This window comes from Campylobacter sp. IFREMER_LSEM_CL2256 (genome assembly GCF_025771645.1).
GTDB lineage: Bacteria > Campylobacterota > Campylobacteria > Campylobacterales > Campylobacteraceae > Campylobacter_D.
In genome coordinates, this window is record NZ_JAKMQQ010000010.1 from 1 (window position 1) to 56,392 (window position 56,392).

Sequence of the window (56,392 nt, forward strand, 5' to 3'; positions counted from 1 at the left end):
AAAGAAGCCCTATGATTTTAGAGCCACCATCAAGGTTGATATTTCCTTGTATATTACCTTCATTAAGTATGGCTGTGCCTTCTTGATTATAAGTGTAAGTACTTCCATCTTCACTAAAAGTTAATGCTGCTATGGTGGCACCATTTTGCAAGTCGATTACATTGCCAGTGCCATTATTTACAAGACTTCCGTTGTTATTATTTACACCTATGGTTCCTTTATTGTATATACCTATTGTGCCACCTGCTATAAGAGCATCAGAGCCATCTAGTTTGATGTAGTCTTTGATGTGTTGGTCAGGATCTATTAATATTCCAGAATTTTTCTTTCCTAAAATAACACCCTCATTATTTATGGTTTCAACACTTCCTATATTCCCACCAGATTTTTCTATCCAAATACCATTATTTGTAGCAATAATATTTTTTTTGTTATTAATAAATTCTATTTTAGAGGGTTTATTAACAGGAGTATGTACACTTATAAATATACCTTCAGAATTAGAAATAATATCACCATTATTAATAAAAGTTTTTATATTTCCAGAAAATAAAGCAATTCCACCCGAGTTAAAAGCACCGGTCTTATTGATAATTGCTCCATCATTAATTAAATTCTCTATGTTTGTTTTGTCATCTTTTCCTTGTATTACTATTCCACCTGCTCCCCAATTTACATTTCCATTATTAGATAATATAGTTCCACTATTACTAATTGTATTTATTTTATTTTCACCAGATAAATAAATTCCTGCTGTATTACCAAAAATTAGCCCATTATTTATTATTTTTTCTATAGTAGCACCGTTATCAACTTTAATACCTTTATCATTACCTTTAATAATTCCACTATTTTCTAAATTTTTTAAAGTACTATTATTAGTTACGCTAAGTCCTGAACCACTACCACTATCGATTGTTCCCGTATTAGTAATTTTATCTACAGTAGAGCTACCCCATATTTCTATACCATGTCTTCCACCACCATTACCTTTAATAGTACCTGCATTATTAATAGTTACATTAGTGGCATTACTTTTAATTTCCACAGCATGGCCGCTATTAGGAATAACACTACCGCCCTTATCAATAGTTAAAGTACCACCGTCTGCACCACTTATAGTAACGGTACTTGTTTGTTCACTATTTATAGTACAATCTGTACTACTGCTACATCCACCACCACTAATACTTTTAGAATTTTTTACTTGTTTGTTGTTATTGTTTGTAGTGCTTTTAGCTTTAGTGATAGTAATACTACCATTAGAAGCTTTATCACCTATAGTTGTTATACTAGCATTAGCACAAGTTGCTAAAAAAGATATAGTTGCTAAAGATAAGAAGGTTTTCTTAGTAAAAGAAATATTGTTTGATGTTTTTAAAGAGGATATGATTGATTGAGAATTCTCAATTCCCCCCCCCCGTGAAATTTAACATTAAAACTCCTTTAGAAATTAATAATATTTTGAAGTTTGGAATTATATATTAAAGTTGTTTATAAAAAGTTTAAACATAGCAATAAAGTGAATATATAGCTAATAATACTCACTTAAAAGCTATGAATGTTTCAAAATTTACCCATTTAAAAACACTTTCTACTTTAGAAAATCCTGCTTTTTTAAGCATGGTTATGTTTTCATTTTGAGTATAAGGTATGAGAACATTTTCCAAAGCTTCTCGTTTGCTTGAAATTTCTAGCTTACTATAACCTTGCTCTAGTTTATACTGCTCATAAATTTGTATCATTTTTTTAGCTATTTTGACATCTTCATAAAGAATTTTTTCGCTAAGCACAAATATACCATTTTCATTTAGGTTTTGATAGATTTTATCAACTAACTCTTGTCTTTTGGGTGGGCGGATAAACTGCAAAGTATAAGTAGCTATAAAAACATCATTTTTAAAAAACTCAAAGTCATCTAAATTTTTTTGATAAAAATCCACCCTAGCTCCAAAGGCTTGACATTTACTTTTAGCAATCTCTAGCATAGCATTAGCCTCATCAACCCCACTTAAAAGAAAATCTTTTCTTTTTTCATAAAGTGCAAGCAATAAACTAGCCGTAGAACAACCAAGATCACAAATTCTTGCATTTTGCGGTGTAAAATGATCTATGAGTTCGACTATGAGTTTTAAATTTTGCGTATAAAAAGGCACGGACCTTGACACCATATCATCAAAAACACTTGCTACACTTTTATCAAATTCAAATTGTTTTTCTAAGGGTTTTTTAAAAATTTCATCTTTCATTTAATTTTCCTAAAATTTCTTTTGCTTTGTTAATATCTTTACTAATTTGTGTTTTTAATAAGGCTAAATCATTGAATTTCTCATTAGCTCTTATATAGTCAATAAAGCTTAACTCCACTGAAATTGCTTTTGTGTTTGTGAAATTTTCATCTAAAATATGCGTTTCTAAAGCAAAATTTTCATCAGTAGATCTTATACCTATAAAACTTACACTATGATAGCTTTTATTTTCAATCTTTACCAAAGTCGCATATACACCTTCTTTGGGTAAAAAGAAGTCTTTTGCGTATAAATTTAAAGTTGCAAAAAGCTCTTTAGCGCCTATGCCTTGCCCTTTGATGATATTTGCTTGTATAGTATAAAACCTACCTAGGAAATTTTTAACTTCTTTAACTTTTGCTTCTTTAAGTAAGGTTTTAATCATACTTGTATGAACACTTTTGTTTTGAATTTTAAACTCATCTACGATGATGGTGTTTATACCACAAAGGATTTGTATATCTTTGGCGCTACATTTTCTTTCTTTGCCAAATTTAAAATCATAACCTACGATGATTTTTTCTAGTTTGGGAAATTCTTGCTTTAAAAGCTTTAAAAAATCCTCGCCTTTATAATCTTTGATTTTTTCAAAATCACAAAAAATCAAAGGAAAATCAACCAAATTTACTCTAAAATCCTTAGGTGTTAAGGCTTCTTTTTCCTCTTTAGTGATGATAAACAAAGCTCCATTTTCATCTAAATGCTTAAAAAGCTCATAATGCCCCAAATGCATACCATCAAAACGCCCTATGGCTAAGCTCGTGATTTTAGTTTTTTCTATAGGCGTAGAAAAACTCAACATTACCTTCTTTTCCTTTTAAGTGTGACTCTTGACTTACTTGTAAAATCCAACCAAGCTTTGCACAGGCTTTTTCAAAGCTTTCTTTAGCAGTTTTAATAGCTTTTATATCTTTTACTACTCCGTTTTTATCACGCTTAGCATTTTTACCTACTTCAAATTGAGGCTTAAAAAGCAAGATGATAAGATCTTTAGCAAGTTTATCTATATGAAAAATTAAATGTGTTAAAGATATAAAACTCACATCACAAGTGATAACATCATATAAAATTTCACTTTTAAACTCACGCAAATCAGTGTTTTCACAAATTTGGATATTTTCTAAATTTCTTAAGCTTTCATGAAGTTGATTAGAACCTACATCCAAAGCTGTGATATGTTTAGCCTTGTTTTGATGTAAAATTTGTACAAAACCTCCAGTCGATGAGCCTATATCTAAACAAATTTTATCTTTGATAGTAAATGTATGCTCTTGTAAAAAACGCTTGAGTTTAAAAGCAGCCCTACTTACAAAAAGCTCTTCTAAAAGCGTTAGTTTTAAACTCTCATCTTCTAAGGGGCTTTGAGATGTGATTTTAAAAGAGGTTTTTTTAAATTCATCATTGAGTAAAATTTGCTTGTTTTCTATAAGCTCGCAAGCTTTATTACGAGAAATGTTTAACTTTGCACTTACAAAGACATCAAACCTCATCATCACCGCCTAAAAGAGCATTAAACTCAGCCTCATTGATGCACTTGACTCCTAAACTTTGAGCCTTTTCAAGCTTTGAGCCTGCTTCGCTTCCGTATAATACAAAGTCCGTTTTTTTAGACACACTTGAGCTTACCTTTGCTCCAAAGCTTTCGATTAGCTCTTTAAAATGATCGCGTGATTTGCTTAAAGTTCCTGTGATAACAAAGGTTTTATTAGAAATATTTTCATTTATAATAAGCTCTTTTTTCTCATCCTCTAAATGCAAAATTTCATAAAAATGCTTAATGCGATTTGCATTGACATGGGTAAATTCTTCTAAGCTTTTAGCCATTTGCTCGCCAAAGCCTTCTAAATTTGCATAAGCTTCATAGCTTTGTATAAACCATTCAAAGCCAAAAGATTGAGCTAGTTTTTTAGCTGCTACTTCTCCGATATGCTCTATACCCAAAGCAGTGATAAACCTTGATAAAGGGCATTTTTTTGCATTTTCAATAGCGCTTAGAAGATTGTTGATTTTTTTCTCTTTAAAGCCTTCTAAGCCTTCAAAATCACTATATTTTAAGAAAAATATGCTTTCTATGTTAGTGATTTTTCCTTCTTTAAATAAAAGTTCGACGATATTTTCTCCAAGGCCATCTATATTTAAACACTTTTTAGATACAAAATGTATGATAGAATTTACAAGTCTTGCTTTGCAGTCTAGGTTTTGACATTTTAAAAAAGCACCCTCATCTAAAAGCTCACTAAAACACTCAGGACAAAGAGTTGGTTTAGTGATCTTACTTTCTAAACCATCACGCCTTTGGGTAAAAACTTTAGTGATTTTAGGTATAACATCGCCACTTCTTATCACACTTACACTATCGCCTATCATCACTCCAAGTCTAGCTATCTCATCAAAATTATGCAAGGTTGCAGACTTTACGATAACCCCGTCTAAATTTACAGGCTCTAAAACCGCCACAGGGGTAATCACACCACTTCTTCCAACTTGTAAATTAACCCCGAGTAAGGTTGTGGTTTTTTCCAAAGCAGGAAATTTAAACGCAACCATAAATTTTGGAAATTTCACTGTGTAACCCAAAAGCTTACAATGAGCTAAATCATCTACCCTTACAACCATACCATCCATCATCATAGGCTTTTGATCTCTTTTTTCTAAAAGCTCGTGGTATTTTTCTAAAACCTCATCTAAAGTTTTCACACAAAAAACAAAATCATCTTTTAAAAAGCCAAGACTTCTTACAAACTCCATCACTTCAGAGTGTTTCTTAAACTCTAAAGAATTCTCCCCCACTCCCCAAGGATAAAATTTTAAATTTCTTTCTTTTGTAATGCTTGTATCAAGCTGTCTTAAAGAGCCACTTGCTGCATTACGTGGGTTTGCAAATAAACTTAAGCCATCTTTAGCTCTTTTTTCATTGATTTTTTCAAAATCTTCTTTTAAAATCACTACTTCGCCACGAATTTCTATCTTGTTTTTATAAGGAATTTTTTGAGGTATATTGGATATCTCTTTAACATTTAAAGTAATATCCTCGCCTACTTCCCCATCGCCTCTTGTAGCACCACTGATTAAAATACCATTTTCATAAGTAAGATTTAAACTTGCTCCATCAAATTTAGGTTCTATGAAAAAATCAAACTCACATTTAGCTCTTTTTGCCCAAGCTCTAAGCTCAGCTTCATCAAAAACATCTTCCATAGACCACATTTTTGCACTATGTGCAAGTTTGTGAAATTCACTTTGTATAGTTGGGGCGATATTTTGCGTAGGAGAGTCTTTAGAAATCTTTTCTTGATGAAGCGTTTCAAATGCTTTTAACTCTCTTATAAGTTTATCGTATTCTTCATCGCTTGCTAAAGGCTCGTCATCTTCATAATAAGCCCTCATCCATTCTTTTACTAATTTTACCTTTTCTAAATACTCTTGATAAGTCATCATTACTCCAAAGAAAGTTCATCCATAGCTTTTGCAAGTTCAAACATTTGTTTATGTTCATATACATCATGCACTCTTATAATACTTGCTCCATTTTTAAAAGCCTCTAAATGCAAATAAAGCGTACCCGCTAGTCTTTGCTCAACACTTGAGCTAAAATAAGCATTTATCATACTTTTTCTACTAGCTCCGATTAAAAGTTCTTTTTCAAAGCGTAAAAAATGCTCTAAATGCTTGATTAACATCATATTATGCCAAGGACTTTTACCAAAACCAATACCAACATCTAAAATCACATCTTCTAAACCAAGCTCACTTAGCCTCTCTAGCTTTTGCGCAAAAAAATCATCAAGCTCGGCTAATACATCTTCATAATGCGGGTTATCTTGCATATTTTGTGGGGTATTTTGTATATGCATGAGTGTATAAGTGGCTTTGTATTTTAAAGCTAATTTAGCTAAATTTTCATTTTTAAACCCAGTAATATCATTAATAAGCTTAAAGCCTTTATTTAAAGCATATTCTAAACAATACTCATCAAAGCTATCTAAGCTAAAAATACATTTTTCATAAAGTTTTTCTTTATAGATTAAATCTAAGGTATTTTTTAAACGCTTAAACTCTTCTTCTTTCCCGCAATACACACTACCAGGTCTTGAAGAAACCCCGCCTATATCTATATAATCAGCCCCTTGAGAAATCATGAGTTCGATTTTTTCTAAAACTTCATTTTCTTTAACCCTACTTTGAGCATTAAAACTATCTTCATTAACATTAATCACACCCATAATTTTTGCATATTTTGGTTTGTTAAAATTAGACTTTAAAAATAATGCTAAATTTTTAAGCTTAAAATCTTGTAATTTTTCTTTTTCTATAAGCTTTTTGGCTTGATCTTGCGTTACCATAAGCAAGGCATTAGTATGTTCTTTGCCTAATATAACTTCTTTATGTGTTACAAGCTCAGCTCCAACTCTTAGCGCATCTTGTTTGAGTATGTTTGCAGCAGGTGCTCTTAACTCTTTAATAAGAAAAAAATGAATTTGAGTTTTTTCACTCATAATTTTCTCGCCTGCTTTATGTGGCTTTATATATTTAGAAATTTGCTTAAAGTCTGTGTTAGGATTGATTTTAATGATTTTCATTTTTTCTCTCGTGTAAAATTAAAGCTATGGTGCTTAGCAAAATAGTTGGCTTTGCATTTAATTTAGCTAATTCATAAGCTTTGTAAAAAAATTCAATTTCTTCATCGTTTAATTTTATATCTTGTTTAAAACATTCATGACTTAAAGTGCTAATTAACTCTAAACACTCATGCTTGTCTATATTTTCATATTGTTTTAATAATGAAGCAATTTGAGCTAGATCCATTTTTTTAAGATCTAAATTTAAAGACATCTTTTCTTTTTGAATTTTATGTTTTTCTATGATAAATCTTGAAAGTATAGTAGGTAAAAAAACATTTTTTGAAGGAGCTACGATGATAAAATATACATTTTTTGGTGGCTCTTCAAAAAGTTTTAGCAAAAAATTTTGCGCTTCTTCACGAAAAGACTTAGCTAGTATAACAATGATTTTAGCTTGTGCTTCAGCTATATAACTTTCATTCATAATAGCTTTTGCGGTTGCTTGGCCGTTTTTGTCATAAGTTAAGTCATTTAGTCTTAATTCTAAGTCAGGATTTTTGGGTATGAAAAATTTAAGATTTTTTGCTCCATATTCTTCTGTGAGCTTTTCTTGCATTAGCTCAAAATCATTATGGATAATGATTTTATTTCTTAGATTCAAATTTCTACCTTAGAAAAAAGCACAGCCTCTAAGCTTTGCTCAAATACTTTATATAAAGAAATGAGTTTATAGTCTAATTCCTTATCACGTGAGGAAAGATAAAAGCTATTTTGCAACTGCTCATCAAAAAGCCAAAGCATACTTTCTGCTTTAGAATTAGCGATTTTAAATTTAAAACCTGTATTAGTTCCTATATAAAAAAAGGCATAACCATTAGGAAAAGAAATACTTAAAAGATCATTTAACAAATCTATATCTTCTTGGGTATTACAAGCTTTATTATAAATTCCTTTTAAAGACACAAAAGGCACCAAAGGTCTTGTGGAACTAGCATTGATTTGACCTAAAAAATACTCTTCAAACCACGTTCTTTGATCATCAGTAATCACAATAAAAGTATAACCTTGCAAAAGCAAAGCTAACTTAGAAGCAATCAAAGGCGACCATTCAAGACGCCTTTCTTCCAACCAACTTGTATAAGTACCATTTTCTCGGATTTGCTCTAGAGTAAATTTTAAAAAACTATTGCTCATTTATATATCTAGTTTATAAACTTCATGCAATACTCTTACAGCTAATTCACCGTATTTTTCATGCACGATAACTGAAATTTTAATTTCACTTGTAGAAATCATTTGTATGTTGATATTTTCATTTGCCAATGCTTTAAAAGCTGCCGAAGCTACTCCAGAATGCGATTTCATACCCACACCCACAACTGAAACTTTTACCACAGCACTATCTGTTTCTATATTAGCATTAGCACCTAAAACTTTTTTCATAGCATTAGTTGCTAAATCAAGCTCATTTTCAGGCACAGTAAAACCTAAATTTGTAGCTCCATCTAAACCTACATTTTGGATAATCATATCTACATTGATATTTTCATTTGCTAAAGTCCCAAAAATTTCAGCGGCAATGCCTGGCTTATCATCGATATTTCTTAAAGTAACCCTTGCTTGGTTTTTATCTAGTGCTATACCACTAACCAAAGCTTGTTCCATATTTTCCTCCTTAGTAATGATCGTCCCTTCATTTTCATTAAAACTACTTCTAGTAACTAATTTTACATTTAATTTTTTAGCAAGTTCTACAGAGCGATTTTGTAAAACCTTAGCTCCTAAACTTGCAAGCTCTAGCATTTCTTCATAAGAAATTTTATCTAGCTTTTTAGCCTTTGGCTCAATTCTAGGATCGGTAGTATATACCCCATCTACATCAGTATAAATTTCACATAAATCAGCATTTAAAGCTCCCGCTAGTGCTACCGCACTTAAGTCACTTCCACCACGACCCAAAGTAGTAACATTACCCATTTTGTCAATACCTTGAAAGCCAGCAACTACTACGATATATCCCTCATCTAAGGCTTTGTTAATATTTGTAGTATCAATGTGTTCTATTCTTGCTTTAGTATAAACATCATCTGTGATAATTCCTGCATTGCGTCCGGAAAATGCAGTAGCTTTTAAACCCATTTCATTTAATGCAATAGCAAGTAAAGATGAAGTCACGCGTTCGCCACTACTTAAAAGCATATCCATCTCACGACCTGAAGGATTTTTACTAAAATGGTGAGCAAAATCGATAAGCTCGTTAGTAACCCCACTCATCGCTGAAACTACTACAACTAACTTATCGCAAGTTTTTTTACTTTTTGCCACTCTTTTAGCAACTTCATCAATACGCTCAAGCGTTCCTACACTTGTTCCCCCATATTTTTGTACGACCAGCATTAAATATACCCCCTTTCTTTAAAATATTTTAAAACCCTAACATATATAGGTTTTTTAAAATGGTTAATCATATCATAAACATCTTCTAATGAAGCAAATTTATAAGCATCAAATTCAGGATTTTTAGTGTTTAGATTAATAATAGCTTTATTTTTTAATCTAACTAAAAAATATTTTTGGCTTTGACCATCATAAGGATACATTTTTTGTGCGACCTTAGTTGGAAAATCATAATTAATCCACTCAGGATATTCAGCTAAAATTTCAACCTCATCTGTGCCTATTTCTTCTTTTAACTCTCTAAATAATGCACTTTTAACTTCTTCTTCCTCATCTATACCACCTTGAGGAAATTGCCATATATCTTCCATATCATTGCGTTTAGCAAGTAAAATTTTACATTCAAAAGGATAAGCTGATGATAGTACAACAGCGGCTACATTTGGCCTATATTTTTTTTCTTTTTCCATGATTTTCTTATCCTTGACTTTTTAATAATATAATTCTAACAAAAAAATACGAATTTATAATCACATTTTAAAGAAGTTTTATGCATTTATACATACATATACCATTTTGTGAAAGCAAGTGTTTTTATTGTTCTTTTACTTCACTTAAGAAAAAGGACTTTGAAAAAGATTATTTAAATGCTTTAACGCAAGATATAAAATATCAACTAAATTTTTTCAAACTTGATAAAAATTCCATAAAGACTGTTTTTATAGGTGGTGGAACGCCTAGTTTAATGGATGCTAGTTTTTATGAAAAAATATTTATTTTTATACAAAGTTATTTACAAAAAGATAGTGAAATTAGTATAGAAGCAAACCCCAACTCGAGTAATTTTTCTTGGCTTAAAGAGATAAAAAATTTAGGTTTTAATCGTATTTCTTTTGGAGTGCAAAGTTTTCATGAAAAAAAATTACAATTTCTTGGGCGTATTCATGATCAAAAAAGTATTTTTACTAGTATAGAAAATGCAAAAAAAGCAGGATTTAATAATATCAATCTAGACTTAATTTACGATACAAAACTTGATGATAAAAAAATGCTTGATTATGAAATTTCCAAACTTACTCTGCTTGATATTAACCATGTGAGCGCTTATAATCTAACCATAGAAGAAAAGACAAGATTTGCTAAAAAATTTCATTTTAAAAAAAATGCGCCACGACTTGCAAAATATTTTATCAAAGCTATCGAAAATCTTGGCTATAAACAATATGAAATCAGTAATTTTGGACAAATTTGCAAACACAATCTTGCCTACTGGCAAGGAAAAGACTATATAGGCTGTGGTTTAAGTGCGGTGGGATTTTTAAAAAATCAAAGATTTTATACTAAAAAAAGTTTAAAAGATTATATAGCAAATCCTTGTTTTAGAGAGATTGAAAATTTAAATTCAAAAGATTTACGCTTAGAGCATATTTTCTTAGGACTTAGAAGTATTATAGGAGTGGATGAAACAAAGCTAGAACCTTTAGAAAAAGAAAAAGCGATGTTTCTTAGTAAAAAAGGAAAGCTAGTTTATAAAAATGGAATTTTTTATAATACTAACTACCTTTTAAGCGATGAACTAGCTTTGTATATTAGCACTTAAGCTTTACATTCACAAGAAAACCTTTTAAGCTCAGGAAGCTTTATGGAAAGTTCATTGATGTTTTTTAATATATCATTACAAAAATTATTTAAATTTTCTTTTACTCCATAATACGCCCAAACACCTTGTCTATCTACTTCTAAAAAATTAGCTTCTTTTAAAATTTTTAAATGTCTTGAAAGCCTTGATTGACTCATATTTAAAGAGCTTTGCAAATCACACACACAAAGCTTTCCGTATTGTTGTAAGAAAGCTAGGATCAAAATCCTGCTTTCATCATTAACCGCACTTGTTATTTTTAAAAACTCTTGCATAAAAATCCTTATATAAAAAACATTAAAAGACCAAAACTAATTGCAATAGCAACAATCATACTTGCAAATAAAATCAAAAAGCTTGTTTTGAAAATTCTTTTAAGCAAAATAAGCTCAGGCAAAGAACACCCTGCTCCTGCTATTAAAAAACTCATCATTATACCAAGTGGAATTCCACTGGTAGTTAAAGCTAGTGCTACAGGTATCATAGCTGTACAATTCATATAAAGTAAAACTCCTATAAAAGCTGCTATAAATACGCCCAAAACTCCATAATCTTTCATATAATTTTGGAAAAAATCTTGTGGAAAAGCACCATGTATAACAGCCCCTATAGCCATACCTATAACAATATAAGGTAAAATTTTTTTATACTCTTTAAAGCTTTGTGAAAATAATATTTTGATTTTACTTTCTTTAGCTTTGTTTTTAAAATTTAAAATTTTACTTGTTTTAGAATTTTTAGCAAAAACCAAGCTAGGTTTTTGACAACATGAGCTTTGAAAAGTATTGTTAGAACAACATGACTTTTGCTCTAAATCATTTTTTAAAAAGTCTTCATTAAAAAATCCTTGAGTGTTTATTTTAGAAACACAAAAAGCAATAAATAAAATCACACAAAATAAAAACCCCACATAAAATAAAGATATTTTTAAGCCAAAACTCACCATAAACATCACTACTATAATAGGATTAATTAAAGGCGAGGTGATTAAATAAGCTATGCATACCCCAAGTGGGACTTTAGCTTTTAAAAATGCGTTTAAAAGCGGTATACTTGAACATGAGCAAAATGGAGTTAAACAACCCAAAAGTATGGCTTTTATATAGCTTGTAAAAGAATCTTTCTTTAAATGCTCATTAAAAAATTTGGCATAGCGCTCATTTAAATAAGCAATAAGCATACTAACCAAAATAAACAAAACAGATATTTCTATAAATAAAATAAGAAAATCTTTTAAAATAAAAACTAATTTCTCCATGCTTTTCCTTTTTTATTTTTAATTCAATATAACAAAAATATATTAATATATCAAGATATCTTTATATATTAATATGATAAAAGTAATAATATTTTTAAGTATTTTTATGTAAAATGTAAACCATATATTCAAATGAAAGAAGATAAAATAATGAGTTTTGGTGAAATTTTAGTTATTTTAGTTGTAGCTATTTTAGTGCTTGGGCCTGAAAAATTACCTTCAACTATAGTCGAAATTGCAAAAATTTTAAAAGCCATTAAAAGTAATATCGATGAAGCAAAAGCAAGTATTAATAAAGAACTAAAAATAGCAGAATTAAAAGATGAAGCACAAAAATACAAAGATGAATTTTCACAAACTAATGAAAATATCAGAAAAAAACTAAGTTTTGAAGAATTTGATCAACTCAAAGAAGATATTTTAAATAATACCAAAGAATTAAAAAGTGAAATTAATGATTTAGAAAAAGATATACAAGAACTTTCTAATCTTGAAGAAAAAATTCAAAAAGATGAAAAAAATACTCAGAAAATGGAAAGCTAAGAATGTTTGAAGAATTAAAACCGCATTTAGTAGAACTTAGAAAAAGATTATTTATAAGTGTTGCTTGTGTTGTTGTGATGTTTTTTGTATGTTTTAGTTTTAATAACTATATCATAGATATACTAAAAGCGCCTGTTGAAGCGGCCTTACCTGAAATTTCAAGACAAATGACCTTTGTTGAGTTACAAGAGCCTTTGTTTACTGCGATGAAGGTTTCGTTTTTTACAGCTTTTTTGATTTCTTTGCCAGTTATTTTTTGGCAGTTTTGGAAATTTGTAGCACCTGGACTTTATGATAATGAAAAAAGATTAGTAGTGCCTTTTGTAAGCTTTGCTAGTATTATGTTTGCACTTGGTGCTTTGTTTTGTTATTATATAGTTATACCTTTGGCTTTTAAATTTTTGATTGATTTTGGGGTGCAAACCCAAGATTTTAAGCCTTTAATTAGCATAGGTTTATATGTAGGCTTTTTTACTAAATTAGTAATTGCTTTTGGTTTAGCTTTTGAAATGCCTGTAATAACCTTTTTCTTTGCTAAACTTGGACTTATTGATGATACTTTTTTGAAAAAACATTTTAGAGTTTCTGTTTTAGTGATTTTTGTTTTCTCAGCTATGATGACACCACCTGATGTTATATCGCAATTTTTAATGGCTGTACCTTTGTGTGGACTTTATGGAATTTCTATTTACATAGCTAAAAAAGTTAATCCTAGTCAAAAAGAAGATGATGAAAATGATTGATAAAGATCTTTTGCTTTCTAGTTATGATTATGATTTACCCAATGAACTTATAGCAAATTTTCCTATTTTGCCCAAAGAAAATGCCAAGCTTTTAGTATATGAAAGATGTAAAGATCAAATTTCACATTTGCATTTTAAGGATTTAGCTAAAATTTTACCACCTTGTGAAATCATCTTTAATGATACCAAAGTCATCAAAGCAAGAATTTATGGAAACAAAGAAAGTGGTAGTAAAATAGAACTTTTCATTAACCATCCTTTAAAAAATAATGAATTTTTAGTGCAAATTCGGGGTAAGGTTAAAGAAGGGCAAATTTTATATTTTGAAAATTCTTTAAAAGCTAAAATCAAAAAATTACATGATGATGGCACAAGAGAAGTAAAGTTTTTTAATGATGAAAAAGAACTTCATCATCATGAAGTTTTTGAAATTTTAGAAAAAATAGGCCATATCCCTTTACCACCTTATATTAAAAGAGCAGATGAAGCACAAGATAGCATTAACTATCAAAGCATTTTTGCTAAAAATCAAGGCGCAGTTGCTGCACCTACTGCAAGCTTACACTTTGATGAAGCGATGATCGATGAACTTAAAAAAAATCATAATATCCATACTATTACACTACACGTTGGCGCAGGAACTTTTAAAGGTGTAGAATGTGAAGATATACGTGATCATAAAATGCATTCAGAATTTTTTCATATTGATGATGAAACTTGTGCTTTGATTGATTCTTCTAAGAAAATACTAGGCGTTGGTACTACTGTTACTCGTTGTGTAGAGTACTATCATAGAAAAAAATTAAAAGAAGGTTTTTGTGATTTGTTTTTACACCCACAAAATACCCCGCAAAGACTTGATTATTTACTTACTAATTTTCACTTACCAAAATCAACTTTAATTATGCTTGTAGCAGCATTTATAGGTAGAGAAAAAACCTTAGAGCTTTACCATGAAGCTATAAAAAATAACTATCGTTTTTACTCATATGGTGATGGAATGCTAATTATTTAGTCTTTTTCTTGATATATTTTTTATCAATATAGCCTAAATCTATAAGTTTTTGATAAATTTTAGCCAGTATAGGCCCTCCTGTACTACTACCGCTTTTTCCGTGTTCTATTAAAACCACTACTACATATTGTGGTTTTTCATAAGGCGCATAAGAAGTAATCCAAGCATGAGATCTTAAAAAATATTCTAAATCCTCTTCTTTAATACGCTTTTTTTCACTTTGAGAAATTCCAACTACTTGAGCTGTTCCTGTTTTGGCTGCTATGGTAATAGGTGAATTTCTTAAAAATCTTGCCGTAGTTCCACCGTCTTCATTAGCAACTTCATACATAGCACGCCTTAAAAGTGGAAGTTTTGATAGTTCAAAAGTCGTAAAAACACTTTCATTATTATCAAAATTTATCTTAGTAACATTATCATCAACGCTATGTAAAAAATGCGGTGTGATATTTTTAGCCGTAGCAATCATAGCTGTAAATTTAGCCACTTGCATAGGAGTAGCAAGAAAATCACCTTGTCCTATGCTTGTATTTAAAGTTTCACCTTGATACCATGGTTGGTTGTATTTTTCTTTTTTCCATATTCTATTAGGTACTGTTCCTATAAATTCATTAGGCAAATCCACTCCTGTTTTTGCACCAAAACCTATCCTTTCGAAAACAGAACTAATAGTATCAATACCAACTTCTAAAGCACCTTTATAAAAATACACATCACAACTTTCCCTAATAGCATCTGTCATATCTACATAACCATGACCTATAGCCTTCCAACATCTAAATTTTCTACCACCAAGCTCAAAGTTAGAATCACACAAATATTTATGATTTTCACTTACTTTTCCACTATCTAAAAAGGCCAAAGCTGTACCCATTTTTATAACTGAACCTGGAGGATAAAGACCGTTAATAAGCTTATTAGTAAAAGGATGGTTTAAATCATTAGAAAGTTTATCCCATTCTTCTTGGCTAATACCCGTAACAAATGGATTAAGATTATACTCAGGAAAACTACCCGCTGCCAAAATAGCTCCGCTTTTTACATCCATTACTATAGCTGCACCTGCTAAATTTTCAAAAATACTGGCTAAGTATTCTTGCAAGTCAAGATCTATGCTTAAAGTGATATTGCTTGAAGTAGGTTTTTTATAAGAAAGTTCTTCTATTTCTTTATTTAATGCATTTACCTTGCTAACCTTTTCACCCTTTTGACCTTGTAAAATATCATTATAAGAACGCTCTATGCCACTACGCCCTACATAGCTAGTCAATCTTGCAATTTCATTTTCATTCATATCATTTAGATTTGCTTTTCCAACATAACCTATAACATGGCTAGCTAAAGCATCATAAGGATAAAATCTTTGAGTGGTAGATTTAACTTGCATATTTTCACGCAAATTTAGCTTAGTAAAATGTTTAATCATCGCATTATATTCTATAAATGGAACCACTTCTATATAATCTTGATTATAATAAGAATCAGCTTTCATATAAACTCTTTTGAGTTTAGTGGCATTTAAATCAGGAAAAGCTCCTACTATAGCTTGTAATTCTTGCTCTAAAAGATTTCTATTTTTCTTTTTTATATACAAATATGGTTTTATAGAGATCGAAAAACCTAATTTATTTACTGCTAAAGGTCTACCCTTTATATCTAAAATTTGTCCTCTTACAGGTGCTAAAAACTGCGTTTTAATAGCATTTTGCTTGGCTATTTCTTCATAATAAACATTAGATTTTATACTTATATAATATACTCTAGCTAGTAAAAGCATAAAAAAGCAAGCTATAAAGCCCATTACTAAACGCATACGCATAATTAGATTTTTCCTTTAAAAATAATAAAAGAAATCAAAGCTTCAACAGTAAAAAACCATAAATACTCAATACCAAATTTTAAAATTTCATTATTATCTAAATATGCTAAAAACACATCAAAAAGATAGATGAAAATATAAGCACAAAAAGTGAATATAACGAGCAAATAATGCCCTAGTTTTAATTTGCTTTTAAACCAATCCACAAAAAAATGATAAAAAATAAAAAAAGCTATCCAAGAGCTAAAAAGATAAAATCCATGAATAACATCAATTAATAAAAGATAAAACAAAGAAAAATACCATCTAAAATCAAGTTTATTAAGGGTTCTTTCTTTTTCTTTTAAAAGCACTATCATATAACAAAAAAATACCCCAAATAAAGGAGGCATCCAGTAATACACAGAGCTTAATACTTGATAAAAAATCAAAGATAGATAAAAAAATAAATAAGAAAAATCAAATCTATTTTTTACTAAATTTCTACTCCTCATTAAAACCCAAGCTCTCTAAAATGATTTTTTGTTCTAATTTATCAATACCACTTTTTTTCAAATTTGACACCAAAATAGCATTTTTATTTGCATTTAAAATTTTTGCTTTTTGACTTTGATTGAGCTTATCTGCCTTTGTAAAAACTGTTATTTTTTTTTGATCTGCTCTAATAAAAGAATCTAAATACAAATCCAAATTTGTATCAATATCTAAATTATCATGCCTTGAATCTATCAGATGAATAAAAAGCTTGATAGAACTGCGCTCTTTTAAAAACTCATCTAAATTTTTATTCCAAATAGCCTTAGTTTTTTTGCTCACTTTAGCATAACCAAAACCAGGTAAATCAATAAATATTAGTTTAAATTTATCCTCATCTTTTTTGCAATCAACTTCAAAAAAATTAATAAGTTGTGTTTTACCTGGAGTTGAAGAGCTTTTCGCTAAATTTTTATTTTTGCATAGTGTATTAATCAAAGAACTTTTACCCACATTAGAACGTCCTAAAAAGGCGATTTCAGTATATATAGGTTGTGGCGCTTCGTCTATTTTAGAAGCAGAAATTAAAAATTTAGCATTTAATATCATTCTTTTACTTCAAATACAAATTTGGCAGGTTTTTTATCTTTACTCACTACTCTATAAGTCATATTTTTTCTATCTACTATGATTTTATCCCCTATGAGTTCTTTTTTAGTTTGCATTTCTGTAATTTTTGCATTACCATTAATCTCATATGTATCCTTAGCTACATTATAAATAAATTCATCACCGCTTCCATGATAAGTTTTATCTTTCATCATGATTTTAAATTTAGCATCTTTAGTAGCTATATACTTGATGGGTTGTTTGTTTTTCATATAAATAACTAATTTTTGCGAATTTAAAACATCATTGCCTTTTTTAACTTCTACATCACCGTTTAATACACTTGTTTCATTTTTTTCATCTAAGTAAAAATCCTTAGCGTAAACTTCTATTTTTTGTGCACTAAATGCGAACAAATTTAACAAACACAAAAAAATTACTGCTCTAAAAACCATGCTTTTATTCCTTGAATTTTTAATTCTTTTTGATTCACATCATATAAAAAATTATCCCCAAAAACTTCATTTAAACCTATATATGCTTTAAAATTATCATTAGAAAATAAAATTTTATTTTTCATATCATAAGTTGCTTTTTGGGTAAAAATAGAAGTTTGATTATGATCAAAATAACTTACATTGCCTTCTAAAATAGATTTTTCTTCATTTCTTACTAATAAATCTGAACTTAAATTATAATCAAGCGCTTGAACTTTAAAATCATCAAAAATATCTTTGTCTTGATATTTTACCCAACGACTTGCCTGATATGTAGCCTTAATTACACTAGCATTTAACTCATAATCAAGCACATCAAAAGCTTGCATATTTGCCACATCTACCTTTTGTGGTTTTATGGCAAATAAATATGGATCTTGGGTACTTAAAATCACCATAACAAAGGCAAATAAACTCATCAATATAGCAAAAATTTTTATCGCCAAAGTTTATCCCATTGAGCTTGCATATTATTATGTTCAATTAAAATTTCAATCATCTCACTCACTGCTCCATTGCCACCTTTTCTATTTAAAACTTTATCAGTTTTTAAAGCCTTGTGTGCATCTTTTGGCTTGAAGCTATATCCAACTGCTTCAAGCAAGCTCATATCATTATAATAATCCCCAATAGCAGCACATTGAGAAAAATCTAAATTTAATTTTTCTAAAATTTCTTTAGCGCAAGCTAGTTTATCACTAATACCTTGATAGACTAAATCAATTTTTAAATCCCTAGCTCTAAAATACACACACTCGCTAGTCCTACCTGTAATGATAGCAACTTTTTTACCAAGCTTTTGCCAAGCTTCAATCGACGCACCATCTTTTACATTAAATTCTTTAATCTCACCATAGTTTTGTGTATAGATGATTTTACCATCTGTTAGACAACCATCTACATCTAAAAAAATAAGTTCTATCATAATCTTACTCTCTTACTATAAACGCACCTGGGAAAGATCCACTATCAACAAAATCTCTTGCTTCTTGCTCACTTCTAAACCCTTTTAAAAATACTCTATGCAAGCCATCTTTAGCACTTGTTTGTATAGTTGAAGTATAAGAATTATAATTTTTGTATCTACTTGCTATTAGCTCTGCACCACTTTTATTTCTAAATGCTCCAATTTGCACCATAAAAGATCCACCTTGGAAAATATGACCACTATCAGCAATCTCTCCACTGCTGCCTAAATTAGAATTAGTATGAACTGAACCCGAACTTGCACTTGTTCCAAAGCCAATCACTTCAAGTCTTACAGGAGCTGTTCCAGATTGAATCATATCTATATCTCTTGCAGCCATATTAGATAAATCTATAATCCTACCTGCTACAAAAGGTCCTCTATCGTTAATCCTAACAGTAGTTTGACGGTGATTTTTTAAATTAGTTACTTTTACTATGGTATTCATAGGCAAAGTTTTATGAGCTGCAGTATATGCGTGTTGATCATAAGTTTCACCATTGGAAGTTTTTTTACCATGGAAGCCCGGTCCATACCAACTAGCTATACCATCAGCAGTCTCACCTACTTCTACTACAGTTGGATAATAAGTTTTACCATTAATAGTGTAAGGCTTCATGGTACCTTTTAAACTAGTGTTATTGTGCTTTACACTTTTAAAATCCCTCTCTGGATAATACACAGTAGGTGTGCTAATAGGCACCATACTACAAGCACTAAACAAAACTCCTACACAACTAACGACTAACGACTTTTGTATGAGAATTTTTTGATATTTTTTGAGTTGTTTTGATTTTTGCATTATTATTCTCCTTAATTTTTAACACAAGTTTTTGATTGATATTGATTAAATTTCCTTTGATTTTATTATATTCTTTAATGCTTTCAACACTTATTTTGTGTTTTCTTGCAATAGTATAAAGACTATCACCCTCTTTTACTATATAAATTTTTGTATGCGGAATGGTTGTATCCACCTTAGCTAATTTTACATTCTCCAACGCCTTTTCTACCGCCACACTTTTGCTTAAAGGAATGTACATGTAATAATCTTTTTTATCAGGTGGAGTAAAGTTATAATTAAAATGTGGATTATAACGCTTAAATTCTTTATAAGACATTTTAGCTACTTTGGCAAGCTCTCTTAAAGAAACACTTGGTGGAACTGAGATTTTTTTAACTTCACTTGATAGGGCATAATTAAGCAAAGCACTATCTTGAGAAATTAAAAAATCATTATTATTAGCCAAAAATGCCATAGTAAGAATTTTTCTAATAAAAATTCTAGTTTCTAATGGCAAGTATTTTTTATCAGGATCAAGCAAAACCCTTAAATCATCACTTTTTGCTTTTTTTATAGCTTGACGTAATTTACCATCACCACAATTATAAGCTAAAATAGCCAAATACCATTTTCCAAACTGCTCTTTTAATTGCTTTAAATAAGTAATAGCTGCATAAGTTGATTTTACCAAATCTTTTCTCTCATCTACATAAGGATCTATCCTTAAACCCAAAGTTTGTGCTGTTGGTTTCATAAATTGCCAAACGCCTACTGCTTTAGTTCTTGAGATAGAATGAATTTTTAAACCAGATTCTACAATTGCTAAGTATAAAAATTCTTGAGGGATATTTTCTTTTTCTAAGATTTTACGGATAATTGGAGTGATTTTGTAAAATTCCCTCATCGTATCTACTAAAGTTTTAGAATGCATATCCATGGAAGATTCTTTAAATTCTAAAAAAATCATATCACTAAGATAGCTTGCTTCTATATCTAAATTTCTTAAAATTTGTGCTTGTTGAGTATAGTGCTCTGGAGTAAATTGCAAGGCTTTAGCATTTAAACATAATAACACTAAAATAAAAAATAAAAAGCTTTTTTTCATCATAAACCTTGGAAAAACAAACGATTAGCGTTAGAATTAGTAAGTTTTATTATTTCATTTTTAGATAAATTTAAAAGCTCAGCCATTTTTTGAGCTACAAAATGGGTCAAAATAGGATCATTTACCTTGCCACGATGCGGCTCTGGAGTTAAATAAGGTCCATCTGTTTCTAAAACTAGTTTATCTTTTGGAATTTTAGGTAAAACTTCTACTAGTTTTTTTGCATTTTTAAAAGTTAAAACCCCACCTATACCAAAATAAAAACCATCATCTGCTAGCTGAAGTAAAAGCTCACTAGCATTAAAACAATGCAAAACACCACCTTGTAAATCTTTTGCATATGTTTTTAAAATATTAAAACTATCTTCATTAGCTTCACGCACATGAACAATCAAAGGCTTTTTATATTCAATAGCTAGCTGAATTTGAGCTATAAAAACTTCTTTTTGCTTTGCTTTTATTTCATCCTCATCAGCCCTTAAACGATAATAATCAAGCCCGCACTCACCCACTGCAATGCATTTTTTATCATTTATAAATTCTTTTAAAACATCCAAATCAAAATCATCTATATCATAAGGATGTACCCCACAAGAAAAATACACATTTTCATAATCATGTGCAATCTCTCTTGCTCTTGGCAAATCTTTTATATCTGCTCCAGGTATGATGATTTTATCTACTCCATTAGCAAAGGCATGATTTAACATCTCATCCAAACATCCAAAATAAGCTTGATTATCTAGATGACAATGTGTATCTATGATTTTTTCGCTAAAATCACAATCTAAAAACATACCTCTACCCTATTTTTACCATTAGCCTTAGCTAAATCTAGTGCCTTTTGAGCATTATCAAGCAAATCTTGTATTTGGCTTGTTTTACCTCCAAAAGCAACTCCTACAGAAATACTATAATCAACCTCATCTAAAGCTATTAAAACACTTTCTTTGGCAATATTTACTCTTATATTTGAAAAAGCTTTCAATGCTTCTTTATTATCTGTATTTTTTAAAAGTACGTAAAATTTACCATCTTCAATTCTAGTTGCCAAATCCATACCGCGAATTTGATCTTTGATTTTTTTAGCTGTGTGTTTAATCACTCCATCACCACAATCATAACTTAGTTCATAGTTAATTGTTGCAAGATTGTCTATATCAATTAATGCTAAAGCTAATTCTTCACTTTCTTGCATATCTTCTAAATAATCTAAAAATCTTTTTTCAAAATTTGCATAATCATCAAGTCCTGTTAGCAAATCTTTACCCAAACTATACTCATCAAGTAAAACACATTTTTGCATATAATCTAAGCAATTATTCACTCTACAATTAAGTGATTCTTTTTGGAAAGGTCTAATCACATAGTCATTTACGCCCTTTCTAAAAGCTCTTGCCTCTAGCGCATCATCTTTATCTCCAACCATGATCACACCAAGTTCTATCTTAGAGTATTTTGAGCGAATTTCTACAAGCAAATCTTCTCCATTAATTACAGGCATAGTTGCATCACAAATTACCAATTTTGTATCAGGATTATCACTAAGATAACTTAACGCTTCTTCTCCATGTGCTGCTGCTAAAACATTAAAAAGTTGATTATTAAGATTTTTTTTCATTTCTGCGCGTAAAGTTACATTAGCGATTGCTAAAATTATCTTAGTTTTATTGTTTTTTTGAAGCATTCTAATGGAACTTAGCATTTCATCAATACAGCTTTCGCTTTCTTTTTGAATATAACCTATAATATCTTTTTCCATAAATTTCTTACGCGTTTGCCCATCACTACTTCCTGTAAGTACTATAGCAGGAATATTTTTTTCTAAAACCACATCCACCACTTCTCCATTGGGAGCATCTGGCAAACAAAGATCTACAAAAGCCATAAAATAATCATTTTTCACTAATTCTTTAGCACTATTCATATCAAAAGCAACATCTACTTTTAAACCCAAAGTGTTTTCTACTTTTTTTGCTAAAAGCTTTGTAAGCATTTTGTTATCATCAATAATTAAAATTTTTTCTTCCATAGCCAACTCTCTTTATAATTTAAAAGTATAATTATAACATATAGAAATTTACTTTTTGTTTTTAAAGTAAAGTTCTAGTAAATTCTAAAGCCTCTTGTGTGATATTTTCCCCGCTTACCATTCTAGCAAGTTCTCTTACTCTTTCTTCTTTTTCTATTTTTCTTACCCTACTTTCATTTCCTATTTTTTCTACTAAAAAATGATTGCTTGCTTTTGATGAAAGCTGTGGTAAATGTGAAATTGCAAAAATTTGATAAAACTTAGCAAGCTCTTTTAATACTTCAGCTATACTCATAGCTTCTTTGCCACTTAAATTTGCATCAATTTCATCTAAAAATATTATTCCACTAGCTTTATTAGTAACATTGCATTCTGTTGCAATAAAAGAAAGTCTTAGACGGTTTATCTCGCCTGAACTTAAATTTTTTAAACTAGCTTCATTGATATTTAAACTCACTTCATCTTTACCTAAAATACTTAAAGCACAATCTTTAAGTTCTAATTTAACTTCTTTCATATAAAGTTTTTCAAGATAAAAATTAAGTAATTTTTCAAGCTCTTTTAATCTTTTTTTACGCAAAGTACTTAATTTTTGACTTTTCTCATCTAAAAATATTTTAGCACTTTGTACTTTTTCTTCTAATTCCTTTTTTTCAAAACTTAAATTTTCATAATGAGCTAATTCTGCCTTTTTCTTCTCCAAAGCTTCTAAAGCTTCTTCTATACTTCCATATTTTGAAATCAAAGAAGAAAGTTTTTCTATCCTATCAAGTACTTCTTCTATATCAAAATCAAAATCATCAAAGCTTTGATTTTCCCACACTGCCCTTAGTTCGTTTAAACACTCTGAAAAAAATGAACTATCAACATCACTAATTTGCAAAGCTTCAATCACTGCTGATTCTAACTCAAAAATTCTACTTGCTCTATTCCAAGCAGCGTCAATTTTGTCTTTTTTCGAAAGTCTTTTTTTTAAACTCATCAACTCATCAAATTCACCTATTTTTGGGTTAATACTTTGAATTTTTTGCATTTCAAAGCTCGTAAATTCTTTTAATTCTTCTATTTTTTTTTCTTCTTCTTGAATTTTTTCTAATTTAGTTTTATTTTCCATATATTCTTTATAAATATTTTTATATTCATTTAAAAAATCTTGAAATTTCTTATCCTCTTTTGATTGCATAAAATCAAGTAAGTTCAAAAATCTTTCATTTGAAAACTCATTATTTTCCTTAGCTGAAAGATATTTTACAAATTTCTTAGAAAGCAAGGCTAAATTCTTTTTTGAAATAAGTTGATTATTGATAAAATAACGCGAGCTTTTATCTTTTAAAAGTTTAAATACATTTAATTCTTCATTTTCGATACCAAACTCATCTAATTCAAGTTCATCATTTAACAAAATTTCTACCATTTTAGCTTCACTCTCACTTAGTGCAAATGCTGCTAAAATAGCCTTAAAAAGCACAGACTTTCCAGCACCACTTAAGCCAGTAAAGACAGTAAGTCCAGCTTCTAAGTCTAATTTTGCCTGTTTAAAACCTAAATTTTCTTTGATTAAAATACTCTCTATCATCACTTGCCCCAATTTAACTTTTCTTTTAAAACTTGGAAATAATCTCTATCTTTTTTATGTATAAAACTAAGTTCTTTTTTACTAAGTCCTATAAGAATTCTATCATATTCTTTAGGATCAATCACTTCTTGTCCATCTAAATACAGCAAACAATGCTCAACTTTCAATTCAAGTTCAAAGCCATAAGGTAAAACTATGGGCCTTTGAGTTAAAGAATGAGAGCAAACTGGAGTTAGAACAAAAATTTCACTCCAAGGATGCACTATAGGCCCACCTGCACTAATATTATAAGCAGTCGAGCCACTTGAGCTAGCTATAATCAAACCATCTCCATAATAAGCATTAAAAAGTTTATTTTCAAAAAAAACTTCTACATTTGCCATTAAAGCATTATCACGAGAAAAAACCGCATCATTAAAAGCAAATTTTTTAATGATTTTGTTTTTTTTACAAAGCGTTATTTGAAGCATTTTGGCTTTTTCTATTTTAAAATCACTTTTAAAAAAATCTTTAAAAAAACTTTCTATCTCATTAAAAGAAAGAGCTGTTAAAAAACCTAAATTTCCTGCATTTATACCCAAAATAGGCTTTTTAGCTTGATAAACTTGTCTACATAAAGACAAAAGCGTACCATCTCCACCCAGAGAAATCAAAAAATCCAATTTTTGTAAATCTTTTAAATTAATTTTTTCTTGCTCTAGCAACACAAGCTCTATATTTTTTTGCAAAAAAATTGTTTTTAAAAAAGCAATTTGCTCATTTAAATTTGTATTTAACCTGCAAAATAAGCCTATTTTTTGAATTTTTTCTATATTTATATTTTTTTTCATAAAAAAATTATAACAAAACTTAGCTAAGCAAAAGAATAAAATACTATAATAACAAAATTGAACAAAATTAAGCTAAGGAAAAATTTTGAGAACTCATTACAATACAGAGCTTAACATACAAAATGTTGGCGCGGAAGTAACATTATGTGGTTGGGTAAATTCTTACCGTGATCATGGAGGTGTAATTTTTATCGATCTTAGAGATCGTAGCGGACTTATACAGTTAGTATGCGATCCTGCAGATAATCAAGAAGCACACAATATAGCTTCATCAGTAAGAAATGAATATGTTTTAATAGCACAAGGAAAAATTCGCCCACGCGGTGAAGGACTTGTAAATCCAAAATTAAAAACCGGGGAAATAGAAGTTGTTATAAGCAAACTTACTATTGAAAATGAAAGTGCTGTAATACCTTTTGCTATAGGCGATGAAAGTGTGAATGAAGAATTAAGATTAAAATATAGATTTTTAGATTTAAGAAGTAAAAAACTTTATGATAATTTTGCTCTAAGATCAACTGCTTGTATAGCAACAAGAAATTCTTTAGCAAAAATGGGATTTTTAGAGGTTGAAACTCCTATTTTAACTAAAGCCACCCCAGAAGGTGCAAGAGATTATTTGGTACCATCACGCGTACATCAAGGCGAATTTTACGCCCTACCTCAAAGTCCTCAACTTTTCAAACAACTTTTAATGTGTTCAGGATTTGATAGATATTTTCAAATTGCAAAATGCTTTAGAGATGAGGATTTAAGAGCAGATCGCCAACCTGAATTTACTCAAATAGACATAGAAATGAGTTTTTGCGAACAAAAAGATATCATAGCTATGGCAGAAAATTTACTCAAAGATATTTTCAAAGCTTGCGGAAAAGAAATTAGCATACCTTTTAGACAAATGAGTTATAAAGAAGCTATGGAAAATTATGGTTCTGATAAGCCTGATTTAAGATTTGATATGAAATTTATTGATGTGATTGATATTTTTGCAAAATCAAATAACGAAATTTTTGCAAATATCGCAAAAGATACGAAGAAAAATCGCATTAAAGCTTTAAGAGTTCCAAAAGGCGATACGATTTTTTCTAAACGCCAAATGCAAAGATTTGAAGAATTTGTACGCAAATTTGGAGCAGCAGGACTTGCATTCATACAAATGAAAGAAGATGGTCCTAAGGGTCCACTTTGTAAATTCTTTAGCGAAGAGGATTTGAATGCTTTAATTCAAAGATGTGAATTAGAAGTTGGAGATGTAGTATTTTTTGGCGCAGGAGCTAAGAAAACCGTGCTTGATTATATGGGTAGATTTAGATTATTCCTTGCTGATGAAATGAAAATTATTGATGAGGATAAGTTAGAATTTTTATGGGTTATTGATTTTCCTATGTTTGAACAAAATGATGATGGAAGCTATTCTGCAATGCACCATCCATTTACTATGCCAAAAAATATTGACGAGCAAGATTTAGAAGAAATTAATTCTATTGCACATGATGTGGTGTTAAATGGTGTAGAATTAGGTGGTGGTAGCATAAGAATTCATAAAAGCCCTATCCAACAAAAAGTCTTTAAGCTTTTAAATATTAATGAAGAAGAGCAAAGAAAGAAATTTGGTTTCTTACTTGATGCATTAAGCTTTGGAGCACCGCCACATGGTGGTATAGCAATAGGCCTTGATAGACTTATCATGCTTTTAACAAAATCTTCAAGCATTAGAGAAGTCATAGCTTTTCCTAAAACACAAAGAGCACAATGTCTTATGACTCAAGCTCCAAGCGAAGTAAGCAATGAACAAATGAGAGAATTAGGTATAAGATTAAGGGAGAATACTAAATGAAACAATTATTTTTAATTATAGGTGCACCAGGTAGTGGTAAAACAACCGATGCAAGCATCATAGCTAAAGATGATGCAAGCGTTACTCACTATTCTACAGGTGATTTACTAAGAGCAGAAGTGGCTAGTGGAAGCGAACTTGGAAAGACTATTGATAGCTTTATTTCTAAGGGAAATTTAGTTCCTTTAGAAGTGGTAGTTAATACCATCATCACTGCTTTAAAAAATGCACCAACTAATACTATATTAATAGATGGTTATCCAAGAAGTGTTGAACAAATGCTTGAGTTTGATAAGGTATTAAAAAACCAAAGTGAAGTAATTTTAAAAGGTGTTATAGAAGTTAAAGTTAGCGAAGAAGTTGCTAGAGAAAGAGTTTTAGGACGTGCTAGAGGTGCTGATGATAACGAAGAAGTTTTCAATAATAGAATGAAAGTTTATTTAGAACCTTTAGAAGAAATAACAAATTTTTATACTAAAGAAAATATCCACCATATAATCAATGGTGAAAGAAGTATTGAAGCTATCGTAGCTGATATGAAAAATTTAATCAATGATTTATTAAAATAAAGGATAAAAAATGGATATTAGCAAAATCAAAGTTGGAGAAGTACCAAACAAACTTAATGCAGTTATTGAAATTCCTTATGGATCAAACATCAAATACGAGCTTGATAAAGAAAGCGGAGCCATCATGGTTGATCGTGTGATGTATTCAGCTATGTTTTATCCAGCAAACTATGGTTTTATACCAAATACTCTTGCAGATGATGGCGATCCTATTGATGTTTTGGTTTTAAATGAATACCCTATCCAAGCAGGAGCTGTGATTCCTTGTCGTTTAATAGGGGTATTATTAATGGAAGATGAAAGCGGTATGGATGAAAAATTACTAGCTGTTCCTGTAAGCAAAATTGATCCAAGATATGATAATATTAAAAGTTTAGATGATTTACCAAAAGCAAGCTTAGATAAAATCAAAAATTTCTTTGAAACATATAAAATGCTTGAACCAAACAAATGGGTAAAAGTAAAAGAATTTGCAGGCATTGAAAAAGCAAGTGAAATTTTAGAAAATTCTATTAAAAATTATAAATAATCAAAAGTCCTTTTAAGGACTTCACAAAGGATAAAAAATGAAAAGTATTATTGCTTTTAGTATAGCTTTTGTGGTGCTAATAGGCGCTAGTATTGGTTTTTATATGTGGTATTTTGAAGATGATTCAAATACTTATGTATATGATTATAAAAAAAGTAGTTCTTATCAAAGCTACACTCCGCCAAGTACTCAATACAACCAAGAAAGAAATAATATAAGTGATAATACTTATCAACCACAACAAACAGTTCAAGAGCCTTTAAAAGAAGAAACTCCAGTACAAAATAATCCTATCATAGATGAAAATACAAGCACTCAAGAAGTTGCACCAACAACCAAAACAAATATAGCTGAAGTTTCTAAAAATGAAACTATTACACCTAAAGCAACCCAAGAAGAACAAAAACTTCTCGTTGAAAACAACAAACAAACAAGCGTAAAAAAAGAAAAAACAACAAAATATAAAAATACCATGCAAGAATACATTGCAAAAGGCAAAACTAGCAGATATGAGCCAAGTTTGAGTGATGATTTTGTTAAAGTTTATGTATTAGATGGAAAAAGCTTAAGTGATTATAGAATTGATATGTTAAAAGAAATGATTAATCCTGTTAAAGTTAATTCCCAAGATTATAATTTAACTATTTTTATTGATATACTATCAAATGATAATATGAAATTAAGCATATATAATAAAGATATTGTTTTTGCTAAAAATAAGAAAAAATACAATTATGTAGATGTTAAAATTTCTGATTTGAAATTTTTATTTGAAAGAAATGGGTATAGCAAATATAGCAATGAAAATTTACTGGAAAAAATCAATCAAAATCTAGCAAGAGAAGATATAATCAAAAGAATCAAAATTCAAGGTTATGCAGATGATAGAGGTAGCACTTTTGCAAACTATATGATAGGATTAAATAGAGCAATGAATGTGGCTAAACATTTCTTTAGCTTTACTGAGGTTATAGAAATAGAATCTTTGGGAAAAGATACCTACCCTACTAAAGATAAGTCTGATTCTCAAAGACAAAATAATCGTAAAGTAGAAATTAGTTTTTTATAACTAATTTCTAAATTTCAAAACTTCTTTAACAATTTTAAGCTAACATAACAATTTATTTTCATTCTCAAGGTAGCAATTATGTATGATAAATCACTAGAAAAAGAATATTATAAAATTTGCGAAGAACGCGGATATTTTGAAATCAATGGTAATGAAAAAATTCAAGAAAAAGGCAAAAACTTTTGCATTATGATGCCTCCACCTAATGTAACAGGTGTTTTACACATAGGTCATGCTCTAACTTGTACTTTACAAGATATCACAACGCGTTATAAAAGAATGGATGGTTATAAAACCCTTTACCAACCAGGGCTTGATCATGCAGGCATTGCAACACAAAATGTTGTAGAAAAACAACTTTTAGCTCAAGGCATTAAAAAAGAAGAACTTGGTAGAGAAGAATTTATAAAAAAAGTATGGGAATGGAAAGAACAAAGCGGTGGTACCATAGTTAAGCAAATGCGAATTTTAGGTATCACTCCTGCTTGGAGTCGTTTGCGCTTTACTATGGATGAAGGTTTAGTAAATGCGGTAAAAAAAGCCTTTGTAGATCTTTATGATAAAAAGCTCATCGTGCGTGGAAATTACATGGTAAATTGGTGCACTCATGATGGAGCATTAAGTGATATAGAAGTAGAACACAAAGAAAATAAAGGAAAATTATATTATTTAAAATATTTCTTAGAAAATTCTCAAGAATACATCGTAGTAGCCACCACAAGGCCAGAAACTTATTTTGGTGATAGTGCTGTGATGGTTAATCCAAACGATGAAAGATTTAAACACTTAATAGGCAAAAATGTCATTTTACCTTTAATAGATAGAAAAATTCCTATTATTGCTGATGAGCATGTAGATATGGAATTTGGCACAGGTTTTGTAAAAGTAACCCCAGCACATGATCATAATGACTATGAAGTAGGCTTAAGACATAAACTTGATTTTATTACTATCTTTGATGAAAAAGGTATTTTAAATAAACATTGCTTGCATTTTAAAGGCTTAGAAAGATTAGATGCAAGAGATGTTATTATAAAAGAATTACAAGAAAAAGATTTTGTTGAAAAAATAGAAGATTATACTAATCAAGTAGGATATTGCTATCGTTGTAAAAATGTGGTTGAGCCATATATTTCTAAACAATGGTTTGTAAAAAATGAAATCGCAAAAGAAAGTATAGAAAAAGTTAATCTTGGTGGAAGCAAATTCTACCCTGCACATTGGATTAATAGCTTTAATGCTTGGATGAGGGATTTAAAAGATTGGTGTATTTCAAGACAACTTTGGTGGGGTCATCAAATTCCTGTGTATTACTGTGAATGCTCTCATGAATGGGCAAGCGAAGAAACTCCAAGCCAATGCCCAAAATGCCAAAGCACTAATTTCAAACAAGATCCTGATGTTTTAGATACTTGGTTTTCTTCAGGTCTTTGGGCTATGAGTACTTTAGGTTGGGGTAATAAAGACTGGGGTAAAAATACACTTTGGCATGAAGATGATTTAAAAGATTTTTATCCAAATTCTTTATTAATCACTGGTTTTGATATTTTGTTTTTCTGGGTTGCTAGAATGATGTTTCAAAGCACTAATGCCTTAGGTGAACTTCCTTTTAAAGATATATATTTGCATGCTTTGGTTAAAGATGAACAAGGTAGAAAAATGAGTAAGTCTTTAGGTAATGTCATTGATCCTGTGCAAAGCGTGGATGAATATAGTGCTGATATCTTGCGTTTTACTCTTGCTCTTTTAGCTATCCAAGGTAGAGATATAAAGTTAAGCAATGACAAACTCATACAAGTTAGAAATTTTACCAACAAGCTTTATAATGCAAGTAAATTTTTACTCTTAAATGAAGAAAAATTTGAAGATTTAGATAAAAGCAAAATTCAAACTAACTTGGCAAAATACATGCTGTCTCGTTTTGAAGTATGTGTAAAAGAAACAAGAGAAAATTTAGATAATTACCGCTTTAATGATGCGGCAAATACTTTGTATAGATTTTTCTGGGATGAATTTTGTGATTGGGGGATCGAGCTTAGTAAGGCTGAAAAATCAAGCATAAAAGAACTTGGAAGCATTTTCAAAGAAGCATTAAAGCTTTTAAATCCTTTTATGCCATTTATTAGCGAGCATTTATACCATGAGTTAAGTAAAACTTCTATCCAAACTCATGAGTCTATAATGATTTCAAAATATCCTAAATTTAATTCTAGAGATGAAAAAACCGAAAAATTATTCAATATCATTATAGAAAGCATAGTGAGTTTACGCCGTGCAAAAACCTTAGTAGAGCTTGCAAATGCAAAAATTCAAAAAGCTTGTATAAAATTAAACGATGAGAGTTTAATGGCTGAGTTAAAAAATTACACTAATTTCATCTCAACACTTGCAAAATGTGAAAACATCGAGTTTATTAGTACAAATTTAGAAAAATCCATTAGAGATGTAAGCGAGAATTTAGAAGTATTTATACCAACTCAAGATCTTGATTTAAGTGGTGTTTTAAATAGGCTTAATAGTCAAAAAACAAAACTTGAAAAAGAATTTAACAAGCTAGATGCTATGATGAAAAATGAAAAATTTATTTCTAATGCACCGGCTGCGGTTGTTGAGCAAAATAAAACTCAACTTGAAAATATTAAAGCTCAACTTGAAAAAATCAATGATGAAATTTCTAATTTAGAAGGCTAATAAGTGATAAAAATACAAAATCTTAAAAAATATTATGGCAAAGAATTAGTTATAAATGATGTTTCTTTAGAAGTTAAAGAAGGAGAAATTTATGCTCTTGTTGGACACAGCGGGGCAGGAAAATCAACTTTGCTAAGATGTATTAATGGTTTGGAAAATTATCAAAGTGGTAGCGTAGAAGTTTTTGGTAAAGAAATAGCTACCTTAAAAGAAAAAGAGTTAAGAATATTTAGAAAAGATATAGGAATGATTTTTCAGCATTTTGCACTTATGAGTAGAAAAAATGTATTTGAAAATGTAGCTATGCCTTTAGAAATTCATAATTTTGACAAAAGCACAATTCAAAAAAGAGTTAATGAGCTTTTAGATCTTGTGGGCCTTTTAGCCAAAAGCAAGGCATATCCAAATGAACTAAGTGGTGGGCAAAAACAAAGGGTAGCCATAGCTAGAGCCCTTGCTTTAAATCCTAAAATTTTACTAAGCGATGAAGCTACTTCTGCACTTGATCCAAATACTACAAACAATATTTTAGAGCTTATTGCTAAAATCAATCAAGAATTTAACATCAGCGTAGTATTAGTAACTCATGAAATGGAAGCAGTAAAACAAATAGCACAAAAGGCTGTATTATTAGAACATGGACAAATCATAGGTCAAGGAAAAATCGAAGATTTATTTTTAAAGCCAAGTGAAAAAATGCGTGAATTTCTAGGTGAAAGTGATTTTTTACCACAAAATGGAGTTAATGTGCGCTTATATTTTTGCAAAGAAAAAGCAAATCAAAGCATTATCACTCATATGGCTAGAAGTTTAAATATTGATTTTAATATAGTTTGGGGCAAGATAGAAAAACTAAACAACAATGCTTTAGGAAATTTGGTAATCAATATAGAAGCTAAAGATCAAGAAAGAGTTTTAAATTATTTACAAGAAAATGGCGTTATTTGGGAGCTTGTGTAATGAATTTAGAAGCAATTTTAAAAAATTTTGAAAATATACTTTATCCGGCATTATTAGAAACTCTTTATATGAGTTTTACAGCCACTTTTTTAGCCTTTTTAATCGCACTTATCCCTGCAATTGTGCTTACTGTTACTGATAAAGGTGGCTTATGGGAAAATAAAAGCATTTACAGTGTGCTTGATTTTATTATCAATATTTTAAGATCCTTTCCATTTTTAGTACTCATTGTAGTTTTAAGCCCTTTTACAAAATATCTTATTGGTATTAGTATAGGAACAACTGCTACCATAGTACCACTTACCATAGGAATTGCGCCTTATTTAGCTAAAATGATTGAAAGTGCTTTTAAAGAAATTGATCCTGCTATCATTGAAGCAGCAAGATCTTATGGAGCTAGCAAAGCACAAATTATCTTTAAAGTTATGTTTAGTGAGGCTTTACCAAGCATTATTAATGGTATTACTTTGATTTTAATCATCGTAATAGGATTTTCCGCTATGGCAGGAACTGTTGGTGGTGGTGGTTTGGGCGATGTAGCTATTCGCTATGGTTATGAGCGTTTTAGAACTGATATTATGATTCAAACCGTTGTGATTTTAATTGTTTTAGTTCAAATCATACAATTTATAGGAAATATTCTTTATAAAATCACCAAAAGATAAACAATGAAACATAAACTTGGTATTTTGCTAGCAGCGACTAAAAATTCAAGCTTTACCATAGGAACCTTGCTCATTAACATTATGGATGTTATGGGTGAAAAGGTAGATGTGTTTTACATTTTACATGATGGTTTTAGCTTGAATGATCAAAATATCATGCAAAAAATTGTTAAAAATAAAACAATTAAATTTCTTCCTTTTACTCAAGAAGATTTTTTAGCCACTCTTAGTAAAAACCAAAACGATATTAATAATTTATTTTTCTTAAAAAGATGGACGCATATGGCTTTTGCAAGATTTGAAGCTTTTAAGTTTTTAGATGAATGCGAAAGTATTATTTATCCTGATTTTGATGTTTTACTTTTAAAAAGTATAGATGAACTTAGCAAATTAAGAGCTAAAAAATATCATTTTGGTGCAAGATTAGGTAAAACTTTGCTTCTTGAAAGCTTGCCTGCAAAAAAAGAGTATCATCAAAAGCGTACGTATTTAACTGGAATTTTAGTCTTTACAGATCTTATACCAAATCCTTTAAAATGCTATCAATTTATATATAAACATTTAAATGAAAACATTCAAAATTTAAACGATCAAGGATTGTTTACACTCCTAGCACTAGAACACAAATTTAAAATAAAAGATTTAAAAGATACTTATAATGGAAATATTGATTATAGAACTAATTTATCACAAAAAGCCTCTATAACACATGCAGAAGGTAGTAATAATCGTTTTTGGAACAATGTTTTATGCAATCAAACATGGCCTAAATGGCAAGAATACTATAAAAAATGGTTAAAACTTGGAGGAAGTAGATATTTAGATGGAATAAAAGCTACTAATACTCAAGCAAAAGCAAGAGTAAGATATCATTTATCATACAAACTAGGCTATGCTTTTATAGAATGCACTAAAAATAAGAAAAAAATTCCTTTTTTACCTTTTACTTTGTTAAAGATTTACTATAAACACACAAAACTTGCCAAGCAATATCAAAAAGATTTAAAAACAAAACCTTATCTTAAACTTCCACCTTTATCAAGCTATGATGATTATAAAAGTGAAGGTATTAAAAACCAAAATACTTATTCTTATAAAATCGGACAAGCTCTTATTAAGGCTCAAAAAAATTGGTATGGGGGGGGGTATATAAAATTTATAAAAGAACTCAAACATTTTGCTAAAGAATACAAAAACAAACAAAAATAAAACTTTTCCTATCTTATTAATATTTTTACAATATAATCAAGCATTTTAAAAACTATAAAAAGGAGTTAAAATGAAATTGTTAAAATTGCTCACTGCAAGCACAATTTTAGGTGCAAGTTTATTTGCTAATGAAGTTATTACTGTAGGTGCGACACCTGTGCCTCATGCTGAAATTTTAGAACAAACTAAAGATTTATTAAAAAAAGAAGGTTACACATTAGAAATTAAAGAATTTAATGACTATATTTTACCAAATCTTAGCACAGATAGCAAAGAACTTGATGCAAATTTCTTCCAACATCAGCCTTATTTGGATGAGTTTAATGCCAATAAAGGCACAAAATTAATTAGCGTTGCAAAAGTTCATATCGAACCAATGGCTGTTTATTCTAAAAAATATAAAAACATCCAAGATCTTCCACAAAATGCTACCATAGCTGTACCAAATGATCCAACAAATGAAAGCAGAGCTTTAGATATTATCGCTAGTACCAAGCTCGTTAGTTTTGAAAATAGCGCATTAAAAACTCCACTTGATATTAAAGATAATCCAAAAAATATCAAATTTAAAGAGTTAAAAGCAGCACAACTTCCAAGAGCTTTAGATGATGTTGATTTTGCAGTGATTAACTCAAACTATGCCTTATCAGCAAATTTAAATCCTGTAAAAGATTCTATTTTAATAGAAAGTAAAGAAAGTCCTTATGCAAATATCTTAGTAACCACTCAAGATAATAAAGACAATCCTAAAATCAAAGCTTTAGTAAAAGCTTTACAAAGTCAAAAAGTAAAAGATTTTATCAATGAAAAATACCAAGGTGCAGTGGTCCCTGCATTTTAAAAATAACCTTGAGTTTTAAAACTCAAGGTTATTTATTTTTAATAAGTTCTGTGGTAATTTTAGCTATTTCTAATTCCTCTTCTGTTGGAACAATTAAAATTTTAATTTTAGAGTCTTTTTTACTAATCTCGCCATTTCTAAGCTGTGCATTCTTATCTAAATCTATATCAAATCCTAAATGCGCTAGTCTTTGACAAACTTTTGCTCTAACAATATCATCATTTTCGCCTATACCAGCTGTAAAAATCAACGCATCAACTCTAGGTAAAATCGCAAAATATGAGCCAATATATTTACTCAAACGATAACAAAACATATCAAGAGCAAGTCTTGCTTTTTCATTGTTTTGTTCAATTTGAGCTTCAATATCTCTAAAATCATTAAACCCACAAATTCCATAAACACCACTTTTTTTATTCATTATAGTATCTAAATCAGACGGATTTAAATTTAATTCTTTTGCTAAAAATGGCAATACAGCAGGATCAATATCTCCACATCTAGTTCCCATAATCAAACCTTCTAGCGGTGTAAAGCCCATAGAAGTATCTACGCATTTTCCATTTTCTATAGCACAAACACTTGCACCATTTCCAAGATGAGCGCTAATTGCATTAAATTCATTAATATCTTTACCAAGTATATGTGCAGCTTGCTTGCTTACATAAGAATGTGAAGTGCCGTGAAAGCCGTATTTTCTTACTTGGTGTTTTTCATAAAACTCATAAGGTAAAGCATACATATAAGCATAATCAGGCATACTTTGATGAAAAGCTGTGTCAAAAACTGTCACATTAGGAACTTTTGGAGCGGCTTTTATCATAGTTTTAATACCTATTAAATGTGCAGGATTATGTAAAGGTGCTATGTGAGAAACCCTATCAATTTCTTTTAAAATTTCATCATCTACCAAACAATGCTTGGTTAAATTTGGGCCTCCATGAACTATCCTATGTCCACATCCATCAAGCTCATTTAAATCATGTAAAATTCCACTTTGAGCAAATAGTTCATTTACTAATTCAATACCTTGTTCATGATCTTTAATCGCTAATTCTTTTTTATATTTTTGACCACTTTTTAGATCTTTTAACTCTATTTTAGAGCTTTGCTCGCCTATTTTTTCCACCAAACCAGATGCTAAAGCCTCATCTTTTTCAAAAAGCTTAAATTTAATTGAAGATGAACCTGAATTTAAAACCAATATTTTCATTTTTCTCCTTATTCTTGTGCTTGAATAGCACTTAAAATCACAGTATTAACAATATCTTCTACCAAACAACCTCTACTTAAATCATTAATCGGCTTTTTAAGACCTTGTAAAATCGGACCAATCGCTAAAGAATTTGCCGTTCTTTGAACTGCTTTATAGCAAATATTTGCCGCATTTAAATCAGGAAACACATATACATTTGCTCTTCCTGCTACTTTAGAATTTGGCATTTTACTTTTTGCTGTTAGCATATCATATGCTGCATCAAATTGTATAGGACCTTCTAGCTCAAGTTGAGGATATTTTTCTTTAGCTATTTTAGTAGCTTCTTTAATTGCATCCACGCTAGCCCCGCTTCCACTATCTCCACTAGAATACGAAAGCAAAGCCACTTTAGGTTCAAGCCCAAAAGCTTTAGCGCTATTTGCGCTCACATAAGCAATTTCAGCAAGTTGCTCAGGAGTTGGATTTGGCATAACAGCACAATCAGCAAAAACCAAAACTTTATCTTCTAAAGACATAAAAAACATACCAGAAACTAAACTCACATCAGGTTTTGTTTTGATAATTTGCAAGGCAGGACGAATAGTTTCAGCAGTAGTTGTACTCGCACCACTTACCATAGCATGCGCTTTTTGAGTATGTACAAGCAAGGTCGCAAAATATGTTTTATCTTGCACTAATTTTTTAGCTTCTTCTTTACTCATACCTTTACTTTTTCTAGCTTCATACAAAAGCTCTTCAAATTCTTCATTATATTGAGAATTTTTAGGATTTATAATACGTACACCATCGATATTAATATTTAAACTATTAGCTTTAGCACAAATTTCATTGCTATCGCCTAGCAAAATCAAATCAACAATCTCATTTTGCATTAAAAACTCACTAGCTTTTAATACTCTTTCATCAAAACTTTCAGGCAAAACCACTACTTTTTTATCTGCTTTTGCTTTTTCAAAAAGCTCATAAGAAAATCTTGCCTGAGTTTTATAGGTATATTCTTGTAATAAATCTTGAGTAAAATCTTCATTTTCTTTTAACAAAACAAAGTCGCTAAGCTTTTGACTTAGTAAAAAATTTAACATAGTATGATTTTCATCTTGACTTTTTGCATATAGTGGAGCATTTAGCTCTTTAGCTAAGGCTATATTTAAACTCAAATCTCCCATCAAACCAAAATCATCTACTCCAACCACTATAACAAAATCATTTTTATTTTTTATTTTTTCAAAATCTTGAATTATTTTTTTAAAAAAATCATTTGAATTTTGAGTAATTTTGCTTTGATAATTATTTTTTTCAAAACTACTAAAAAAATCTAACTTAAAATTGGTTTTTGAACATATTAAAGCAATTTTTTCTTTATTTTTTTCACAAAAAACAGGAAAGTAAAAGGCTATTTTACCTTGAACTTTTTCTAAAGACTGTGTTAAAAATTTCTCATCAACACAATTTAATAAAAACATGGATTTCATTTTTTCCTCTTTTTTAACAAAATAATTGTTTTTTTGTAATATAATAATTTTAAAATTCATCACAATAATATAAGGTTATAAAGCTATGAAATTTAAAAATGTTAATTTTTACTTGTTACCTTTTGTAATGTTTGGTTGTAGCGCCACAGTCGATCCACATATTAACATGAAACCTCCAACTTATGTAGAAGAATTAGCTCCAAAGCAAAATCATAATACCCAAAGCAATCCTGGATCGCTGTTTGGTAAAGGAGATAATCCTTTATTTTCTGATAAAAAAGCAATGAATGTAAATGATTTAGTTACTGTAGTCATTAGAGAAAATGCTACACAAAACTCACAAGGCTCTAAAGCTACAAGTAAAAACAATAATGTTAATTTAGGCGGAGGACAAGTAACCACTGGTGCTGGACTTAGCAAAGCTAGAGATTTTATCAATGATTATACAAATATAGGCTATACTACAGCAAGTACTTCACAATATCAAGGCACAGGAAGCCAAACTAGAAGTGAAAATTTCCAAACCACCATTTCTGCTAGAGTGATTAAAGTTTTATCTAATGGAAATTATTTTATAGAAGGAAGTCGTGAGCTTTTAATTAATGGTGAAAAACAAATCATTCAGCTAAGTGGGGTTATAAGACCTTACGATATTTCTCAAGATAATATGATAGATAGTAAATACATAGCTGATGCAAAAATTCTTTATAAAACTGAAGGCGATATAGATAAATCTACACGCAAGCCTTGGGGGACAAAATTCATGGAAACCATTTGGCCTTTTTAAGCTAAATGGTTTTACATAAAACTTGGCGCATCATTAGAAAATAAAATCAAATCTCCATTTTGGGTTAATTTTGATAAAGTTTGCACAAGTTGAGATTTTTCTTTTAATACATAAAAATCTAATGTAATATGTTTTTGCAAAATCGCGCTATTAGCCTCTGAAGTAATAATTACAAAATCAAAACATTCATTGACTATCTTGCATAATTTTATATTTTCTTCTTCATTAACTTCAACTATACCAGGAGTTACCAAAATTTTTCTTCCTTGATAACTTTTGCAAAGCTCATAGCTTTGACTCATACCTTTAAAATTTCCATTAAAACCATCATCTATGATAAATTTAGGCTCTTTAGAAATCACTTGCAAACGATGTTCTACTGCTTTTAAATTTAATACACTTTTTATAATATTTTCTATTTTTATTCCTAAATAATGAGCAAGTAAAATACACACACTAATATTATAAGCATTAAAAGCGCCTAGTAAATTTGCATGAAAATCATAAATATTATTATCTAATCTTATTTTAAAATCTAAACCTTCTAAACTTGCCCTAACATCACTTAAACAATCATCATAAAATTCATTTTCATATAAGGTGCTTGAGTGTAAAAAGTATTTTTCCAAACGTTTGGATTTTAAAGCTTGCAACTTAGCACTGCGGATATTATCTTGAGTTTTAAAATACTCCAAATGCGCCAAACCAATCTCACCTACTATACAAATTTGAGGATTTAAAAACTCTGTAATTTCTAAAATATCATTTTGCTCTCTTGCGCCAGCTTCTACAATATAAATTTCAGTATTATTTTCTAAATTTTCATTGATATCTTTTACTATACCCATAAAAGTATTAACGCTTCTTGGAGTTTTATAGCACTTAAACTCATCTTTTAAAAGTTCGTATAAAAAATTTTTTATACTTGTTTTTCCAAAACTTGCAGTAATTAATATAATTTTTAAATTTGGATTATCACAAATTTTTTTATTTGCTTTTTTTATAAATGTATTTTGGTTTATTTTTTCTACTAAAAAGCTTAATAAAAATGCAGCTACTAAAGCTTCTAAACCTATCCAAAAAAATGGCATAAATACTAAAGTAAAAAGCGACAAAAATAAAAAATAACGCTTAATCCTAGTAGTAAAAACTAGCTTTTTATCTAAATTTTTATATAAGTATCCGCCATATAACAAAGATAAAGCAAAAACTATAAAATATAAATAAAAATTTCCGCTATACAAAGAAAACACAAAAGCAAAATAAGGAATTATTAAAAAATATAAATGCCACAAAGGCTTAGCAAAATGTAAAATTATGCGTGAGAATTTATAAGAGTACCATTGCAAAGCTAAAATCAGGTAAAATCCAAGTAAAAAATTCAAACTTAAAAAAGCTATCATACTAATCATTTTTTAAAAATTCCTCATGTATTTTTTCATTTATAAAATCAGCATGTTTTAAAAAGAAAAAATGATCCCCATCTAATGCAAAAAAATTTCCTTTTTGTGCTAAAGAATGGATAATCGCTCCACTTTTTAAAGGCGTAGCCTTATCTTCATTACCCCAAAAAATCAAAATAGGGTTTTTAAGCTTTTGAAATTCATTTTCTAAATTTTCATTAACAACCTTCTTAAAGGTTTCATACATCACTTCACTCATGCCTTGAGCGTCTTTACTAATAAAAAATTTCCTCCAAAAATCCCCATAAGGAAGATTTTTTAAAATTTTAAACAAGGCTATTTTAAACCTCACTTTAAAGCTTTTTGGTAAAACCACACCTGCACTAGAGAGTAAAATCAAACCCTGAAAATTAGCGTTTTGACACATAATAGTCGCAACTTTTCCACCAAAAGAATGCCCCATTAAATAATCTGCCTTTTGCTCAATTGTAATTAAAAAGTCTTCTACAACCTTAGCATAAGCATAAGAATCCATAGGTGCATCTATGCTTGAATTTCCAAAACCAGGCAAATCTAAATAAATTTGTTTAAAATCATTCAAAGGCTTTTCAAAAGCTTGTTTCATAAGCTCTTTATTAGCACCCCAACCGTGTAAAATAAGAATTGTTTTTTCACATTTTGGATTGATGATTTCATAGCTTAAATTATAAAAATATCCATTAGAATATACTCTAGTTTTTGCCATTTCTAGCCTTTTTTATCTTTATAAATCTTTTCTAAAAGCATTACAGCTTCATTTAAACGCTCATATTCTTCAAAGCTCAAAAGCACGGCTTCAAATTTATTATTTTTTACTATCACCACTCTACCGTTTTCGCTCTTTTTTGTTTTTTCAAGCATAGTACTGAAATTTCTTACTACTTCAGTTGCAGTATAAATTTCATCTTTGCTAAAAGTAGCCATGATTATAACTTACCTTTTTGTCCATTAATGCTGTGAATAAAAGCATAATCGATCTTAATTTGCTTTTCTAGCTCTATATTTTTTGCTAAATTATCAACTATGTTAGTAAAATCTTCAAATAAATAATTTGCCAATGATCCTGGATTTGGATTGATCTCATTTAAATAAACCTCATCACCTATCACAAAAAAATCACAGCGAATCAAAGCTCCTTTAAATAAAGGATTATAAATTCTCGTAAAATTATCTCTTAGTTTTTGCTTTAATTCTTCACTAATACTTGCTTCACTGACTTTAGAACTTTCTGAAAAACCTAAATATTTTTGTTCAAAATCTAAAATTTCATTTTTTCTAGGCTCTTCAATGATAGAAAATTCCATTTTTTCACCTATCATACAACCTGCTAAGTTATATTCTTTAATATTGCTTACAAATTTTTCAACCACAACATCCTCATCAAATTCAAAGGCAACATCTTTAGCATATTTAAGCTCGCTTTCATCTTTAACTATACTTATACCTATGCTACTACCTAATCTTGCAGGCTTTAAAATACAAGGAAAGTCTAAAGAAACATTTTGCTCTTTATGCAAATTTAAAACCTTATAATCAAGTGTTTTTACCCCTACACTTTGTGCATAAAGTTTAGTTAAAACCTTATTAAAAGATAAAACACTAGCTTCTATACGCGGTCCTATGTATTTTATACCATAAAAATCAAGCAAAGCAGCTATTTTGCCATCTTCGCCATCTTTTCCATGTACGATATTTACCGCTACATCAATGTCAAGTTTTTTCTCACCTAACATAGTTTTTATAAAAAACCCACCCTGCTTTAACACCAAGGCTTTTTCTTTTTTATAAGCACCACTACTAAAAGTTTTTGCATTCATTTTTTCTTCATCTATAAGAAAAAATTCTTTATTTTTATCACAAAATATAAATTTTTTTTGCGCTTTGAGTACTTTTTTTAATACCACAGCACTCACAATGCTAATTTCATGCTCATAAGAATTTGCACCAAAAATTACACCATATATCATTATATTTTTCCTTTTATTATGCTAATTTTTTCAAAGCCTCTTTAATAAGCTCACTAGTATTTTTACTCTCACAAGTTCTTAAAACCTTTAAAATATTTTCTTGTTTAAAACCAAGTGAAAGTAAAGCTGCCAAAGCTTGCGCTTGGTCTTGATTGGAATTTTCTATATTGATTTTTGTATCACTTAACTCAGCTATAATTCTTTTTGCACTCTTTGGACCAATACCAGGAACCTTTTTAAATACACTCTCATCACCACTTTGCAAAGCTGCGTAAAAAGTATTAGTATCTAAGCTTGAGCAAAGCGCCATAGCAGTAGTTGCTCCTATACCACTAATTTTAATTAATAATTCAAACATTCTTTGCTCATTAATATCTAAAAATCCATATAATTTATGAGAGTCTTCTTTGATAATTTGTGTGATTAAAAACTCAACCTTTTGATCTTTTTCAAAATTACTTGAGCAAAAAAGCGACACATAAACACCATAACTTATCCCACTTGAAGTTTTTAAAACAACAAAAGTAGGTTCTTTTTTACTCACTATTCCTTCAATTGCCACTATCATTTAGCTTATTCCTTGTAATTACTAATAGAGCGAATTTCATAAACACTCATCCCATTTTCAGTATCTATTTTTTCAAGCTCAAAACATTGAATTTTTTCTTCACTATGAGGATGATAGCTTAATTCTTTCCTAGGATTTAATAAAACAAATTTAACCTCGTTTAAATCCATCCATTTTCCACTTTTATTAATAATTTTTGATTTTAAAAGCTCATCTTGAATTTTTTTAAGCTTTTCTATATTTGCTTTTTCTTCTTCTTTTAAGGTTTCTATTTTATTAGCTAAAATATTTAAATTTTCAATCTTTTGATTAAAATCTTTAATAGTAATCTTATAAGCTTGTGGTATAGCTCTTTTTGCACTCATTAATTCTTTTGCCTTTTGCTGTAAAATTCTCACAGAATCTTTACTCACATGGATAGTATGCTTAGTTTCTTCAATTTCTTTGACTAAATTTTCTTGTTCTTTTTTTAACTCTTCAATATGCAAAAGTATCTCTTCTCCACTTTTTTCTTTATCAAAAGCTTTGAGATCTTGAATTACAAGTTTATTACCACTTCCTTGAACTTTTTCAACATGAATCAAGCTTTTAGCAATACACAAACAATTACCACCAAGCTCTTGTATGTAAATTTCATCCGCAATAATCTCTCCACCCACAGCCTTTTTAATATTTACTTTTTTAGCCTTGATAGAACCATTTTCTAAAGTTTCAGCAAAAACTTCCTCGGCCTCACAATATCCTCTTAAGATATTAACCTCAACCTTTTGCCCTATAATAGTGCTTTTATGATGCATATTACCTTTAAGAATTACTTTTTTACCTCTTAAAACAGAATCTTGAGCCATATTACCAGTAACTTCTAATTCTTGAGTCTCAACAGTAATCCTAGGACCTATTGCATCTTCTAAACTATTTGTATTTTTAATCACAATGATAACTTGTTTATCAAAACCCGCCCAAATAGAACCCGTACTTTTAAAATCAACCTTATTAAATTCTAAATAATTTTCTATCTCATAAATAGATTTTTTTTGGATAATAAAGCCATCTTTTTTGGCAATATATTTTATACTTTCATCATCTTCTTTAACTTCAAAATTATCCGAACAAATAACTTTTTCTTTGTTTGTTTTTGGTGGGAGAGCTTTTAAAATTTTAAATCTTAAATCCTTGCCATCGCTACCCTCTTTTGGTTTAATCCTCTCAATAGCCACCTCATCTTTTCCTATGGGTGCTACATAGTTTCTATTCATCACATCATTGTGCTTTTTTAGATTTTCTAGGTAGTGATATTGAATTTCTTCATTTGTAGGCTCTTGAGGATTAACTCCCTTACATACTTCAAATTCAACTTCAAAATCAAATTTTTGCTTTTCTTTAACTTTGGTATTAAAATCAATAATTTGCTTTTTAAAATCAAAAATTCTAAATCCAAGCAAATATTTCTCTTTTATCATCGCTTTGTAAATAGCTTCTAAAAGTTCTAGCGCCAATTTATCATGAAAAGCAATAATTTCACTGGCTTTAACACTAGCTTTTAATAAAGTACAAATTTCATTAGTGTATAAACTGATCTCAAAAGCTGGTGAGTGTGCAAATTTTTTAAAATAAATTTCTATTTTATACTCTTGCTCTATACTTAAATCATGAATTAAAAATTTTTCATCTTCTTCAAAAATTTTTAATTCTTTTTCATTAACTTTTATCCATTCTTGATTATCATAAGTATAAGAAGTACTAAAACTTAATAATCTAAAATCAAGCTCATCAACTTCGCATTTATTTTCAGAAGCAAATATCAAAAGCTCTTTATAAGGGTCTTTAGTATATAAAATTTTCTTCTCTTCCATAGCTTAAGCTTCCTTATTGTGTATAAAATTTTGATTTTAGCAAAAATAAAATCAAAATTTAGTTAAAATTATTGCTACTAAAAAATTTTATAATACTCAAACTAATATTTAAAGAATGAAAATTAATGAGAAAAAATATTATTTTTAAAAATTTTATCATCAACGCCTTGGGAATTTTATTTTCTAGGATTATGGGTGTTTTAAGAGATATTGTTTTAGCTTTATATTTAGGGGCTGGAATTTATAGTGATATTTTTTTTGTAGCTTTAAAAATGCCTGCTTTTTTTAGAAGAATTTTTGCAGAAGGGGCTTTTGGACAAGCCTTTTTACCAAGTTTTTTAAAAGCAAGTAAAAAAGGTGCTTTTTGTATAAATGTCTTATTGCAATTTAGTATTATTGTTTTTTTAACCTGTGTTTTAGTGAGTTTTTTTGCTGAATTTTTTACAAAGATTTTTGCCTTTGGTTTTAATAAAGAAACAATTATTCTAGCCGCACCTTTAGTTTCTATTAATTTTTGGTATTTATTTTTTATCTTTTTAGTAACTTTTTTAGGCTCTTTGTTAAATTATAAACAAAATTTTTTCATCACTTCTTTTTCTGCTTCATTTTTTAATCTTTTTGTTGTGATTGCCGGATTTTTTGTCACTCAAGATAAACCTTTAGAAGCTTTGTATTATTTTTCATATGCGACTGTTTTAAGTGGTCTAGCTCAACTTATATGGCATATTTTTGCTTTAAAAAATACTAGAATTTTAAAAAGTATGTATTTAAGCATAAAACTTAAAAAAACAAAGACTAATTTAGATAAGTTCCACTCTACATTTACTCATGGACTTTTAGGCTCTTCGGCAAATCAAATTAGTTCATTACTAGATACTACTATAGCTAGTTTTTTAATGGCTGGAAGTATTTCGTATTTGTATTATTCTAACAGAGTTTTTCAGCTTCCTTTAGCTCTTTTTGCAATCGCTCTAAGTCAAGTAAGTTTTCCCAAAATACTAAGACATTTAAAAGCAAATGAAGAACAAAAAGCCTTGGCTTTTATGCAAAAAGCTTTTGAGTATTTAAGCGTGCTTTTGATTTTAGCTAGTATAGTTGGGATTATTTTAGCTAAAGAAATTGTGGAGTTTTTGTTTCAAAGAGGAAATTTTAATCAAGAAGATACAAAAGTCACTGCATTTTTATTACAAGCTTATCTTTTGGGGCTTTTGCCTTTTGGCTTGCAAAAACTTTTTTCTTTATGGCTTTATGCCAAATTTAAACAAAAAATAGCCGCTATAATAGCCTTTAAAACACTTTTTATATCAGCATTTTTTAGTATAGTGATTATTTTACTTATTAAAGAAGAAGCTTATAAGAGCTTAGGTATTGCACTAGCTTCATCTATTAGTGCTTTTTATTTATTATATGCTAATATAAAAGAATTTGGCTTTAAAAATCTTTGGGGTATTTTTAGGGTTAAATTTTGGCTTATAAGTATAGTATTTTTAAGTTTATTTGCTCTAGGCTTATTTGAAATTAAAGATATTTTAATACAATTTTTAATTGAAATTTATCATTTTTTTAAAGGTTTGTTTTGATGGTTTTTTTTGATAGTGTTTTAAAGAAAAAATGTGAATTTATCCCACATGAGACAAAAAAAGCAAACATTTATCTATGCGGGCCTACTGTATATGATGATGCACATTTAGGGCATGCAAGAAGTAGTGTGTGTTTTGATTTTTTAAGAAGAGTTTTGATAGCAAATGATTATGAAGTAGTTTTTGCTAGAAATTACACTGATATTGATGATAAAATCTTAAAAAAATTGCAAGAAAGTGGTAAAAGCTTAGAGGAAATTACAAATTTTTATATTAAAAGATATGAAGAAGATATGCAAGCGCTTAATATCTTAGAACCTGATTTTAAACCAAAGGCTACAGCTTATATTGAGCAAATGATTACTTATATAGAAAAACTTTTAGAATTAAACCTAGCTTATAAACTTGAAGATGGAATTTATTTTGATACCAGCAAAGATGATAAATACTTTTATATCTCTAAAAGAAATTTAGAAGACAATCAATCACGCCTTGAAGAAAGCGTGGCTAAAAAAAACGATAGCGATTTTGTTTTATGGAAATTTGATGAAAAATTTTATCCTGCAAGTTTTGGCAAAGGAAGACCGGGTTGGCACACAGAATGTGTTGTGATGATAGAAAGTATTTTTAAAGATAAACTTGATATTCATGCAGGGGGTATAGATTTGCTTTTTCCTCATCATGAAAACGAAGCTTGTCAGTGTCGTTGTAAAAACAATCATGAGTTAGCTAATTTTTGGTTGCATAATGGCTTTGTACAAATTAATGGTGAAAAAATGAGTAAAAGCTTGGGAAATAGCTTTTTTCTAAAAGATTCTTTAAAACTTTTTAGTGGAGAGGTTTTGAGATTTTATCTTTTAAGTGTGCATTATAGAGCGCATTTTAACTATGCTTTAGAAGACTTACAAGCTGCTAAAAAAAGACTTGATAAATTTTACCGCTTAAAAAAACGCTTAAATTTAAATGCTTTTATAGATGAAAAAACTACCATAGAAAGTGAAGTAGCTAAAAATATCTTAGAAGTTTTAAATGATGATTTAAATGCCTCTAAAGCCTTAGCTTTACTTGATGAGTTTATCAATGAAAGTAATATTTACTTAGATCAAAACCCAAAAGATAAAACTTATAAAATACAAGTAGAAAAAACCTTAAAAGAACTTGCTTTTATTTTTGGTATAGGCTTCATAGATACCATAAAATATTTTCAATTTGGCATTAGTGAAGAAAAATGTCAAGAAATAGAAGAAAAAATTGCTCTACGCAACAAAGCAAAACAAGAAAAAAACTATGCCTTAGCAGATCAAATTCGTGATGATTTAGCTAAAGAGAATATTCTTTTAATGGATACACCAAATGGTGTAATATGGGAGAAAAATGGATAAAAATTACAAAGAAATGAAGCTTAAAGAGGTTTTTACTCGCTTTAAGCCTTATTATAAAGATTATTGGTTTTATTTTGTTTTAGCTATTATTGGTATGCTTTTAACTAGTGGTGGAACAGCTGCTAGTGCATACATCATAGAGCCTATTTTAAATAAAATTTTTATAGAAAAAAATGCTCAATTGCTTTATTATATGCCTTTATTGGTGATTTTAATTTATGCTTTAAAAAATCTTGGTGCTTATATGCAAGTTTATTATATATCTTATGTTGGAACAGATATTTTAAGAAGATTAAGAGAATTAGTTCTTGGCAATCTTTTGCGCTTAGATATGAGCTTTTTTCATAAATACAGAAGTGGGGAATTAATCAGCAGGTGTACTTCTGATATTGGAGCTTTGCAAAATATAGTTTCTACTATCATACCTGAAATTTTAAGAGAAAGTTTAACCGCGATTGGACTTTTAAGTGTGGTGATTTATCAAAGTCCAAAACTTGCTTTTTTTGCTTTAGTAATTTTACCTTTAGCAATTTACCCTCTTGTTATTTTTGCTAAAAAAATCAAAAAAATAGGACGCAATACCCAAGAAAAAAATTCTGATCTTACTTCAAGATTAAGTGAAATCTTTTCTAATATAGAACTTATTAAAGCTTCTAATGCAGGTAAAAATGAAATGCAAAAATTCAGCCAAACAAATAGCGAAGTTTGCAAACTTTCCTTAAAAGGCATTAGAATTGAAGCTTTAAGTAGCCCTTTAATGGAATCTATGGGTTCAATTGGCTTTGCAATAGTAATTATAATAGGCGGTAAAGAAGTAATTGATGGAAGTTTAAGTATAGGTTCTTTTTTTAGCTTTACTACAGCTTTATTTATGGCTTATACTCCTATTAAAAGACTTTCTTCACTTTATACAAGATTACAAAATGCTGTGGCAGCTAGTGAGAGAACTTTTTATCTAACTGATTTAGAACCACAAATTAAAGGTGGTGAAGAAAAACTTACAGAAAATATCCAAAATATCCATTTTAAAAATGTCTCTTTAAGCTATCAAAAAGATAAAATAGTATTAAAAGATGTAAATTTTTCTTTTAACAAAGGAGAAATTCTAGCCTTAGTTGGATCAAGCGGTGGAGGAAAATCTTCTATTATCAATCTTTTGATGTATTTTTTTGAAAAAGATAGTGGTGAAATTTTAATCAATCAAAAAGATATTAGCTCTTTTGATATTGTTAGTTTAAGAGAAAATATCTCTTTGGTAACTCAAAATATTTATATATTTAATGACACTATAGCTCAAAATATAGCTTATGCTAAAGAATATAATGAAGCACGTGTAATAGAGGTTTTAAAACAAGCTAATGCTTATGATTTTGTTCAAGAACTTGGTGGTATACATACTGAATTAAAAGAACATGGAAAAAATCTCTCCGGCGGACAAAAACAACGCATTGCTATAGCAAGGGCTTTATATAAAAATCCTCAAATTTTAATTTTTGATGAAGCAACTTCAGCACTTGATAATGAAAGCGAAAAAGCCATAGTAAGAACTATAGAGAGCTTAAAAAAAGATCGTTTGATACTCATCATCGCTCATAGACTTAGCACTATAGAAAATGCCGATAAAATCGCTGTGCTTGATAAAGGAAAAATAGCTTCTATAGGAAATGATGCTTATTTAATGCAACATTGTGAAATTTATCAAAAATTAAAACAAAAAGCACAAAAAACTGATAAAGTCAAAGAAAATGAAAACTAAAAATTATCATTTTTTTAGTACAATATGCTATTTTGCAAATAAAGGAAAAATATGACTTATGAAAGCTTAAAGCCTTTAATATATAAATTAGATCCAGAAAATGCTCATGCTCTGGCTGAATTTAGTATGCGAACACTAGATTGTATATTTCCTGGAGGGCTTAGTTTTTTTGCAAAAGATTGTGTAATAAATGATGAAATTTTAAATCAAGAAATTTTTAATCTGAATTTTTATAATCCTGTGGGTTTAGCAGGTGGTTTTGATAAAAATGCAACCATGATAAGACCGCTAAGTGCTTTGGGTTTTGGTTTTTTAGAATATGGAACTTTTACTCCAAAACCTCAAAATGGTAATGAAAAACCTAGACTTTTTAGACTTGTTGAACAAGAAAGTATTCAAAATGCTATGGGTTTTAACAATAAAGGCAAAGACGCCATTGCAAAAGAAGTAAAAAAAGTCTATCCTTTTAGCATACCTTTAGTGGCAAATATAGGCAAAAACAAAATCACCCCAAATGAAGAAGCTATTAATGATTATATTATTTTATTAAAAGAATTTAAAGATTTATGTGATTTATTTGTGATTAATATATCCTCTCCAAATACCAAAAATTTAAGAGATTTACAAAGTGAAGAATTTGTAAGTACTTTATTTAACCAAGCAAAAGAAATCACGAATAAACCTGTGATTTTAAAAATTGCTCCAGATATGAATATAGATAGCGCAATTTCACTTTGTAAAAGCGCTATTAGTGCAAAAGCTGATGGTATTATCATGGCAAATACAAGTATAGATTATTCTTTGATTGATAATACAAGAACTTTTGGCGGAATTAGTGGTAAATTAATCACCCAAAAAAGTGCGACATTTTTTAAAGAAGTAGCTAAAGAAATTTATCAAGATACTATTTTAATAGCAAGTGGAGGCATAGATAGTGCTGAACTTGCTTATGAGCGCATTAAAAATGGGGCTAGCTTGGTTCAAATTTATACAGCTATGATTTTTAAAGGACCAAGCATTGTTAAAAATATCAATCAAGGTTTAATTGAACTTTTAAAACAAGATGGTTTTAATCATATTAGTCAAGCTATAGGAGTTAATTTTAAATGATTAATTATAAAAAAATCACCCTTGAAAATAAACTTGAAGTCTATACTTTACCTGTAAATAAAAAAAGCGGAGTTATAAGTGTAGATATTTTTTATAAAGTTGGCTCAAGAAATGAAAAAATGGGAAAAAGTGGTATAGCCCATATGCTTGAACATTTAAATTTTAAAAGTACAAAAAATTTAAAAGCAGGTGAATTTGATGACATAGTCAAAGGTTTTGGTGGAGTGGATAATGCAAGTACGGGCTTTGACTATACGCATTATTTTATAAAATGCTCTAGTGAAAATTTAGATAAGTCTTTATGGCTTTTTGCTGAATTAATGCGTAATTTAAATTTAAAAGATGATGAGTTTCAGCCCGAAAGAAATGTAGTTTTAGAAGAAAGGCGTTGGAGAACCGATAATAATCCTTTGGGATATTTGTATTTTAGATTATACAATCATGCCTTTTTACACCATCCATATCACTGGACCCCGATAGGCTTTTTTAAAGATATACAAAATTGGAAAATAGAAGATATACAAGATTTTCATCAAACTTTTTATCAACCTAAAAATGCTATTTTGCTTGTGAGTGGTGATATTAATGAAGATGAAGTATTTACTTTAGCTAAAAAGCATTTTCAAGATATAAAAAATACCAAAGAAATCCCTATAGTTTATGAAAAAGAACCTGAGCAAGATGGTGCTAAACGCGTGATCTTGCATAAAGAAAGCGATACACAATTGCTAGCACTTGCATATAAAATTCCTGCATTTAATCATGAAGATATACCAAAACTTTGTGCATTAAGCGAACTTTTGGGAAATGGAAAAAGTTCTTTAATAAGCGAAATTTTAATTGATAAATTAGAACTTATCAATGAATTTTATGCTTATGCAAGCGAAAATATAGATGAGAATTTATTTATATTTATTTGTGTTTGCAATGAAGGTATAAAAGCAGAAGATGTTGAAAAAGAGCTTTTAAAAATTCTTGAAGATGTAAAAAATGCTAAATTTGATGATACTATCATGGAAAAAATCAAAAACACCGTAAAAAGTGATTTTATTTTTTCACTAAGCAATGCAAGTAGTGTTGCAAATATTTATGGATCTTATCTTGCTAAAGGCGATTTAAAACCTTTACTTGATTATGAAAAAAATATAGAAGATCTAAGCAAAGATGACTTAATTCATTGTGCTAGAAAATATTTCAATGAAAACAAATCTACTACAATAATCTTAAAAAGGGGTGAAAATGGACAATAAAATCATCATAGGAGCAATGACAGCTTTAATAACTCCATTTAAAAATGGGAAATTAGATGAACAAACTTACCACAAACTCATCAAAAGACAAATAGCAAATGGGATTGATGCAGTAGTGCCTGTTGGAACAACCGGAGAAAGTGCCACCTTAACCCATGAAGAACATAGAATTTGTATAGAAATAGCATTAGATGCTTGCAAGGGAAGTTCTTGTAAGGTTTTAGCAGGAGCAGGAAGCAATGCTACCCATGAAGCTGTAAGTTTGGCTAAATTTGCACAAGAGCATGGAGCTGATGGTATTTTAAGCGTTACTCCATACTATAACAAACCTACACAAGAAGGTTTGTATTTACATTATAAAGAAATAGCAAAAAGCATAGATATACCTGTACTTTTATACAACGTGCCAGGAAGAACAGGTTGTGAACTTCAAACAGAAACCATTATAAGATTATTTAGAGATTGTGAAAATATTTATGGGGTAAAAGAAGCTAGTGGGAGCATTGACAAATGCGTTGATTTACTAGCGCATGAGCCTAGAATGATGCTTTTAAGTGGTGAAGATGCGATTAATTATCCTATACTTTCAAATGGTGGTAAAGGTGTGATTTCAGTTACTTCAAATTTACTTCCTGATATGATTTCAAAATTAACTCATCTAGCTTTAAAAGAAAAATATATTGAAGCTAAAAAAATTAATGATGAGTTGTATAATATCAATAAAATTTTATTTTGCGAAAGCAATCCTATACCTATTAAAGCAGCAATGTATATAGCAGGTTTAACCCCTACTTTAGAGTATCGTTTGCCACTTTGTAAACCTAGTGATTGCAATTTAGCAAAAATAGAAGCGATTATGAAAAACTATAATATCAAAGGATTTTAATGGATACTTTTTTTCAAAATAAAACTTTAGTAATTAGCGGTGGAACAAGAGGGATTGGTAAAGCTATTGTATATGAGTTTGCAAAAGCAGGAGCCAATGTAGCTTTTACTTATAATTCTAATGCAGATTTAGCTCAAGAAATTGTAAAAGATTTAGAAAATAACTATAAAATCAAAGCAAAGGCTTATGAGTTTAACATACTTGAACCAGAAACTTATAAAGAATTATTTGAAAAAATCGATCAAGATTTTGACAGAATAGATTTTTTCATCTCTAATGCTATTATCTCAGGTCGTGCTGTTGTAGGTGGATATACTAAATTTATGAAATTAAAACCAAAAGGTATTAATAATATCTTTACAGCAACTGTAAATGCTTTTGTTGTTGGAGCACAAGAAGCAGCAAAAAGAATGGAAAAAGTCGGCGGGGGTAGTATATTATCTATTTCTTCAACAGGAAATTTAGTACATATTGAAAACTATGCAGGACACGGTACAGCTAAAGCAGCGGTAGAAGCTATGGCAAGATATGCTGCAACCGAACTTGGTTCTAAAAACATCCGTGTAAATGTAGTAAGTGGTGGACCAATTGACACTGACGCGCTTAAAGCATTCACAAATTATGAAGAAGTTAAAAATGCAACTATTAATCTTAGTCCATTAAACCGTATTGGACAACCTCAAGATTTAGCAGGAGCATGTTTATTTTTATGTTCTGATAAAGCAAATTGGATCACAGGACATACCTTAATCGTAGATGGTGGTACCACTTTTAAATGATTCATTACCCCATTTTGGGATATTTTCTTTAAACACAAGGATTAACAAACAATGAATTTACCTAATATCTTAGCATTTATAAGGATATTATTAGCTCCACTTTTGTTTTTTTTACTTATTAATGATTTTGAAAATATTCATCCTAGTTGGGTAAATTATTTTGCTTGTGTTGTTTTTGGTATAGCTGCCTTGACTGATTTTTTTGATGGTTATATTGCAAGAACTTGGAATCAAACTACAAAACTTGGAGCTATTATAGATCCACTAGCGGATAAAATGCTTGTTTTGGCTGCTTTTTTAGGATTATTACTCATCCAAAAAGCCGATCCTTGGATGATTTATATTATTCTAGTAAGAGAATTTTTTATAACCGGTTTTCGAGTAGTTATGGTGAGTGAAAAATTTGATGTAAGTGCTTCTTTTGCAGGAAAAATAAAAACAACCTTTCAAATGATAGCCATTATATTTTTAATCATGCAGTGGCCTTTTGCTAATACATTGTTATTTATTGCCTTAGTACTTACACTTTATTCAGCTTTTGAATACATACTAGCTTATATAAAACATTTAAAAAAGGTATAAATTTGAAATCATATTTATTTTTATTTATTATCTTAGCCATTGGCTTTAAATTTTATTCTTTTAGCTTTTTAATAACGCTTTTGGTTATATCTTTTTTAATTTTTTTTCACGAGTTAGGACATTTTTTAGCCGCAAAACATATGAAAGTCGATGTAGAAATTTTTAGTATAGGCTTTGGAAGAGCTGTTTTTAAAAAAACTTACAAAAACACAGAATATCGCTTATCTGCTCTACCTTTTGGTGGTTATGTTAAACTCAAAGGACAAGATGATTTAAATCCTAGCGAAAAAAATTACGAACCAAATAGCTATAACACTCTAAGTCCTCTAGCTAGAATTTACATACTTTTCGCAGGACCATTTTTTAACTTTTTTCTAGCATTTTTACTTTATACAGCCATAGGTTTTTTAGGAGTTCAAAAACTTGCACCTGTTATTGGCAATATAGCACCAAACTCAGCTGCGCAAAAAGCAAATTTACAAATTGGAGATAAAATCCTAGCTATAGATGGAGTTAAAATTCAAAGCTTTGAAGAAATCGGTAAACTTGTGCATATAAAACCAACCTTGCTTAGTATAGAACGCGATGGTAAACTCATCAACATCACCCTAACTCCACAAATTGACCAAGGTTATAATGAGTTTTATCAAAAAGTTCAAAAACCACTAATTGGCATAGCACCTAAGGGTGAGTTTGTTACTATTTATCATCCAGGATTTAGTAGTTTAAAATATGCTTATGAAGAAAGCATAGAAGCTTCTTTACTTATTTTTAAAGGTCTTGCTAAAATCATCAGCGGGGAGTTAGACGCTAAAAATATGGGTGGAATCATCACTATGGTGGATATAACCTCCAAAGCAGCAAATACTAGCATAGTGGTTTTATTTTTAATCGCCGCTTTAATTTCTATCAACCTTGGAGTATTAAATTTACTTCCCATTCCAGCGCTAGATGGAGGGCATATACTTTTTAACCTTTATGAGTTAGTCTTTAAAAAAGAAGTGCCAAAGGTATGTTTTGAATATCTTAGTTATTTTGGCATGGCTTTACTTTTAAGTTTAATGGTGTTTGTAACTTATAATGATATTACTCGTTTTATGAGTAATTAATAAGTCCTAGTAGCAAAATCATAGCGATTAAATTTACCTATATTGTTTTTACGGTAAAAACTATTATAAAATTGCTTACTTAAACTTTGCTCATAATTTAGTCTAAATCTTACCCACATTGCTGTTTGATCTTTGGCGCTAGTTTTTTCATCTTGATAATTAAGTGATAAATCTAAAATAGAAATTGGAGAATAAGTAATGTTATATTGATTTTGTAATTCTTTTATATTAGAATTTACATTTAAAACATTCAAATAAGGCAAATCAAACATCAAACCAAGCTCTGTGCTATCTTCACTATCATTTTCTTTTATATTATAGTGATTAGCATATGCTTTAAAATAATGACTAAATTGAAATTCAGCACCAAAACTATTTTTTTCATAAGCTTCTTTATACTGATCATTAAAATAATTAAAACCTAAATTAAACTCATCAAATTCATAACGATTAATAAGTCCTAAAGAATAAGCTTGTTCTAATTGCCCTATTCTTGCTTGTTTTTCCAAAAGTAAAGTAGCATTTTCATAATCTAGTATTGAATTAATATTTTTTATATTTACATTTAAAGCATCATAGTCTAAATTAGCCTCTGTCTTATCTTTAGAGCTTAAATTTAAAACTTGACCTAAAGAATTACTAGCAAAAGAACTAAGATCTGTACTTTGAGCTTGGTATTCTTGTGGTTTTTGAAAAAATACTTGCTTAGAAACAGTGTTTGACTTTTGATATTTGCTAATATTAGCCTCACCCTCACCTAAGCTTTCTTCTAAATTTAAAGCAAATGCATTTATGCATATACAGCTTAAAAAAATGTATTTTTTCACTCAACCTCTAATGTATTATTTTATAAAGATACAAAATTTCACATTTATCATGAAATATTGCTAACTCTATATTTATAATAGCATTATATTTTTACAATATGACTAATTAACAATATTTTTAATAACAAAACAATTATTTTTCAAAAATACACCCCACCACTTAAATACAATTTCATTCTATGATCATCATCGTATTTGTATTGATGTAATGCTCTTGCTGCATCAAGTTTTATATAATACTCATTAGTTTTATTATAAAGTATTTGCAAACCTACTGCATCTAAAAAATGCTCATCTGCTAATCTATTCCCTGAA

56 protein-coding genes and 1 pseudogene are annotated in these 56,392 nt (G+C 29.4%); 24 read left to right on the forward strand and 33 right to left on the reverse strand.

What is annotated here, in order from left to right:
• On the reverse strand, window positions 1-1,048 hold a 1,048-nt coding region (locus L8U00_RS05885), incomplete at its 3' end, for a hypothetical protein (protein WP_263708857.1).
• Window positions 1,049-1,211: 163 nt separating this feature from the next.
• Here L8U00_RS05885 and L8U00_RS05890 point away from each other — a divergent pair.
• Window positions 1,212-1,400, forward strand: a complete 189-nt coding sequence (locus L8U00_RS05890) for a hypothetical protein (protein ID WP_263708858.1) — start codon at window positions 1,212-1,214, stop codon at window positions 1,398-1,400.
• A 144-nt stretch (window positions 1,401-1,544) separates the two neighbouring features.
• Here the strand turns inward: L8U00_RS05890 and cmoA are convergent, their stop codons facing one another.
• The 9 genes from cmoA to L8U00_RS05935 are packed head-to-tail and all read right to left on the reverse strand — an operon-like array spanning window position 1,545 to window position 9,717.
• A complete protein-coding gene (gene cmoA, locus L8U00_RS05895) occupies window positions 1,545-2,249 on the reverse strand; it encodes a carboxy-S-adenosyl-L-methionine synthase CmoA (protein WP_263708859.1) in 705 nt (234 codons plus the stop codon).
• Entirely contained in the window at window positions 2,239-3,090 is an 852-nt protein-coding gene (locus L8U00_RS05900) for a bifunctional riboflavin kinase/FAD synthetase (RefSeq protein ID WP_263708860.1), read from the reverse strand. The genes cmoA and L8U00_RS05900 overlap by 11 nt, the downstream gene beginning before the upstream one ends.
• The gene (locus L8U00_RS05905) at window positions 3,056-3,778 is read right to left on the reverse strand and encodes a TlyA family RNA methyltransferase (RefSeq protein WP_263708901.1); all 723 of its coding nucleotides are present in this window, start codon (window positions 3,776-3,778) and stop codon (window positions 3,056-3,058) included. Before L8U00_RS05905 ends, L8U00_RS05900 begins: the two co-directional genes overlap by 35 nt.
• The gene (ligA, locus tag L8U00_RS05910) at window positions 3,768-5,723 is read right to left on the reverse strand and encodes an NAD-dependent DNA ligase LigA (protein ID WP_263708902.1); all 1,956 of its coding nucleotides are present in this window, start codon (window positions 5,721-5,723) and stop codon (window positions 3,768-3,770) included. The genes L8U00_RS05905 and ligA overlap by 11 nt, the downstream gene beginning before the upstream one ends.
• A 2-nt stretch (window positions 5,724-5,725) precedes the next feature.
• On the reverse strand, window positions 5,726-6,868 hold the full coding sequence (gene folP, locus L8U00_RS05915) for a dihydropteroate synthase (protein WP_263708861.1): 1,143 nt from the start codon (window positions 6,866-6,868) through the stop codon (window positions 5,726-5,728).
• The gene (locus L8U00_RS05920) at window positions 6,855-7,466 is read right to left on the reverse strand and encodes a DNA polymerase III subunit delta' (RefSeq protein ID WP_263708903.1); all 612 of its coding nucleotides are present in this window, start codon (window positions 7,464-7,466) and stop codon (window positions 6,855-6,857) included. The genes folP and L8U00_RS05920 overlap by 14 nt, the downstream gene beginning before the upstream one ends.
• A gap of 41 nt (window positions 7,467-7,507) precedes the next feature.
• Entirely contained in the window at window positions 7,508-8,044 is a 537-nt protein-coding gene (locus L8U00_RS05925; protein ID WP_263708862.1) for a HobA family DNA replication regulator, read from the reverse strand.
• Window positions 8,045-9,247 carry an aspartate kinase gene (locus L8U00_RS05930; protein WP_263664134.1) on the reverse strand — a complete coding sequence of 401 codons (1,203 nt, stop codon included), beginning with the start codon at window positions 9,245-9,247 and terminating at the stop codon, window positions 8,045-8,047. It lies immediately after the preceding gene.
• Window positions 9,247-9,717, reverse strand: coding sequence for an RNA pyrophosphohydrolase (locus L8U00_RS05935; protein WP_263708863.1), 471 nt, complete (start codon window positions 9,715-9,717; stop codon window positions 9,247-9,249). Before L8U00_RS05935 ends, L8U00_RS05930 begins: the two co-directional genes overlap by 1 nt.
• 80 nt (window positions 9,718-9,797) lie before the next feature.
• Between L8U00_RS05935 and hemW the strand changes: the two genes are divergently transcribed.
• Window positions 9,798-10,847 (forward strand): radical SAM family heme chaperone HemW, encoded by a 1,050-nt coding sequence (gene hemW, locus L8U00_RS05940; RefSeq protein WP_263708864.1) that lies wholly within the window; start codon window positions 9,798-9,800, stop codon window positions 10,845-10,847.
• On the opposite strand, the gene L8U00_RS05945 is transcribed toward hemW, so the two are convergent.
• Together L8U00_RS05945 and L8U00_RS05950 are read right to left on the reverse strand one after the other, a co-directional pair.
• Window positions 10,844-11,161, reverse strand: a complete 318-nt coding sequence (locus L8U00_RS05945; protein WP_263708865.1) for an ArsR/SmtB family transcription factor — start codon at window positions 11,159-11,161, stop codon at window positions 10,844-10,846. The two genes, hemW and L8U00_RS05945, sit on opposite strands and share 4 nt — an antisense overlap.
• A gap of 8 nt (window positions 11,162-11,169) precedes the next feature.
• Window positions 11,170-12,144 carry a permease gene (locus L8U00_RS05950; protein ID WP_263664130.1) on the reverse strand — a complete coding sequence of 325 codons (975 nt, stop codon included), beginning with the start codon at window positions 12,142-12,144 and terminating at the stop codon, window positions 11,170-11,172.
• A gap of 150 nt (window positions 12,145-12,294) precedes the next feature.
• On the opposite strand from L8U00_RS05950, the gene tatB reads away from it, so the two are divergent.
• From tatB to queA, 3 genes are read left to right on the forward strand one after another with little or no spacing between them, the layout of a single operon-like run.
• Window positions 12,295-12,687 (forward strand): Sec-independent protein translocase protein TatB, encoded by a 393-nt coding sequence (gene tatB / locus L8U00_RS05955; RefSeq protein ID WP_039618091.1) that lies wholly within the window; start codon window positions 12,295-12,297, stop codon window positions 12,685-12,687.
• A gap of 2 nt (window positions 12,688-12,689) precedes the next feature.
• Entirely contained in the window at window positions 12,690-13,430 is a 741-nt protein-coding gene (tatC, locus tag L8U00_RS05960; protein WP_039628251.1) for a twin-arginine translocase subunit TatC, read from the forward strand.
• Window positions 13,417-14,445 carry a tRNA preQ1(34) S-adenosylmethionine ribosyltransferase-isomerase QueA gene (gene queA, locus L8U00_RS05965; RefSeq protein WP_263708866.1) on the forward strand — a complete coding sequence of 343 codons (1,029 nt, stop codon included), beginning with the start codon at window positions 13,417-13,419 and terminating at the stop codon, window positions 14,443-14,445. Before tatC ends, queA begins: the two co-directional genes overlap by 14 nt.
• Here queA and mrdA read toward each other — a convergent pair.
• The 12 genes from mrdA to L8U00_RS06025 form a co-directional block, all read right to left on the reverse strand.
• Window positions 14,438-16,264, reverse strand: a complete 1,827-nt coding sequence (gene mrdA, locus L8U00_RS05970) for a penicillin-binding protein 2 (protein WP_263708867.1) — start codon at window positions 16,262-16,264, stop codon at window positions 14,438-14,440. The two genes, queA and mrdA, sit on opposite strands and share 8 nt — an antisense overlap.
• Window positions 16,265-16,266: 2 nt before the next feature.
• A complete protein-coding gene (locus L8U00_RS05975) occupies window positions 16,267-16,758 on the reverse strand; it encodes a hypothetical protein (RefSeq protein ID WP_039628249.1) in 492 nt (163 codons plus the stop codon).
• On the reverse strand, window positions 16,748-17,347 hold the full coding sequence (yihA, locus tag L8U00_RS05980; protein ID WP_263708868.1) for a ribosome biogenesis GTP-binding protein YihA/YsxC: 600 nt from the start codon (window positions 17,345-17,347) through the stop codon (window positions 16,748-16,750). Before yihA ends, L8U00_RS05975 begins: the two co-directional genes overlap by 11 nt.
• The gene (gene lptA, locus L8U00_RS05985) at window positions 17,344-17,802 is read right to left on the reverse strand and encodes a lipopolysaccharide transport periplasmic protein LptA (RefSeq protein ID WP_263708869.1); all 459 of its coding nucleotides are present in this window, start codon (window positions 17,800-17,802) and stop codon (window positions 17,344-17,346) included. The genes yihA and lptA overlap by 4 nt, the downstream gene beginning before the upstream one ends.
• Window positions 17,784-18,290: a hypothetical protein gene (locus L8U00_RS05990; RefSeq protein WP_039628246.1), complete on the reverse strand. Its 507-nt coding sequence runs from the start codon at window positions 18,288-18,290 to the stop codon at window positions 17,784-17,786. The genes lptA and L8U00_RS05990 overlap by 19 nt, the downstream gene beginning before the upstream one ends.
• Complete coding sequence (locus L8U00_RS05995; protein ID WP_263708870.1) at window positions 18,281-18,769, reverse strand: HAD hydrolase family protein; 489 nt, start codon at window positions 18,767-18,769, stop codon at window positions 18,281-18,283. The genes L8U00_RS05990 and L8U00_RS05995 overlap by 10 nt, the downstream gene beginning before the upstream one ends.
• A 4-nt stretch (window positions 18,770-18,773) precedes the next feature.
• Window positions 18,774-19,613: a septal ring lytic transglycosylase RlpA family protein gene (locus L8U00_RS06000; RefSeq protein WP_263708871.1), complete on the reverse strand. Its 840-nt coding sequence runs from the start codon at window positions 19,611-19,613 to the stop codon at window positions 18,774-18,776.
• Complete coding sequence (locus L8U00_RS06005) at window positions 19,549-20,700, reverse strand: lytic transglycosylase domain-containing protein (RefSeq protein ID WP_263708872.1); 1,152 nt, start codon at window positions 20,698-20,700, stop codon at window positions 19,549-19,551. The genes L8U00_RS06000 and L8U00_RS06005 overlap by 65 nt, the downstream gene beginning before the upstream one ends.
• Window positions 20,700-21,497 (reverse strand): TatD family hydrolase, encoded by a 798-nt coding sequence (locus tag L8U00_RS06010; RefSeq protein WP_263708873.1) that lies wholly within the window; start codon window positions 21,495-21,497, stop codon window positions 20,700-20,702. Before L8U00_RS06010 ends, L8U00_RS06005 begins: the two co-directional genes overlap by 1 nt.
• Window positions 21,488-22,732, reverse strand: a complete 1,245-nt coding sequence (locus L8U00_RS06015) for a diguanylate cyclase (protein ID WP_263708874.1) — start codon at window positions 22,730-22,732, stop codon at window positions 21,488-21,490. Before L8U00_RS06015 ends, L8U00_RS06010 begins: the two co-directional genes overlap by 10 nt.
• 61 nt (window positions 22,733-22,793) lie before the next feature.
• Window positions 22,794-24,308, reverse strand: coding sequence for an AAA family ATPase (locus L8U00_RS06020; RefSeq protein ID WP_263708875.1), 1,515 nt, complete (start codon window positions 24,306-24,308; stop codon window positions 22,794-22,796).
• Window positions 24,308-25,138, reverse strand: coding sequence for an NAD(+)/NADH kinase (locus L8U00_RS06025; protein WP_263708876.1), 831 nt, complete (start codon window positions 25,136-25,138; stop codon window positions 24,308-24,310). The genes L8U00_RS06020 and L8U00_RS06025 overlap by 1 nt, the downstream gene beginning before the upstream one ends.
• A gap of 85 nt (window positions 25,139-25,223) precedes the next feature.
• On the opposite strand from L8U00_RS06025, the gene aspS reads away from it, so the two are divergent.
• The 9 genes and pseudogenes from aspS (at window position 25,224) to L8U00_RS06070 (ending at window position 35,508) form a co-directional block, all read left to right on the forward strand.
• Window positions 25,224-26,975: an aspartate--tRNA ligase gene (gene aspS, locus L8U00_RS06030; protein WP_263708877.1), complete on the forward strand. Its 1,752-nt coding sequence runs from the start codon at window positions 25,224-25,226 to the stop codon at window positions 26,973-26,975.
• Window positions 26,972-27,544, forward strand: a complete 573-nt coding sequence (locus L8U00_RS06035; RefSeq protein ID WP_263702911.1) for an adenylate kinase — start codon at window positions 26,972-26,974, stop codon at window positions 27,542-27,544. The genes aspS and L8U00_RS06035 overlap by 4 nt, the downstream gene beginning before the upstream one ends.
• A 10-nt stretch (window positions 27,545-27,554) precedes the next feature.
• Window positions 27,555-28,073 carry an inorganic diphosphatase gene (gene ppa, locus L8U00_RS06040; RefSeq protein WP_120759358.1) on the forward strand — a complete coding sequence of 173 codons (519 nt, stop codon included), beginning with the start codon at window positions 27,555-27,557 and terminating at the stop codon, window positions 28,071-28,073.
• 37 nt (window positions 28,074-28,110) lie between these two features.
• Window positions 28,111-29,142: a hypothetical protein gene (locus L8U00_RS06045; protein WP_263708878.1), complete on the forward strand. Its 1,032-nt coding sequence runs from the start codon at window positions 28,111-28,113 to the stop codon at window positions 29,140-29,142.
• 78 nt (window positions 29,143-29,220) lie between these two features.
• Entirely contained in the window at window positions 29,221-31,833 is a 2,613-nt protein-coding gene (locus L8U00_RS06050) for a valine--tRNA ligase (RefSeq protein ID WP_263708879.1), read from the forward strand.
• Between the two features lie 3 nt (window positions 31,834-31,836).
• Window positions 31,837-32,793, forward strand: coding sequence for a methionine ABC transporter ATP-binding protein (locus tag L8U00_RS06055; protein ID WP_263708880.1), 957 nt, complete (start codon window positions 31,837-31,839; stop codon window positions 32,791-32,793).
• A 2-nt stretch (window positions 32,794-32,795) separates the two neighbouring features.
• A pseudogene (locus L8U00_RS06060) lies at window positions 32,796-33,452 on the forward strand (methionine ABC transporter permease); the annotation flags it as partial.
• Window positions 33,453-33,461: 9 nt separating this feature from the next.
• Window positions 33,462-34,667, forward strand: a complete 1,206-nt coding sequence (locus L8U00_RS06065) for a glycosyltransferase (RefSeq protein WP_263708881.1) — start codon at window positions 33,462-33,464, stop codon at window positions 34,665-34,667.
• A 70-nt stretch (window positions 34,668-34,737) separates the two neighbouring features.
• Window positions 34,738-35,508: a MetQ/NlpA family ABC transporter substrate-binding protein gene (locus L8U00_RS06070; RefSeq protein ID WP_263708882.1), complete on the forward strand. Its 771-nt coding sequence runs from the start codon at window positions 34,738-34,740 to the stop codon at window positions 35,506-35,508.
• 28 nt (window positions 35,509-35,536) lie between these two features.
• On the opposite strand, the gene L8U00_RS06075 is transcribed toward L8U00_RS06070, so the two are convergent.
• Window positions 35,537-36,721, reverse strand: a complete 1,185-nt coding sequence (locus L8U00_RS06075; RefSeq protein ID WP_263708884.1) for an acetate kinase — start codon at window positions 36,719-36,721, stop codon at window positions 35,537-35,539.
• An 8-nt stretch (window positions 36,722-36,729) separates the two neighbouring features.
• The gene (gene pta / locus L8U00_RS06080) at window positions 36,730-38,199 is read right to left on the reverse strand and encodes a phosphate acetyltransferase (RefSeq protein WP_263708885.1); all 1,470 of its coding nucleotides are present in this window, start codon (window positions 38,197-38,199) and stop codon (window positions 36,730-36,732) included.
• Between the two features lie 85 nt (window positions 38,200-38,284).
• Here pta and flgH point away from each other — a divergent pair, with 85 nt between their 5' ends.
• A complete protein-coding gene (flgH, locus tag L8U00_RS06085) occupies window positions 38,285-38,986 on the forward strand; it encodes a flagellar basal body L-ring protein FlgH (protein WP_263664106.1) in 702 nt (233 codons plus the stop codon).
• A gap of 11 nt (window positions 38,987-38,997) precedes the next feature.
• Here the strand turns inward: flgH and L8U00_RS06090 are convergent, their stop codons facing one another.
• The 6 genes from L8U00_RS06090 to L8U00_RS06115 are packed head-to-tail and all read right to left on the reverse strand — an operon-like array spanning window position 38,998 to window position 44,816.
• Entirely contained in the window at window positions 38,998-40,398 is a 1,401-nt protein-coding gene (locus L8U00_RS06090; protein WP_263708886.1) for a Mur ligase family protein, read from the reverse strand.
• Window positions 40,391-41,134, reverse strand: coding sequence for an alpha/beta fold hydrolase (locus tag L8U00_RS06095; protein WP_263708888.1), 744 nt, complete (start codon window positions 41,132-41,134; stop codon window positions 40,391-40,393). The genes L8U00_RS06090 and L8U00_RS06095 overlap by 8 nt, the downstream gene beginning before the upstream one ends.
• A gap of 2 nt (window positions 41,135-41,136) precedes the next feature.
• Entirely contained in the window at window positions 41,137-41,352 is a 216-nt protein-coding gene (locus L8U00_RS06100; RefSeq protein ID WP_012661347.1) for a type II toxin-antitoxin system Phd/YefM family antitoxin, read from the reverse strand.
• Between the two features lie 2 nt (window positions 41,353-41,354).
• Window positions 41,355-42,395 carry a D-alanine--D-alanine ligase gene (locus tag L8U00_RS06105; RefSeq protein ID WP_263708889.1) on the reverse strand — a complete coding sequence of 347 codons (1,041 nt, stop codon included), beginning with the start codon at window positions 42,393-42,395 and terminating at the stop codon, window positions 41,355-41,357.
• Between the two features lie 16 nt (window positions 42,396-42,411).
• Window positions 42,412-42,963 carry a Holliday junction branch migration protein RuvA gene (gene ruvA / locus L8U00_RS06110; protein WP_263708890.1) on the reverse strand — a complete coding sequence of 184 codons (552 nt, stop codon included), beginning with the start codon at window positions 42,961-42,963 and terminating at the stop codon, window positions 42,412-42,414.
• Between the two features lie 5 nt (window positions 42,964-42,968).
• Window positions 42,969-44,816 (reverse strand): FapA family protein, encoded by a 1,848-nt coding sequence (locus L8U00_RS06115; protein WP_263708891.1) that lies wholly within the window; start codon window positions 44,814-44,816, stop codon window positions 42,969-42,971.
• 125 nt (window positions 44,817-44,941) lie between these two features.
• On the opposite strand from L8U00_RS06115, the gene murJ reads away from it, so the two are divergent.
• From murJ to rseP, 9 genes are read left to right on the forward strand one after another with little or no spacing between them, the layout of a single operon-like run.
• Window positions 44,942-46,396: a murein biosynthesis integral membrane protein MurJ gene (murJ, locus tag L8U00_RS06120; RefSeq protein WP_263708892.1), complete on the forward strand. Its 1,455-nt coding sequence runs from the start codon at window positions 44,942-44,944 to the stop codon at window positions 46,394-46,396.
• Entirely contained in the window at window positions 46,396-47,778 is a 1,383-nt protein-coding gene (gene cysS / locus L8U00_RS06125) for a cysteine--tRNA ligase (RefSeq protein ID WP_263708893.1), read from the forward strand. Before murJ ends, cysS begins: the two co-directional genes overlap by 1 nt.
• Window positions 47,771-49,534, forward strand: coding sequence for an ABC transporter ATP-binding protein (locus tag L8U00_RS06130; RefSeq protein ID WP_263708894.1), 1,764 nt, complete (start codon window positions 47,771-47,773; stop codon window positions 49,532-49,534). Before cysS ends, L8U00_RS06130 begins: the two co-directional genes overlap by 8 nt.
• Before the next feature lie 51 nt (window positions 49,535-49,585).
• Complete coding sequence (locus tag L8U00_RS06135) at window positions 49,586-50,644, forward strand: quinone-dependent dihydroorotate dehydrogenase (protein ID WP_263708895.1); 1,059 nt, start codon at window positions 49,586-49,588, stop codon at window positions 50,642-50,644.
• Window positions 50,641-51,894: a M16 family metallopeptidase gene (locus L8U00_RS06140; protein ID WP_263708896.1), complete on the forward strand. Its 1,254-nt coding sequence runs from the start codon at window positions 50,641-50,643 to the stop codon at window positions 51,892-51,894. Before L8U00_RS06135 ends, L8U00_RS06140 begins: the two co-directional genes overlap by 4 nt.
• Window positions 51,884-52,780, forward strand: a complete 897-nt coding sequence (gene dapA / locus L8U00_RS06145; RefSeq protein ID WP_263708897.1) for a 4-hydroxy-tetrahydrodipicolinate synthase — start codon at window positions 51,884-51,886, stop codon at window positions 52,778-52,780. Before L8U00_RS06140 ends, dapA begins: the two co-directional genes overlap by 11 nt.
• Window positions 52,780-53,559 (forward strand): enoyl-ACP reductase, encoded by a 780-nt coding sequence (locus L8U00_RS06150; protein ID WP_087689753.1) that lies wholly within the window; start codon window positions 52,780-52,782, stop codon window positions 53,557-53,559. The genes dapA and L8U00_RS06150 overlap by 1 nt, the downstream gene beginning before the upstream one ends.
• 51 nt (window positions 53,560-53,610) lie before the next feature.
• Window positions 53,611-54,141 (forward strand): CDP-diacylglycerol--glycerol-3-phosphate 3-phosphatidyltransferase, encoded by a 531-nt coding sequence (gene pgsA, locus L8U00_RS06155; RefSeq protein WP_263708898.1) that lies wholly within the window; start codon window positions 53,611-53,613, stop codon window positions 54,139-54,141.
• A gap of 2 nt (window positions 54,142-54,143) precedes the next feature.
• Entirely contained in the window at window positions 54,144-55,250 is a 1,107-nt protein-coding gene (gene rseP / locus L8U00_RS06160; RefSeq protein ID WP_263708899.1) for an RIP metalloprotease RseP, read from the forward strand.
• On the opposite strand, the gene L8U00_RS06165 is transcribed toward rseP, so the two are convergent.
• A complete protein-coding gene (locus tag L8U00_RS06165; protein ID WP_263708900.1) occupies window positions 55,247-56,077 on the reverse strand; it encodes a hypothetical protein in 831 nt (276 codons plus the stop codon). The two genes, rseP and L8U00_RS06165, sit on opposite strands and share 4 nt — an antisense overlap.
• Window positions 56,078-56,392 lie beyond the last annotated feature (315 nt).

What these genes read in the sequence shown, in the direction of transcription:
- L8U00_RS06020 (WP_263708875.1), bottom strand. Translation starts at nt 24,308, where the DNA reads ATGATAGAGAGTATTTTAATCAAAGAAAATTTAGGTTTTAAACAGGCA.
- L8U00_RS06005 (WP_263708872.1), bottom strand. Translation starts at nt 20,700, where the DNA reads ATGAAAAAAAGCTTTTTATTTTTTATTTTAGTGTTATTATGTTTAAAT.
- mrdA (WP_263708867.1), bottom strand. Translation starts at nt 16,264, where the DNA reads ATGCGTATGCGTTTAGTAATGGGCTTTATAGCTTGCTTTTTTATGCTT.
- L8U00_RS05930 (WP_263664134.1), bottom strand. Translation starts at nt 9,247, where the DNA reads ATGCTGGTCGTACAAAAATATGGGGGAACAAGTGTAGGAACGCTTGAG.
- L8U00_RS06025 (WP_263708876.1), bottom strand. Translation starts at nt 25,138, where the DNA reads ATGAAAAAAAATATAAATATAGAAAAAATTCAAAAAATAGGCTTATTT.
- L8U00_RS06090 (WP_263708886.1), bottom strand. Translation starts at nt 40,398, where the DNA reads ATGATTAGTATGATAGCTTTTTTAAGTTTGAATTTTTTACTTGGATTT.
- L8U00_RS05950 (WP_263664130.1), bottom strand. Translation starts at nt 12,144, where the DNA reads ATGGAGAAATTAGTTTTTATTTTAAAAGATTTTCTTATTTTATTTATA.
- murJ (WP_263708892.1), top strand. Translation starts at nt 44,942, where the DNA reads ATGAGAAAAAATATTATTTTTAAAAATTTTATCATCAACGCCTTGGGA.
- L8U00_RS05920 (WP_263708903.1), bottom strand. Translation starts at nt 7,466, where the DNA reads ATGCAAGAAAAGCTCACAGAAGAATATGGAGCAAAAAATCTTAAATTT.
- L8U00_RS06035 (WP_263702911.1), top strand. Translation starts at nt 26,972, where the DNA reads ATGAAACAATTATTTTTAATTATAGGTGCACCAGGTAGTGGTAAAACA.
- ppa (WP_120759358.1), top strand. Translation starts at nt 27,555, where the DNA reads ATGGATATTAGCAAAATCAAAGTTGGAGAAGTACCAAACAAACTTAAT.
- L8U00_RS06050 (WP_263708879.1), top strand. Translation starts at nt 29,221, where the DNA reads ATGTATGATAAATCACTAGAAAAAGAATATTATAAAATTTGCGAAGAA.
- pta (WP_263708885.1), bottom strand. Translation starts at nt 38,199, where the DNA reads ATGAAATCCATGTTTTTATTAAATTGTGTTGATGAGAAATTTTTAACA.
- L8U00_RS06015 (WP_263708874.1), bottom strand. Translation starts at nt 22,732, where the DNA reads ATGGAAGAAAAAATTTTAATTATTGATGATAACAAAATGCTTACAAAG.
- L8U00_RS06075 (WP_263708884.1), bottom strand. Translation starts at nt 36,721, where the DNA reads ATGAAAATATTGGTTTTAAATTCAGGTTCATCTTCAATTAAATTTAAG.
- L8U00_RS05905 (WP_263708901.1), bottom strand. Translation starts at nt 3,778, where the DNA reads ATGAGGTTTGATGTCTTTGTAAGTGCAAAGTTAAACATTTCTCGTAAT.
- L8U00_RS06045 (WP_263708878.1), top strand. Translation starts at nt 28,111, where the DNA reads ATGAAAAGTATTATTGCTTTTAGTATAGCTTTTGTGGTGCTAATAGGC.
- ruvA (WP_263708890.1), bottom strand. Translation starts at nt 42,963, where the DNA reads ATGATAGTGGCAATTGAAGGAATAGTGAGTAAAAAAGAACCTACTTTT.
- L8U00_RS05900 (WP_263708860.1), bottom strand. Translation starts at nt 3,090, where the DNA reads ATGTTGAGTTTTTCTACGCCTATAGAAAAAACTAAAATCACGAGCTTA.
- queA (WP_263708866.1), top strand. Translation starts at nt 13,417, where the DNA reads ATGAAAATGATTGATAAAGATCTTTTGCTTTCTAGTTATGATTATGAT.
- L8U00_RS05995 (WP_263708870.1), bottom strand. Translation starts at nt 18,769, where the DNA reads ATGATAGAACTTATTTTTTTAGATGTAGATGGTTGTCTAACAGATGGT.
- ligA (WP_263708902.1), bottom strand. Translation starts at nt 5,723, where the DNA reads ATGACTTATCAAGAGTATTTAGAAAAGGTAAAATTAGTAAAAGAATGG.
- tatB (WP_039618091.1), top strand. Translation starts at nt 12,295, where the DNA reads ATGAGTTTTGGTGAAATTTTAGTTATTTTAGTTGTAGCTATTTTAGTG.
- L8U00_RS05935 (WP_263708863.1), bottom strand. Translation starts at nt 9,717, where the DNA reads ATGGAAAAAGAAAAAAAATATAGGCCAAATGTAGCCGCTGTTGTACTA.
- lptA (WP_263708869.1), bottom strand. Translation starts at nt 17,802, where the DNA reads ATGGTTTTTAGAGCAGTAATTTTTTTGTGTTTGTTAAATTTGTTCGCA.
- L8U00_RS05925 (WP_263708862.1), bottom strand. Translation starts at nt 8,044, where the DNA reads ATGAGCAATAGTTTTTTAAAATTTACTCTAGAGCAAATCCGAGAAAAT.
- cysS (WP_263708893.1), top strand. Translation starts at nt 46,396, where the DNA reads ATGGTTTTTTTTGATAGTGTTTTAAAGAAAAAATGTGAATTTATCCCA.
- L8U00_RS06100 (WP_012661347.1), bottom strand. Translation starts at nt 41,352, where the DNA reads ATGGCTACTTTTAGCAAAGATGAAATTTATACTGCAACTGAAGTAGTA.
- L8U00_RS06010 (WP_263708873.1), bottom strand. Translation starts at nt 21,497, where the DNA reads ATGTTTTTAGATTGTGATTTTAGCGAAAAAATCATAGATACACATTGT.
- L8U00_RS06000 (WP_263708871.1), bottom strand. Translation starts at nt 19,613, where the DNA reads ATGCAAAAATCAAAACAACTCAAAAAATATCAAAAAATTCTCATACAA.
- L8U00_RS06065 (WP_263708881.1), top strand. Translation starts at nt 33,462, where the DNA reads ATGAAACATAAACTTGGTATTTTGCTAGCAGCGACTAAAAATTCAAGC.
- L8U00_RS06150 (WP_087689753.1), top strand. Translation starts at nt 52,780, where the DNA reads ATGGATACTTTTTTTCAAAATAAAACTTTAGTAATTAGCGGTGGAACA.
- L8U00_RS06135 (WP_263708895.1), top strand. Translation starts at nt 49,586, where the DNA reads ATGACTTATGAAAGCTTAAAGCCTTTAATATATAAATTAGATCCAGAA.
- yihA (WP_263708868.1), bottom strand. Translation starts at nt 17,347, where the DNA reads ATGATATTAAATGCTAAATTTTTAATTTCTGCTTCTAAAATAGACGAA.
- hemW (WP_263708864.1), top strand. Translation starts at nt 9,798, where the DNA reads ATGCATTTATACATACATATACCATTTTGTGAAAGCAAGTGTTTTTAT.
- L8U00_RS06095 (WP_263708888.1), bottom strand. Translation starts at nt 41,134, where the DNA reads ATGGCAAAAACTAGAGTATATTCTAATGGATATTTTTATAATTTAAGC.
- cmoA (WP_263708859.1), bottom strand. Translation starts at nt 2,249, where the DNA reads ATGAAAGATGAAATTTTTAAAAAACCCTTAGAAAAACAATTTGAATTT.
- L8U00_RS06115 (WP_263708891.1), bottom strand. Translation starts at nt 44,816, where the DNA reads ATGGAAGAGAAGAAAATTTTATATACTAAAGACCCTTATAAAGAGCTT.
- L8U00_RS06140 (WP_263708896.1), top strand. Translation starts at nt 50,641, where the DNA reads ATGATTAATTATAAAAAAATCACCCTTGAAAATAAACTTGAAGTCTAT.
- pgsA (WP_263708898.1), top strand. Translation starts at nt 53,611, where the DNA reads ATGAATTTACCTAATATCTTAGCATTTATAAGGATATTATTAGCTCCA.
- dapA (WP_263708897.1), top strand. Translation starts at nt 51,884, where the DNA reads ATGGACAATAAAATCATCATAGGAGCAATGACAGCTTTAATAACTCCA.
- L8U00_RS06070 (WP_263708882.1), top strand. Translation starts at nt 34,738, where the DNA reads ATGAAATTGTTAAAATTGCTCACTGCAAGCACAATTTTAGGTGCAAGT.
- L8U00_RS06105 (WP_263708889.1), bottom strand. Translation starts at nt 42,395, where the DNA reads ATGATATATGGTGTAATTTTTGGTGCAAATTCTTATGAGCATGAAATT.
- L8U00_RS05975 (WP_039628249.1), bottom strand. Translation starts at nt 16,758, where the DNA reads ATGAGGAGTAGAAATTTAGTAAAAAATAGATTTGATTTTTCTTATTTA.
- flgH (WP_263664106.1), top strand. Translation starts at nt 38,285, where the DNA reads ATGAAATTTAAAAATGTTAATTTTTACTTGTTACCTTTTGTAATGTTT.
- folP (WP_263708861.1), bottom strand. Translation starts at nt 6,868, where the DNA reads ATGAAAATCATTAAAATCAATCCTAACACAGACTTTAAGCAAATTTCT.
- L8U00_RS06130 (WP_263708894.1), top strand. Translation starts at nt 47,771, where the DNA reads ATGGATAAAAATTACAAAGAAATGAAGCTTAAAGAGGTTTTTACTCGC.
- tatC (WP_039628251.1), top strand. Translation starts at nt 12,690, where the DNA reads ATGTTTGAAGAATTAAAACCGCATTTAGTAGAACTTAGAAAAAGATTA.
- L8U00_RS05945 (WP_263708865.1), bottom strand. Translation starts at nt 11,161, where the DNA reads ATGCAAGAGTTTTTAAAAATAACAAGTGCGGTTAATGATGAAAGCAGG.